Raw genomic sequence first — 54,043 nt, 5'->3', positions numbered from 1 at the left:
CGCAACCCGCCTGGGGGCCCGGTTGGCCCCGGACACCCGGGGTGTCCGCCCCCGGGGGGCGGCGCGATGCCGCCTCTTCGTCGTCGAGCCTGCTGCAGCAGGCTCGACGTCGGGAAGCGGGCTCGTCGACGAGGATCAGGCTCGACGACGAGGATCAGGCTCGACGTCGGGAAGCGGGCTCGTCGACGAGGATCAGGCTCGGGACCGGAGGTGGGGCCGCGGCGGCCCGACCGGGCGTCCGCCGTGCGGGTCGGTCCCGAGTGACGTGCGCCACCCCGGCTACGCTCGGGGACGAACCGTGTCCCTCCTCCCACAGGAGCTGTTTGTGGCCAGCATCGATGCAGTCGGCGCGCGCGAGATCCTCGACTCGCGCGGCAACCCCACCGTCGAGGTCGAGGTCGCCCTCGACGACGGCACCGTCGCCCGGGCGGCCGTCCCGAGCGGTGCCTCGACGGGTGCCTTCGAGGCCGTCGAGCGCCGGGACGGCGACAAGGGCCGCTACCTCGGCAAGGGCGTCGAGAAGGCGGTGGACGCCGTCATCGACGAGCTCGGCCCGAAGCTCCTCGGCTTCGAGGCGAGCGAGCAGCGGCTCGTCGACGCCGAGATGCTCGCCGTCGACGGCAGCGCGAACAAGGAGAAGATCGGCGCGAACGCGATCCTCGGCGTGAGCCTCGCCGTCGCCCGCGCCGCCGCCGACTCCGCCGACCTGCCGCTCTTCCGCTACGTCGGCGGCCCGAACGCGCACGTCCTGCCGGTGCCGATGATGAACATCCTCAACGGCGGCAGCCACGCGGACTCCAACGTCGACATCCAGGAGTTCATGATCGCGCCGATCGGCGCCGAGACCTTCCGCGAGGCCCTGCGCTGGGGCGCCGAGGTGTACCACTCGCTCAAGGCCGTCCTCAAGGAGAAGGGCCTCGCGACGGGCCTCGGCGACGAGGGCGGCTTCGCCCCCGACCTCGAGTCGAACCGCGCCGCCCTCGACCTCATCGTCGAGGCCATCGAGCGCGCCGGCTACACCCCGGGCGAGCAGATCGCCCTCGCGCTCGACGTCGCCGCCACGGAGTTCTGCGAGGACGGCGTCTACAGCTTCGAGGGTGGCAGCAAGAGCGCCGCGGAGATGGTCGACTACTACTCCGAGCTCGTCGACGCCTACCCGCTCGTCTCCATCGAGGACCCGCTCGACGAGGACGACTGGGAGGGCTGGAAGACGATGACGGACCGCGTGGGCGACAAGGTCCAGATCGTCGGCGACGACCTCTTCGTCACCAACCCCGAGCGTCTCGCCCGCGGGATCGACTCCGGCACGGCCAACGCGCTGCTCGTCAAGGTGAACCAGATCGGCTCGCTCACCGAGACCCTCGACGCCGTCTCGCTGGCCCAGCGCAACGGCTACCGCTGCATGATGAGCCACCGCTCGGGCGAGACCGAGGACACGACGATCGCGGACCTCGCGGTCGCGACGAACTGCGGCCAGATCAAGACCGGCGCCCCGGCCCGGTCCGAGCGCGTCGCCAAGTACAACCAGCTGCTCCGGATCGAGGAGGAGCTCGACGACGCGGCGGTCTACGCCGGCGCCGGGGCCTTCCCGCGTTTCGCCGCCCGCCAGGGCTGAGCGGATCCCGCCGGATGCGCGGACGCTCGAGCGGACCCACCTCGCGGCCCTCGCGGGGTGGGTCCGCCGCGCGCGCGTCCGGGTCCCGTCGCACGTCCTCGACGCGGACCTCGACCGCTCGCGCCGCGACCACCCGGAACGGGGGACGGACGCCGTCGGCGAGCGCCGCGGCCCGCTCGTCCGCGAGCGGGACGACGACCGCGAAGGTCGTCCGGCGCACCCCGTCCGGCTGGCGCGGCCGGGCGACCGGCGCGGTGACGAACCGGGTCGTCCGACGGGTCGCCGTGCTCGGCACGATCGTCGCGCTGCTCGCCGTCTTCCTCGCCTCCTCGGTCGCGGCCTGGTTCGGCCAACGCACCGAGATCGCCGCGTTGCGCGACCAGGTGGCGCAGCAGCAGGCCGACGTCGCGGAGCTGCGGGCCGAGCGCGAGCGGTGGGAGGACCCGGCCTACGTCGAGCAGCAGGCGCGCGAGCGGCTGAAGTTCGTGCGCCCTGGTGAGCGCGCCTTCACCGTCCTGGACCCGCAGCCCGAGGACGGCGGCGCCCCGTCGGTCGAGGGCCCCGGCCTCGGGGACGTCGAGCCGCCACGTCCCTGGTACGACACGGTGTGGCAGTCGGTCCGGACGGCCGACGCCCCCGGGGCGCAGCAGTGACCGCGGGCGACGACCGGGCCCCGGTCGCCGCCGCGGACGTCGAGGCGGTCTCCCGCCAGCTCGGGCGCGCGGCGCGGGGTGTGGTCGAGGTCGGCCACCGGTGCCCCTGCGGCGAGCCGGACGTCGTGCGGACCGAGCCGCGGCTGCCGGACGGGACCCCCTTCCCGACGTCCTTCTACGCGACCTGCCCTCGGCTCACCGGCGCACTGTCGACGCTCGAGAGCCAGGGCGTCATGCGCGAGATGACCGACCGGCTGGAGTCCGACCCCGCGCTGCGGACGCGGTACGAGTCCGCCCACGAGGACTACCTGCGGCGCCGCGCCGAGCTCGGTGACGTCCCGGAGATCGCCGGGGTGTCCGCCGGTGGCATGCCGATCCGGGTCAAGTGCCTCCACGTGCTGGCCGCCCACTCCCTCGCGGCCGGGCCGGGCGTCAACCCGCTCGGCGACGAGGCGCTGGAGATGCTCGGGCCGTGGTGGGAGCGGCACCCGTGCAGCAGCGCAGGCACGGACGACCCGGGTTCCGACGACGGCGAGGAGGACCGATGACGGCACGACGGGTCGGCGCGGTCGACTGCGGCACGAACTCCATCCGGCTGCTCGTGGCCGACGTCGACGACGAGGGGTTGCTCACCGACGTCGTCCGCCGGACCGAGGTCGTCCGCCTCGGCCAGGGCATCGACCGCACGGGTGTCATCGCGCCCGAGGCGATGGAGCGGACCCTCGCGGTGTCCCGGGAGTACGCCGCGACGTGCCGCGAGCACGGTGTCGAGGACGCGCGGTTCGTCGCCACCTCGGCCTCGCGGGACGCCCGCAACGCCGACGAGTTCGTCTGCGGCGTCGTCCAGGCGTTCGGCGACCTCGACGTCGCGCCCGAGGTCGTGCCGGGGGACGAGGAGGCGCGGCTGTCGTTCACGGGCGCGACGGGGGACCTGCGCCGCCTCGGCGTGCCCGGTCCCTACCTCGTCGTCGACCTCGGCGGCGGCTCGACCGAGCTCGTCCGCGGGACCGACGACGTCGAGGCGGGTCGGTCGGTCGACATCGGCTGCGTCCGGCTCCACGAGCGCCACCTCGCGAGCGACCCGCCGACCGACGACGAGGTCGTCGCCGCGCGGGCCGACGTCGCCCTCGCCCTCCACGAGGCGGAGGAGGTGGTCGACCTGTCCGGGCTCGGCGCGGTCGTCGGGCTCGCCGGGTCGATCACGACGGTGACGGCCCACGTGCTGGGGCTCGCCGCGTACGACCGCGACGCGGTCCACCTCGCGCGCGTCGGGCTGGACGCCCACCGCGAGGCGTCGCGGGAGCTCCTCGGGATGACCCGCGACGAGCGCGGTGCGCTGCCCTACATGCACCCAGGTCGGGTCGACGTCATCGGGGCCGGGGCGCTCGTCTGGCACGAGCTGCTCGGGCGGGTGGCGCTGCGCTCGCCCGGCGCGGCGGTCGTGACGAGCGAGCACGACATCCTCGACGGCATCGCCCTCTCGGTCGCCGCCCGTTGACCGAGCACCGGTCGTACCGGGCCGTCGCGCTACCGTGAGCGCGCCCCCGTAGCCCAACCGGCAGAGGCAGGCGACTTAAAATCGCCCCAGGTGCGGGTTCGACTCCCGTCGGGGGCGCGTCAGCGCCTGCCGACGGGAGTCGGGGAGACGCTCGAACGGAGTGAGAGCGGCGGTGCCCCGTCGGGGGCGCGTCAGCGCCTGCCGACGGGAGTCGGGGAGACGCTCGAACGGAGTGAGAGCGGCGGTGCCCCTCGACCGCCATGGTGCGCTCCATGTCGCGGTCCGGATCGCCGGAACCGTCGTGATCACGACCAGTACCGCGCCGTAGCACGCACGACGGAGCGGAGGGGACGGGCCGGCGGCACGGGGGCCGCCCGCCTGGGGCGACGGGCGAAGTTCGGCAGAGGGGTGGGGAGCGGTGTCGCGGCGGCGCTCCCGGCGTCCACAGGGGCTCTCAGCGGGAACTCAGCCGCGACCCGGAACGTCTAGGCTGGTACACACCGACGGTGACATCCACCGCCACGACCATCACGGAGGACCGATGGCCAACAACCCGGCTTTCAACCGGTTGGAGAAGGACGCCCGCGCCGGGTACGCCGGCTTCCGCACCGGCGGCCAGGGAGGCGCCGGCGCCGCAGGAGCGTCCCACGCCGCGAACGACCAGCTGAGCGCCCGCCAGCTGGAGGACATGTACAGCGCCCCCTCGGCCGTGCGCCAGGGCACCGACCGCGTCGTGACGATGGACGACGTCGTGATGAAGACGCTCGGCCTCTTCGCCGTCGTGCTGGTCCTCGCGACCGTCGGCTGGGGCATCGCCGCGGCCCTGCCGGGCCTCGGGTTCATGGTCGCGATGGGCGGCATGATCGCGACACTCGTCCTCGGCCTCGTCATCGCCTTCAAGAAGACGCTCAGCGTGCCGCTCATCGTCGGCTACGCGGTCGTCGAGGGCCTCTTCGTCGGCGCGATCAGCCAGCTCTTCGCGGTCTCCTTCGACCCGCCGGGGACTCCGGCGTTCCAGGGGATCGTGGCGCAGGCCGTGCTCGCCACCGGTGCGACCTTCGCCGGCATGCTCTTCGCCTACAAGGTCGGCCTCATCAAGGTGACCGCCAAGTTCCGGCGGATCGTCACGATGATGGTCTTCGGCTACGCGATCTTCGCCCTCGTCAACTTCGGCTACGCGATGTTCACGAGCACCCCGTTCGGCTTCGGCGGCACCGGTGCCCTCGGGATCGGCATCTCGCTCTTCGCCGTCGGGCTCGCGGCCGTCACCCTCGCGCTGGACTTCGACTCGATCGAGTACGCCATCAAGACCGGGGCGCCGCAGAAGTACTCCTGGCTCCTCGCGCACGGGCTCATCGTCACGATCGTCTGGCTGTACCTGGAGTTCCTGCGGCTCATCGCGCGCCTGCGCTCGGAGTGACCGCAGACCGCATCGACGACGCCGGGGTGGCCCACGCCACCCCGGCGTCGTCGTCGGCGCGACCCGGGGCCGACGTCGTCCCGCAGGGCGCCCGCCGCGAGCTCGAGCGGATCAGGCGCCGGTGGTCGGAGCTCCCTCCGGAACGTCTCGGGCCCGTCGTCCCGCTCGTCCGCGAGGTCCTCGAGGACCTGGCCGCCCGGACCGCGCCCGGGACACCCGTCCCCGACCTCGGCGACGCCGTCCTCGCCGAGCAGCTCACCGTGCTCACCTGGGACGCCTACGCCGAGGGTGACGGCGACGGGGTCGAGGTCACCCTCACGCAGGTGCGCCGGTCCCTGCCCTGACGGCCACGTCGGACGGCGGCTCCGGTCAGCCGCGACCGTCCGCGGGCGTGCCCCCGGGGCCGGACGGCGGACCGTCGCCCGTCGGCACCGCGTCGGCAGCGGGGTCAGGGTGCGTTGCCGCTCCACCCGTCTCCGCCCCACCCGTCTCCGCCCCACTCGCCTCCGCGCCACCCGGCCCGGGGCGACGTCGCAGCACGACGGCCCACCGGCCGCGCGGCCCGCGGGCCTGTCCGCCGACCTCCGTGGGCGAGACCTCCGACCCCGGCTCGAGGACGGCCTGTCCGGCTGCGACGGCGACCGGGCCGACCGCCTCGCCCCGGCGGGTCTCGGGCGCGCGGTCGAGGGTGTCCGGACCCCAGACGCCGAGCGCGGCGCACACCGACGGCAGCAGCGCGGCCGCCGCGCGGGCGTACCCGACGGCGGACGGGTGGAAGCGGTCCTTGCTGAACATCTCGTGCGGCGAGGCGGCGAACTCGGCGCCGAGGAGGTCGCCGAGCGACACCGTGCGCCCGCCCGCCTCGACGACGGCGACGGTCTGGGCGGCGGCGAGGTCGCGCGACCACCGGCGCATGAGGGCGCGCAGCGGCTGCTGCACCGGCTGGATCGTCCCGAGGTCCGGGCAGGTGCCGACGACGACCTCGCTTCCGACGGCCCGTGCGCGACGGACGGTGGTCTCGAGGTGGCGGACCGCGACGGAGCGCTCGGTCCGGTGCGTCACGTCGTTGGCGCCGATCATGACGACGACGACGTCGGGGCGGTGCACGACCTCGAGCGCGTTCGCGAGCTGGCGCTCGAGGTCCCCGGACCCGGCGCCGACGACGGCGCGGTTCGTCAGGCGCACGCGCCGTCCGGTGAGGGCCGAGACCCCGAGCGCGATCGTCGCCCCGACGGTCTCGTGGGGCTCGTCGGCGCCCATCCCCGCGGCGGAGGAGTCACCGAGGACGACGACCTCCCACGGCGTCCCGGGACCCGCGCCGTAGACCCCCTCGTCGTCCGGGGAGGTGTCGAAGGGACGGCCGATGACCCGTCGGGCGAGCGCCGCCTCGACCTTGATCAGCCCGTAGCCGACGGCGCCGACGGCGGCCCCCGCCGCGGCGAGGCCCCCGCCGCCGTAGGCCGCCGTCGCGGCGATCCGGCGAGCCCGGCGTGCGCGTCCCATCGCTCCCTTCCTCCCTGCCTCGACGTCTCCCGCCACGGTAGTCCCGCACCCTGACCGCCGACGGCACGGGTCGGGACCGCGCGGGCCCGGTACACCCTCCGTACGCTGGGCCGATGACGATCCGGACGGGACTGGACGCCGGGGTCGAGCACCTCGTGACCGACGACGACACCGCGGCCGCCCTCGGGTCCGGCGACCTCGCGGTGCTCGCGACCCCGCGGCTGCTCGCGTGGTGCGAGGCGGCGACGTGCGCGGCGGTCCACGGCGTCCTCGGTCCCGGCGAGACGACCGTCGGCTCCCGGGTGTCGCTCGAGCACCGGGCCGCGAGCGCCGTCGGCGACCGTGTGGCGGTCCGCGCCGAGGTCACCGGGGTCGAGGGCCGCCGGGTCGCGTTCGTCGTCCGGGCCGTCGGCCCCGACGGAGCGGTGCTCGCGGAGGGCGCCGTCGAGCGGGTCGTCGTCGACGCGGTGCGCTTCCTCGCCCGTCTGGGCCCCGGGACTACGCCGGCCTGACGGCCTGGAGGGTGTAGCTGAGCGGCAGCCGCTCCGGGTGCTCCCGCAGCCGGTGCTCCCCGTGCTCGTCGCGGTCCATCCGTCCCGGCAGCGCGTTCCACGGCACGCTCCGGTGCTCCTCCAGCGCCGTGAGCACGAGGCCGTGCCGCAGGAGCGCGCCGACGATCTCACCCAGTCCGTGGTTCCAGTCCATCGTGCGCCCGTGGGTGATCTCGACGTCCGTCTCGACGTACGTGGACGTGTCGTCCCACACGACGGGGTCCGGGGTCTCGAAGTAGGGGAAGCCGATGACGACGTCGTCGGTGCGCGCGTTGTCGACCGCCCAGAGCACCGGGTGGCCCTCGCGCATGAACAGCCGCCCGCCCGGGGCGAGGAGGGCGGCGACCGTCGAGGCCCACCGGTCGACGGACGGCAGCCAGCACAGCGCGCCGACGCCGGTGTAGACGAGGTCGAAGGTCGCACCGCCGAGGGCCTGCGGGGCCGAGTACACGTCGGCGACGACGAACCGGGCGTCGGCGCCGGTGCGCTCGGCGAGGTCACGGGCGTGGGCGACGGAGGCGGGGGAGAGGTCGACCCCGGTCATCGACGCGCCGAGCCGGGCGAGCGACACGGTGTCGGTCCCGATGTGGCACTGCAGGTGCACCCCGCGGAGGCGGCCGACCGGGCCGAGGCGCTCCTCGTCGAAGCGGACGACGTCGCTGCGGAAGTCCGGCTCGGCGAGGAAGCGGTCGAGCGCGTAGTCGGCGCTCGCGACGTGGGCGGCCGCCCGGTCGTCCCAGTTGGCGCGGTTGACCTCGAGGTAGTCGTCGGTGGGCATGGCGACCATCGAACCCGTCCGGCGGCGGGGACGCGAGCCCTTTCCGGCGGCGGGGACCGGCCGCCACCCGTGACAGGATGAGGCGCGTGAAGTACGCCGAGCACATCGCAGACCTCGTCGGGGACACCCCCCTCGTCAAGCTGAACTCCGTCACCGAGGGCATCGGGGCGACCGTCCTGGCCAAGGTCGAGTACATGAACCCCGGCGGGTCGGTGAAGGACCGGATCGCGCTGAAGATGGTCGAGGCCGCCGAGGAGTCCGGCGAGCTCCAGCCCGGCGGCGTCATCGTCGAGCCGACGTCCGGCAACACCGGGGTGGGCCTCGCGCTCGTCGCCCAGCGCAGGGGCTACACCTGCGTCTTCGTCTGCCCGGACAAGGTCTCCGAGGACAAGCGCAACGTGCTGCGGGCGTACGGCGCCGAGGTCGTCGTCTGCCCGACGTCGGTCGCCCCCGACCACCCCGACTCCTACTACTCGGTGTCCGACCGGCTCGTGCGGGACACCCCGAAGGCGTGGAAGCCGGACCAGTACTCCAACCAGAACGGGCCGCTGTCGCACTACGAGACGACCGGCCCCGAGATCTGGCGCGACACCGACGGTCGGATCACCCACTTCGTCACCGGCGCCGGCACCGGCGGCACGATCAGCGGCGCCGGCCGGTACCTGCGCGAGGTGAGCGCGGACCGCCCGTCCGGCCGGGTGCGCGTCGTCGCGGCCGACCCCGAGGGCTCGGTCTACAGCGGCGGCAGCGGCCGTCCGTACCTCGTCGAGGGTGTCGGTGAGGACTTCTGGCCCGGTGCCTACGACCCGTCCCAGGTCGACGACGTCGTCGCGGTGAGCGACGGCGACTCGTTCGCGATGACCCGGCGGCTGGCCCGGGAGGAGGGGCTGCTCGTCGGCGGCTCGTGCGGGATGGCGGTCGAGGCGGCGCTGCGGGTGGCCAGGGACCTGCCGGACGACGCGGTCGTCGTCGTCCTCCTGCCGGACTCCGGCCGCGGCTACCTGTCGAAGATCTTCAACGACGACTGGATGGCGTCCTACGGGTTCATGCACACCGAGGGCGAGCGCACCGTGGGCGACCTCCTGCGGGCCAAGGTCGGCGACCTGCCGGCGCTCGTGCACACGCACCCGAACGAGACCCTCCGCGACGCCATCGAGATCCTCCGTGAGTACGGCGTGAGTCAGATGCCGGTCGTCAAGGCCGAGCCGCCGGTCATGTCCGGGGAGGTCGCGGGTGCGGTCGACGAGCGTGCGATCCTCGAGGCGCTCTTCACCGGCAAGGCCTCCTTGGCCGACGCCGTGGAGGACCACATGGGTCCGGGACTGCCGCTCGTGGGCGCGGGCGAGCCGGTCGCCACCGCGCGTCACGAGCTGGAGTCCACCGACGCCCTCCTCGTCGTCGAGGACGGCAAGCCGGTGGGCGTCCTCACCCGTGCGGACCTGCTCTCGGCCCTCGCCGACTGAGGTCCGTCCGCACCTGACGGCCCTCGCCGGCCGAGGTCGGGCCGTCCCTCCCGACCCGTGGGACCTCCCGCCGGGCCACACTGGAGGTCATGGAGCGACCGACGTACGAATCGCCCGTCGAGCGGGCGATCCGAGAAGCCCAGGAGCGTGGGGAGTTCGACGACCTCCCCGGCGCCGGCAAGCCCCTGGACCTGCGCGGCACGGACGACCCGATGTGGTGGGTCCGCCGGCTCGCCGAGCGGGAGCAGCTGGACTTCAGCGGCGCTCTGTCTCCGGCGCTCGCACTCCGGAAGGAGGCTGCGGGCTTCCCGGACTCCCTCGTCGAGCTGCGGACGGAGGACTCCGTGCGCGCCGTCCTCGACGACTTCAACGACCGGGTCCTTCGGGACCGGCTCCGCCCGCTCGGGGCGAGGGCGACCCAGGTCCTCGCCCCGACCGTCGACGTCGACGCGCTCGTCGAGCAGTGGCGGGTGCTGCGCGAGGAGGCAGAGCCCGGGCCCGAGCCGACGAGCGCGGTGGAGGCGCCGCGCCGCCGCCGGTGGTGGCACCTGCGGCGTCACTGAGGCGACCGGACCCCGAGACGGCCGGACCCCTGACCGGTCGTCGTCCGCTCAGCGCACGCCGGCGGCGTCGAAGGCGGTGTCGAGCCGGTCGGCCAGCGACCCGTCCGCTCCCGCCGCCCGATGCTGGTGGAACGCGGCGCGCACCGCGGCCATGGCCAGGCGTGCCGACAGCCCCGTCGCCAGGTCGTCCGCGGGGTCGGTGCCGGCCCGCAGGTACACGGCCTCGACGAGCGCCGTCTCGAGCCGGTCGCCCGCCCCGGCGAGCCGGGTCGACAGCTCGGGCGTCGAGGCGGCGAGGGTGCTGCGCATGCGCCACAGGTCCGGGTCGCCCTCCATCTCCCGGACCTGGTCGGTGAGGACGGCGCGCAGCGCCTCGGCCGGGCGCTCGTGGGAAGGACGCTCGACGACGGCCCGGTGCAGGCGGGCCGGCCGGTCGGGGTCCGACCCGACGATGGCGTCCTCCTTCGTCGCGAAGTAGTTGAAGAACGTCCGGGGGGAGACACCGGCCGCGGCCGCGATCTCGTCGGCGGTCGTCGCCTGGTAGCCGCGCTCGACGGCGAGGCGCACAGCGGCCGTGTGCAGCCGGAGGCGGGTCCGACGCTTCTTGCTCTCACGGTCCGTCGGCCCGTCGGTCCCGGCGGTCGTCATGTGAGCAGTATGCCGGGCCGTCAAAACTTGCAGTGTGTGCAAAAAGATATATGGTTGTGCCATGCAAACAGATGCGTACCGGAGGCTCACCGAGCACCTGGGTGCGCTCTTCACCACCCTGGGGCGTGTTCCGGTCGGCGAGGCCGAGGTGACCCGGGGGGAGTTCGCCCTGCTCGTCGTCGCCTCCCGCCTCGGCGCCGCCCGCACCTGCGACCTCGCCGAGGCCGGGGGGTTCGACCAGTCGACGACGAGCCGCCGGGTCGCGACGCTCGTCGGGCGTGGCCTGCTCGCCCGCACGCCGGACCCCGACGACGGCCGCGCCCAGCGCATCGGGACGACGCCGGCCGGGCGCCGCGTCCTCGAGGGGGAGCGCGAGCGTCGGGTCTCCCTCCTCGGCCGCGCCCTCGAGGGCTGGCCGCCCCGCGACCGGCGCGCCCTCGCCGACCTCCTCGGCCGGCTCGACGACTCCCTCGCCCGGGCGAGCGCCGAGCGCAGCCTCTCCGTCCGCGGCGACGCGGGCACCGCACCGACGCTCGCCCCGACCCGTCCCGAAAGGACCCCCGCATGACGTCCGCCACCGCGGCCCCCGCCCCGTACCGACTGAGCCCGCAGGCGTCCCGCGTCTTCGTCGGCCTGATGCTCGGCATGCTCGTCGCCTCGATCAGCCAGACGATCGTCGGCCCGGCGATGCCCCGCATCGTGTCCGAGCTCGGAGGCATGGAGCACTACAGCTGGGTCGCGACAGCCGCGCTGCTCGTCTCCGCGGTCACCGTGCCCGTCGTCGGGAAGCTCTCCGACCTCTACGGCCGCCGGGGCTTCTACCTCGCGGGGCTCGTCGTCTTCATGGTCGGCTCCCTCGTCGCGGGCCTCGCGCAGGGGTTCTGGGTCCTCGTCGCCGCCCGCGCCATCCAGGGCCTGGGGATGGGGACGATCATGCCGCTGTCGCAGACGATCATCGGCGACATCATCCCGCCCCGGCAGCGCGGCAAGTACCAGGGGATGATGGGCGCCGTCTTCGGCGTGACGTCCGTCGCCGGGCCGCTCGCGGGAGGGGTCATCACCGACCACCTCGGCTGGCGCTGGCTCTTCTTCGCCGGCATCCCCGTCGGCGTCGTCGCGACCTTCTTCGTCGTCCGCTTCCTCCACCTCCCGCACGAGCGGCGTCAGGCGAAGGTCGACACGGCCGGCATCGGTGTCCTCGCCGTCTCCCTCGTCGCCCTCCTCCTCGCGACGTCGTGGGGCGGGACGTCCTACGCGTGGGGCTCGGCCGTCGTCGTCGGCCTGTACGCGCTCGGCGCCGTCGGCCTCGTCGGGTTCGTCCTCGTCGAGCGTCGGGCCGAGGAGCCGGTCATCCCGCTGCGGCTCTTCCGCTCCCGGGTCTTCACCGCGAGCAACCTCGCGAGCTTCGGCCTCTCGATGGTGATGTTCGGGGCGATCATCTACATCCCCGTCTACGCCCAGGGCGTCCTCGGGGTCGACGCGACGAACTCCGGCCTCATCCTCGCGCCGCTCATGCTCGGCTTCATCGTCATGGGCATCGTCACCGGGCTGCTCATCACGCGGACCGGGGTGTACAAGCCGTTCATGGCCGTCGGCGTCGTCGTCCTCGGGGTCGGGACGTGGCTGCTCACCCGCCTCACCTGGGAGTCCACCCAGACCCAGCTGACCCTCGCGATGGTCGTGCTCGGTCTCGGCATCGGGATGGCGATGCAGCAGTACACGCTCGTCGTGCAGAACGCCGTCGAGCGCGGCGACCTCGGTGTGGCCACGGCCTCGAGCCAGTTCTTCCGCAACGTCGGCTCCACCGTCGGGATCGCGGTCTTCGGGACCGTCCTCACGAGCGGGCTCGGCGGGGCCGTCGCCCGGCACCTGCCTGCCGGTGCCGCCGCCTCGATGCCCGACGGCGCCGCGAGCGCCGGGTCCGTCCTGGACCCCGCGGCCCTGGCCCAGCTGCCGCCCGAGATCGCGACGGCCGTCCGTCAGGGCCTCGCCGACCAGCTGCACGAGGTCTTCCTCATCGGGCTGCCGGTCGTCGTGCTCGTCCTCCTCGCCACCCTCGCGATCGAGAGCATCCCGCTGCGTGACGACGGGGCGCTCGACCTCGAGCCGGAGGCCGTGGCCGAGGACGCCGGGCGCGAGGTCCTCGCGACCCTGGGATCGTCCGCGGATGGGCTCGAGGACGTCGTCCCCGCCCAGCCGGGCGCCGCGTCCGACGACCCGGCCCCGCGTGACGACGCGAGGGTCGAGCCGACGGTGGCCGGGGCCCCGACCACCCGCTGAGCCCGCCGTCGCACGCGCGAGGGCCGCGGTCCGGTGACGGACCGCGGCCCTGGTGCCGACGGGCTCAGACGTCGAAGCGCGGGTGCGGGACGTCGGGGGAGGGCGGCACGACATCGGTCTGTGCGGGGAGGTCCGCGACGCCGACGGGGCAGGTGAAGCCGTTCGGCCCGTGGTTGCAGTAGCCCGCGGGGTTCTTGTGGAGGTACTGCTGGTGGTAGTCCTCGGCGTACCAGAACGGCCCGCCCTCGTCGGCGGAGGCGATCGTCGTCGTGATCCCACCCCGCCCGGCGCCGGTCAGCACCTGCTGGAACGCCGTCCGGGTCCGCTCGGCCGCCTCGGCCTGGTCGGCCGTCGTCGTCCAGATCGCCGAGCGGTAGGCCGTGCCGACGTCGTTGCCCTGCCGGTTGCCCTGCGTGGGGTCGTGGTTCTCCCAGAACGCCTTGAGCAGCAGGTCGGGCGACGTCCGCTCCGGGTCGTAGGCCACGAGGACCGCCTCGGCGTGCCCCGTCCGCCCGGTGCACGTCTCCTCGTACGTGGGGTTCGGGGTGAACCCGCCCATGTAGCCCGCGGCCGTCGTCACCACCCCGGGCAGCTGCCAGAAGATGCGCTCGACGCCCCAGAAGCAACCCATCGCGACGTAGATGACGCGGGTGCCGTCGGGCCAGGGTCCTTCGAGCGGTGTGCCGAGGACCTCGTGACCGACGGGCACCGGGAAGATCCGGTGGTCCCGCCCGGGCAGGGCGTCCTCACGGCTGGGCAGGGTGGTCCGGGCTCGGGATCCGAAGAGCATGTCAGGGTCAACGCTCCGCACCCGCCTCGTCATCCCGCGCGTCGTCGTGGTGGTGCCGACACGAGGGTCAAGGGAGTCTTCGCCAAAAGTAAAGAAAACGTAAAGTGGGCCGCTACGATGGTCCTCGACACCGGAACCCGTTCCGGTGGGACGGTCCACTCTCGCGGGCCCCCGGTGTCACCGGCCTCAAGCCCTGGGGCCGGTGTCTCTCGCGCGGCAGGCAGGAGCCGACATGACACCCCTCTCTCGACACCGGGTGGTCGCGGGGACCGCCCAGGTCGCCCCCGTCGTCGCCTCGGTGACCGGTCGCCGAGGCGTCGCCCCGGTCCGGGACGACGCGCCGCGCGCGGCCACCTCGCTCTCCAGCATCACGATGCGGGACCTCCCGCCCGGTCGTACGGCCGGACTCTTCGTCTTCAAGGTCACGAACGTCGGCAGCCGACCGCTCGCCGCGGGGACCGAGTTCGCGGTGCGCTTCGCCACGGTCGAGGCGCCGGCGCGGCCCTGGGCCGACATCGAGCTCCTCGCGGGCCCCGAGTCGGGCTTCACCCTCGTCGACCGTCCCACCCCGATCCTCGTCCCGGAGGGCGGTGACCCGGCCCCCTCCGGGGCGACGGTTCCGCTCTCGCTCACGATGCCGCTCGTCCCCGGGGCCGCGGCGGTCCAGACCTGGACCGTCGAGACCGTGTGGGACGAGACCTCGATGACCGTCCCGGTCGTCGACCACGAACCCGTCTCGGCCTGACGGCCTCCGGTCGGACCCGCGCAGGGGCGGAGCCGACCACCACCCGGTCGGACCCGCGCAGGGGCGGAGCCGACCACCACCCGGTCGGACCCGCGCAGGGGCGGAGCCGACCACCACCCGGTCGGACCCACGCAGGGGCGGGGCCGAGCCGGGACGTCAGGTTGACCCCTTCCGGTGTCGACCGGGGCCTTCGCGCCCCGGTCGGCACCGCGCCTACGCTGACGGGATGACCTCCCAGACCCCCGGTTTCTCCACCCGCGCCATCCACGCCGGCCAGGAGCCGGACCCCACGACGGGGGCGGTCGTCCCGCCCATCCACCAGGTGAGCACGTACAAGCAGGACGGCGTCGGCGGCCTGCGTGGGGGCTACGAGTACTCGCGCTCGGCCAACCCGACGCGGACGGCGCTCGAGGAGTGCATCGCCGCGCTCGAGGGCGGGGAGCGGGGGTTCGCGTTCGCGAGCGGCCTCGCCGGCGAGGACGCGGTCCTGCGGGCCCTGCTGCGCCCGGGTGACCACGTCGTCGTCCCCTCCGACGCGTACGGCGGCACCTACCGGCTGTTCACGCAGGTCGTCGAGCCCTGGGGCGTCGGGCACAGCGTCGCCGCCGTCGCCGACGTCGACTCGGTCCGGGCGGCGATCCGGCCCGAGACCCGCCTCGTCTGGGTCGAGACCCCGACCAACCCCCTGCTCGGCGTCGCCGACATCGCCGCCATCGCCGAGGTCACCCACGCCGCGGGGGCCCTGCTCGTCGTGGACAACACCTTCGCCTCGCCGTACCTGCAGAGCCCGATCGCCCTCGGGGCCGACGTCGTCGTGCACTCGACGACGAAGTACTGCGGGGGGCACAGCGACGTCGTCGGTGGTGCCGTCGTCGTCGCGCCGGGCGTCACGACCCACGGCGGGGCGTCCGCGGCCGAGCGCATCGCCTTCTACCAGAACGCGATGGGCGCGGTCGCCGGGCCGTTCGACGCCTGGCTCGTGCTGCGGGGCCTGAAGACCCTCGCGGTCCGGATGGAGCGGCACTGCGACAACGCCGAGGCGGTCGTCGAGATGCTCCGGGCCCACCCCGGCGTCACGGCGGTCCACTACCCGGGCCTGCCCGACCACCCCGGCCACGAGGTCGCGGCCCGCCAGATGCGCCGTTTCGGCGGGATGGTCTCCTTCCGGGTCCGCGGCGGCGAGGACGTCGCCGCGAAGGTCTGCGGCGAGACGCAGGTGTGGATCCTCGGGGAGTCGCTCGGCGGGGTCGAGTCCCTCATCGAGCACCCGGCGCGGATGACCCACGCGTCGGTGGCCGGGACCGAGCTCGAGGTGCCAGGGGACCTCGTCCGGCTCTCCGTCGGCATCGAGGACGTCGACGACCTCGTCGAGGACCTCCGCACCGTCCTGGACCGGCTCACCTGACGGGAGGCCCCGTCTCACGACGGGCGCACAGCGGCTCCACACGGTCCGCACCGGCCGCCGCCGGACAGTGGTCTCACCGACCCAGCGACCGGAGGACACGATGACCCCCACACCCGAGCAGCGCCCCACCTACGAGGGGCGTGTGCTGCCCCGGCCCGACGAGGAGGTCGTCGACTAGGGGCTCGCCTTCGACCTCGGCACCCTGCTCGACCGTCGACGCGCCCTCGCCGTCCTCGGCATCGGCGTCGCCGGCGGCGCGCTCGCCGCGTGCGGGGCCGCCTCGAGCGGGTCGGGGTCGTCCGCCGCGGCCACCCCGGCCGCGGGGAGCACGTCGGGCGACGCGGCGACGGACCTCGTCGAGATCCCCGACGAGACGGCCGGTCCGTACCCGGGCGACGGCTCGAACGGCGCCGACGTCCTCGAGCAGTCCGGCGTCGTCCGCTCCGACATCACGAGCAGCTTCGGTGACGCGAGCGCCACGGCGCCCGGCATCCCGATGACCCTGAGCCTCACCGTCCTCGACATCGCCGGCGGGGGTGCGCCGATGACCGGTGCGGCCGTCTACGTCTGGCAGTGCGACTCCCTCGGGCGGTACTCCATGTACTCCGACGGGGTCGAGGGGGAGAACTGGCTGCGCGGCGTGCAGGTGGCCGATGACTCCGGTGTCGTCACCTTCGACAGTCTCTTCCCGGGGTGCTACGCCGGGCGGTGGCCGCACGTGCACTTCGAGGTCTACCCGGACGAGGCGAGGATCACCGACTCGACGAACGCCATCGCGACCTCGCAGGTCGCCCTGCCGCAGAACGCCTGCGAGAGCGTCTACGCCCTCGAGGACTACACCGGCTCCACCGAGAACCTGTCGAGCCTGAGCCTGACGAGCGACAACGTCTTCGGTGACGACGGCGGGATCCACCAGCTGGGGACCGCCACCGGGGACACGTCGGGCTACACGGTGAGCCTCACCGTGCCCGTCGACACCTCGACGGAGCCGACGGGGGGCGGCGCGCCGGGCGGTGCGGGCGGTGGCACCGGGGGTCCCGGCGACGGTCAGCCGCCCGCCCCGCCCGGCGGCTGACCCGCCCGGCCGCCCGGCCGCTCGGCCCTAGGGCCGACCCGCCCGGCCGCTCGGCCCTCGGGCCGACCCGCCGGGGGCCGGCCCGCCCGTCGCGACCGGCGGCGTCCGGTCGGGCTAGCGTGCGGGGCGTGGACCGCCGCACCCCGCCCTGGCCCTGGTCGTCGTCGTTCGTGGCCGAGGGCCTGTACCTCAACACGGCGAGCTGTGGCCTGCCGCCCCGCCCGACGGTCGACGCGCTCGCCGTGATCCACCGGGACTGGGCGGCGGGCCGCGTCGCGGCGGCCCAGTTCGACGAGGACGTCACCGCCGCCCGCGCCTCGTACGCCCGCCTCGTCGGGGTCGACCCGACGTGGGTCGCCGTCGGGCACCAGGTGTCCCCGCTCGTGGGACTCGTCGCAGGGGCCGTGCCGGACGGGGCGGAGGTCGTCGTCGCCGCAGGGGACTTCACGAGCGTCACCTTCCCCTTCGCGGCGCACGCCCACCGCGGGGTCCGGGTCGTCGAGGCTCCGCTCGCCCGGGTCGCCGAGACGGTCGGAGCCGACACGGCGCTCGTCGCGCTGTCCCTCGTCCAGTCCGCCGACGGCGCGGTCGCCGACCTCGACGCGGTCCTCGACGCGGCCGACCGGCACGGCGCCGAGGTCCTGCTCGACCTCACCCAGGCCGCCGGCTGGTTGCACGTCGACGCCGGTCGGGTCGCCTACACCGTCTGTGGGGCGTACAAGTGGCTGCTCTCGCCCCGGGGAACCGCCTTCCTCAGCGTCCGGCCGGACCTGCTCCCCGGGCTCGTCCCCACCGCGGCCGGCTGGTACGCGGGGGAGACGATCTGGGACTCGATCTACGGCCTGCCGCTTCGGCTGGCGGGTGACGCCCGGCGGCTGGACACCTCGCCCGCCTGGTTCTCCTGGGTCGGGACCCGGGCCTCGCTCGGCTTCCTCGAGGAGATCGGGGTGGCGGCGCTGCACGAGCACGCGGTGCGCGTCGAGCGTGCCTTCTGCGCGGCCGCGGACCTCGTCCCGCTCGGGCAGGCGATCCGAGCGCTCGACGTCGACGCCGTGGGGACCGCCGTCCTCGCCGAGCGGGGCGTCTCCGCCGCCACCCGCGCGGGTCGGTTGCGGGTCTCCTTCCACGTGAGCACGGACGAGGACGAGGCGGCGGACCTCGGACGGGCCCTGCGCGGCCACGTGACGGGATGAGCGACGCCCACGGCCCGGTGCTGTGCGTCGACGTCGGGTCGACCTTCACCAAGGGCGTCCTCGTCGACGGCGACGGCACGCCGCGCGCCCGGGCGGCGCACCCGACGACCGTCGGCACGGACGTCATGGACGGCGTCGACGCGGTCCGTCAGGAGCTCGGCGCGGGTGACGACGTCGAGGTGCTCGCCTGCTCGAGCGCGGGCGGCGGGCTGCGGCTCGCCGTCGTCGGCTACGAGCGCGAGGTGACGGCCGAGGCGGGCTCCCGGGTGGGCCTCTCGGCGGGAGCCCGGGTCGTGCACGTCGCGTCCGGCCCGATGGCGGGGGCCGACGTCACCGCCTTGAGGGCCGCCCGCCCCGACGTCGTCCTCCTCGTCGGTGGCACCGACGGCGGCAACGCCGACGTGCTGCTCCACAACGCCCGCCGGATCGCGCGTGCCAGGGTCGCCGCGCCCGTCGTCGTCGCGGGCAACGTCGCCGCCGCGGAGGAGGTCGCCGCCGAGCTCGCCGGGACCGGGCGCCGGTACGTCGTCACCGGCAACGTCCTGCCGCGGATCGGCGCCGTCGAGCCGGGGGGTGCGCGCGCCGCCATCCGCGAGGTCTTCCTCGAGCACGTCATCGGCGGGTCCCGCCTGTCCCGGGGTCGGGGGTTCGCGCGCCTCGTCCGGGCCGCGACGCCCGACGCCGTCCTGCGCGGCGTGGAGCTCCTCGCGCAGGTGCGCGGGGAGGACGTGCTCGTCGTCGACGTCGGCGGGGCCACGACGGACGTCTACTCGGTGCTCACCCCGCAGGGCGAGGACGCCGCGCTGCGGCGGGACGTCGTCGGGACCCTGTGGCACGCGCGGACCGTCGAGGCCGACCTCGGGATGCGGTGGAACGCCGGGGGGATCGTCGAGGCGGCCGACCGCGAGCGCCTGACGCTCCCGGACCCGGCCCGGGCCTGGGCCGCGACGGTCCTCGCCGACCCGGGGCGACTCGCGACGACGGACGCGGAGTGGGCGGCCGAGGAGGCGCTCGCCCGCGCGGCCGTCGTGCTCGCGGTCCGGCGCCACGGTCGTCCGGGAGCGCCCGGTGAGCGGCCGCGACCGCTCGCGGACGTCGGGCTCGTCGTCGGCTCGGGAGGGGTGCTGCGCCACGCCCCGCCGGCGGTCTCCGCCGCCGTCGTCGCGGCCGCGCTCACCGACCACGCCGGCGGCTGGCGGGTGCCGGACCGGGCGGGCACCGTCCTCGACGCCCGGTACCTGCTCTTCGCGGTCGGCCTGCTCGCCGACGAGCGCCCCGTGGCCGCGCGGGCGCTCGCCGCGGCCCTCGTCCCCAGCGGCTGACACGCCGACGGCCCGGCCCCACCGTGGGGGTCCGGGCCGTCGGTCGGGGTGCCGGGCGTCAGCCGGAGTACGGCGTGGCGCCGAGGATCTTGACCTCGATCTCCTTGCCGTTGGGCGCCTCGTAGGTCACCGTGTCACCGACCTTGTGGCCGTTGACGGCGGCACCGATCGGCGACTTCTCCGAGAACACCTGCATCGAGGAGTCGCTGATCTCGCGCGAGCCGAGGAGGAACTCCTCCTGCTCGCCGAACATCTCGACGGTGACGACCATGCCGGACTCGGCGATGCCGCTGTCCTTCGGCGTCTCGCCGATGATCGCGTTCTCCAGGAGCTGGGTCAGCTGGCGGATGCGGGCCTCCATCTTGCCCTGCTCCTCCTTGGCCGCGTGGTAGCCGCCGTTCTCCTTGAGGTCGCCCTCCTCGCGCGCCGCCTCGATCTTCTTCGCGATCTCGACGCGGCCGGGGCCGGAGAGCTCGTCGAGCTCGGCCTGGAGACGGTCGAAGGCCGCCTGGGTGAGGAAGCTCTGGTTGGTGCTCGTCTCGGTCACGGGTGATCTGCTCCTGGTGTCGTGGAAGGCCGGACCCGGCGGAGTCGCCCGGGGTGCTACGGCAGCGGGTCCGGGTCCGACGGCTGCGGTCTCCAGCCTCGTGTCGGTACCCAGACCCGAACGTGAAGCCGACAGTCTAGCAAGAGGAGGCGTCCGAGGCACCCCGGCGGCGGTGCTCAGCCCGCGCCGACGCCCTCGCGCACGCAGGACTCGACGACCCCGGTGACGGCCCGCGCACTCGTGCGCACCGTGACCTCGCGTCGCACGACGGCCGGTCCGTCGGCGGGGACGAGGTCCTCGGCGACGCCGACCCTGGCCTTGCGGACGTCGAGGGCGGCGATCCGGCACGTCACCGCCGTCCCCTCCGGCCGGGTGAGGAGGTAGTCGACGGTCACCTCGGTGTCCGAGAGGACCTCGTAGCCGACGACCTCCGGGACGACGGCGCCGCTCGTGGCCCGCCACCCGACGACGGCGACCGCCGCGACCGCGACGAGGACCGCGACGACCCCGGCCCAGCGCAGGCGGCCCTCGGGGGTCGTGGCGTCGGGGAGCCGCACGATGTACCTCCGGGGCCGTCGGTCGTGGATGAGACACTGGACGCAGTCCATTCTCGGGCACGCCCGAGCACCTCCGTCCCGAAGGGTCCCGCATGTCCGAACGGCTCCGGCTCATGTGCGTCCACGCGCACCCGGACGACGAGTCGAGCAAGGGGGCCGCGACGATGGCGAAGTACGTCGACGCCGGTCACGAGGTCCTCGTCGTCTCCTGCACCGGCGGGGAGCGGGGCGACATCCTCAACCCCCGGCTCAAGGACGACGCGCACATCGTCCGCGACCTCGCCCAGGTCCGGCGCGAGGAGATGGCGCGCGCACAGGAGATCCTCGGGGTCGGGCACACGTGGCTCGGCTTCGTCGACTCCGGTCTGCCGGAGGGCGACCCGCTGCCGCCGCTGCCCGAGGGCTGCTTCGCCCTCGAGCCGCTCGAGGTGACGACCGAGGCGCTCGTCCGCGAGATCCGCCGGTTCCGGCCGCACGTCGTCACCACGTACGACGAGAACGGCGGCTACCCGCACCCGGACCACGTCATGTGCCACGACGTGTCGGTCGCCGCCTTCGCGGCGGCGGGCGACCCCGACAGGTTCCCCGACGCCGGCGCCCCGTGGCAGCCGCTGAAGCTGTATTACAACCAGACCCTGAGCCGGGCCCGCATCGAGGCCTTCCACGAGGCGCTCGTGGCGGAGGGTCGCGAGAGCCCGTACGCCGAGTGGCTCGAGCGCTGGGAGCGCCCGGAGCGCGTGGTCACGACCCGCGTGCAGTGCGCCGACTGGTTCGACCGGCGCGACGACGCGCTGCGTGCCCACGCGACGCAGGTCGACCCCGAGGGGGCGTTCTTCACCGTGACGCGCGAGGTGCAGGCCCGGGTGTGGCCGCACGAGGAGTACGAGGCGGTCGCCTCGTACGTCCCCATCGCCGAGGGCGAGGACGACCTCTTCGCCGGGCTGCCCGACGTCGGTGCCGCCGACGCGATGGCCACCGACCGCGGGCTGCGGCTCGTGCACGACACGCGGGTGGAGCGGGCGGCATGAGGATGGCCGAGGAGGGCACCTCGATGCTGCTCTCGGGCTTCCTCGCCTTCGCGTCCTTCACCTTCCTCGCCCTCGCGCTGTGGTTCCTCATGCGGAACATGAACGCGCGGATGCGGCGGATGTCCTACCGCCAGCAGCGGGCGCACCTCGGCCGCGACGACCTCCAGGCCCGGCCCGGCGACACCCCCGCCGACGCCGGCGCGCCGGACGAGGGCCGGGCGACCGGGCGGGCCGAGGCTGCGCCCACGGACGGGCGGGACGGGGCTCCGGTCGAGGGGCGCGACGGTGCGGCGCCGGGCGACGAGGGTGGCGCCACCCCGTCGCGCGACCGCCGCGAGGACGGCTGACGCCACTCGTCCCGGCGGGCGGACCGTGCCGGCCGGGCGGCCGGGCGGACCGTCCGGTCAGGCGCTCTGCGCGGTGAGGGCCATCGACGCCGCGACGACGTGCGCGCCGAAGGCCAGCACGGTGAGGGCGTGGAAGACCTCGTGGAAGCCGAACCAGCGCGGTGAGATGTTCGGGCGCTTCGTCCCGTAGACGAGCGCCCCGAGGCTGTAGAGCACGCCGCCGATGACGACCCACGCCATGACCGTGCCACCCACGTGCTCGACGAGCGGGCCGAAGTAGAAGACGGCCACCCAGCCGAGGACGACGTAGAGGGGCACGTAGAGCCACCGCGGGGCGCCGGTCCAGAACACCCGGAAGGCGACCCCGACGAGGGCCCCGGCCCACACGGTGACGAGCAGCGTGCGGGCCTGGTCGCCCGGCAGGAGCAGCGCGAACGGGGTGTAGCTGCCGGCGATGATGAGGAAGATGTTCGAGTGGTCCAGGCGGCGCAGCACGGCGTCGACCGTCGGTGACCACGTGCCGCGGTGGTAGACCGCCGAGGTCCCGAAGAGCAGGACCGCCGTCCCCGCGAAGACCGCGGCGGAGACCTTGCCCTCGGTCGTCGTCGCGAGGACGACGAGGAGCACGCCGGCGACGAGCGCGACGGGGGTCATCCCCGCGTGCAGCCACCCGCGCAGGCGCGGCTTCACCTGCTGGATGGCCGCGCCGACCCGGGACTCGAGGGCGTCGATGGGGCCGTCGGTGGCCGGGTCCGGGCTGGGGGCGTCACCGGTCTGGCTCATGCTCCCAGCGTAACCTACGCTCGCGTAGGTTACGAGTGTCTCCAGGACCTTCACAGGTCCCGCACGCCGTGGGCACCGTCGGTCCGGGGCGCGGGAGTAGCGTGGTGCGCGGCGCCGGGCGGTCCGGTGGTCCCAGGCTCCAGGAGGCACGACACGGATGCGGCGGTTGACCGACGTGCTCTACGCCGCCTACGCCAAGCGCCTCACCCGCCAGCTCGGCGCCGTGCCCGTACCGCGCCACGTCGGTGTCCTCGTCGACGGCAACCGCCGCTGGGCGAGGCTGCGCGGGGCGGGGACCGAGGAGGGGCACCGGGCGGGGGCCGGGAACATCGAGAACCTCCTCACGTGGTGCGACGAGGTCGGCGTCGAGGTCGTCACCCTGTGGCTGCTGTCCACGGACAACCTCGGCCGCCCGGAGCGTGAGCTGCGCCCGCTCCTCGGCATCATCGAGGACGTCGTCGGCTCCCTCGCCGCCACCGGCCGGTGGCGGATCCACCCCGTCGGGTCCCTCGACCTCCTGCCGCCGGCGACGGCCGAGCGGCTGCGCGCGGCGGAGGAGACGACCCGCGAGGTCGACGCCATGCTCGTCAACGTCGCCGTCGGGTACGGCGGCCGCATGGAGATCGCCGACGCCGTCCGCAGCCTGCTCCAGGAGCACGCGACCCGGGGGACGACGATCGAGGAGCTCGCCGAGGTCATCGACGTCGAGCACATCGCCGAGCACCTCTACACCAAGGGCCAGCCGGACCCCGACCTCGTCATCCGCACCTCGGGCGAGCAGCGGCTCTCCGGCTTCCTGCTCTGGCAGAGCGCGCACAGCGAGTTCTACTTCTGCGAGGCCTTCTGGCCCGACTTCCGCAAGGTCGACTTCCTCCGTGCGCTGCGCGCGTACGGCGAGCGGCACCGGCGCTACGGGTCCTGAGCCGGTCGGGTCCTGCCGCGGGTCGGTCGTCCGTCCGGTGGAGCGCGCGTGACGAGCGGATGACATTTGCTCCCACGAGCACCACGAGTCACACCGGTCCCGCAGGTGTCGACACGCCGGTCGTCTCCTCCCGGCCCCTCCGCGGGGCGGTCGTAGCGTCGGAGCACGGGTAGCACCTCACACTCAGGGAGCAGCGATGGCCTCGAGCACGCGACAGACCGGGACGACGTCGAGCGCGCGAGAGGAGGAGCCGCGCCGGACCTTCGTCCTCGACACCTCGGTCCTGCTGTCCGACCCGCGCGCCATGATGCGCTTCGCCGAGCACGAGGTGGTCCTCCCCGTCGTCGTCGTCACCGAGCTCGAGGGCAAGCGCCACCACCCGGAGCTCGGCTACTTCGCCCGCCAGGCCCTGCGGATGCTCGACGACCTCCGGATCAAGGCCGGACGGCTCGACGCCCCGGTCCCGGTCGGCGACGCGGCCGGCACCCTGCGCGTCGAGCTCAACCACACCGACCCGTCGTCGCTGCCGGCCGGCTTCCGGCTCGGCGACAACGACACGCGCATCCTCGCGGTCGCGAAGAACCTCTCGAACGAGGGACGGCTCGTCACCGTCGTGAGCAAGGACCTGCCGATGCGGGTCAAGGCCTCCGCCTGCGGTCTCGACGCCGAGGAGTACCGCGCCGAGCTCGCCGTCGAGTCCGGGTGGACCGGCATGGCCGAGCTCGACGTGTCGACGGAGGAGATGGACCACCTCTACGAGTACGGCCGGCTCGAGAACGTGGCCGCCGCCGAGCTGCCGTGCCACACCGGGCTCAAGCTCCTCTCGCCCCGGGGCTCCGGGCTCGGCCGGGTCGGGCCGGACAAGCAGGTCCGGCTCGTGCGGGGGGACCGCGACGCCTTCGGCCTGCACGGCCGCAGCGCCGAGCAGCGGATCGCCCTCGACCTCCTCCTCGACCCCGACGTCGGCATCACGAGCCTCGGCGGCCGGGCCGGCACCGGGAAGTCGGCGCTCGCGCTGTGCGCCGGGCTCGAGGCCGTCATGGAGCGACGGCAGCAGCGCAAGGTCGTCGTCTTCCGGCCCCTCTACGCCGTCGGCGGCCAGGACCTCGGCTACCTGCCCGGCTCCGAGGCCGAGAAGATGAACCCCTGGGGCCAGGCGGTCTTCGACACGCTCGCCGCCCTCGTGTCCCGCGAGGTCGTCGAGGAGGTCCTCGACCGCGGCATGCTCGAGGTCCTGCCGCTCACCCACATCCGCGGGCGCAGCCTGCACGACGCCTTCGTCATCGTCGACGAGGCCCAGAGCCTCGAGCGCAACGTCCTGCTCACGGTGCTCTCCCGGATCGGGCAGAACTCCAAGGTCGTCCTCACCCACGACGTCGCCCAGCGGGACAACCTGCGGGTGGGCCGGCACGACGGCGTCGCCGCCGTCATCGAGGCGCTCAAGGGGCACCCGCTCTTCGCGCACGTCACCCTCACCCGGTCCGAGCGCAGCCCGATCGCCGCCCTCGTCACCGATCTGCTCGAGGGGATCGAGGGCTGACCTGCGGGGACGGGGGCCGCTGAGGACCGTCTCAGGCCCTCGGTTCCCGTCCCGGCCGCCCGTCCCCTACGCTGAGGTCTCGTTTGCGTAACGCCGGGGTGCGATCTCGCCCGCGCCCCGCCACCCCTGAACCGGAAGGTCCGTCGCTCGTCCATGGCCCGATACACCCCGCGACACGCACCCCGCCACGCCGCCCCCCGGCGTCGCGGTGCTGCTGCCGTCACGGCGCTCGGGCGTCCCGTCGTCACGACCGGCGTGCTCGCCGCCGTGGCCGCGGGCGGCGTCGCGGTCAGCGGCTTCTCCGGCGACTCCGCCGACGCGGACAGCCCGACCTTCGCGGTCGGTGAGCTCGTCTCGAGCGTCTCCAGCGAGGAGAGCCGGGTCGCGAGCGCCGACGCCGACCGGCTCGCTGCCGACCGGGCCTCGACGAACAGCCTCCGCGCCGTCGAGGCGGCCGAGGCCGCCGAGGAGGCTCGCAAGAAGGCCGCCGAGCTCGCGAAGCAGCGCGAGGAGGAGGCCGAGCGGGCCGCCCGCGCCGCCGAGCGCAAGCGGATCTTCCAGAACGCCCAGGACGACCCCAAGGCCGCCGCGCAGCTGCTGCTGCCCGAGTACGGCTTCGGCTCCGAGCAGTGGTCCTGCCTGGACCGGTTGTGGATCGGGGAGAGCGACTGGCGCTGGTGGGTCGCCAACCCCTCGTCGGGCGCGTACGGCATCCCGCAGTCCCTGCCCGCCGAGAAGATGGCGACGGCCGGCGCCGACTGGCGGACCAACCCGGTCACCCAGATCGAGTGGGGCCTGGACTACATCAAGCGCTCCTACGGCACCCCGTGCAACGCGCTCTCCATGTGGGAGAGCCGTTCCCCGCACTGGTACTGACCGCGAGGGCCGGGGCCAGGAGCGGTCGGCGCCCGGCCGGGCCCGGTGGTCGGGTCAGATCTTGCGCAGCCGGATGCGCGTCACCGCATGGTCCGCGCCCTTGGTGAGCACGAGGGTGGCCCGGTCCCGGGTCGGGGCGATGTTGCGGTCGAGGTTCGGTGCGTTGATCGCCTCCCAGATGCCCGTGGCGGTCTCCCGGGCCTCCTCGTCGCTGAGCCCCGCGTAGCGGTGGAAGTAGGACTGCGGGTCGGCGAACGCGGTCTCCCGCAGGCGCAGGAACCGCTCGACGTACCAGCGCCGCACGTCCGCCGGGTCGGCGTCGACGTACACGGAGAAGTCGAAGTAGTCCGAGAGCGCGGCGGCGTTCTCGCCGTCCGGGCGCACCGCGGGGGGCTGCAGGACGTTGAGGCCCTCGACGATGAGGACGTCCGGCCGCGGGACCTCGAGCGGCTCGTCGAGGACGTCGTAGGTGAGGTGCGAGTACTGCGGCGCGCGGACGACGGGCGTCCCGCTCTTGACGTCGGCGACGAAGCGCAGGAGCGCGCGCCGGTCGTAGGACTCCGGGAACCCCTTGCGCTGCAGCAGGCCCCGCGCCTCGAGCTCGGCGTTGGGGTAGAGGAACCCGTCCGTCGTCACGAGCTCGACGCGGGGGGTGTGCGGCCACCGGCTCATGAGCTCGCGCAGGATGCGGGAGGTCGTCGACTTCCCGACGGCGACCGACCCGGCGACGCCGACGACGAACGGCACCCGCCGCGGGCGGTCCCCGAGGAACTCGCTCGTCGCGAGCCGCAGGCCGTGGACCGCCTCGACGTAGAAGTGGAGGAGGCGGGACAGCGGCAGGTAGACGTCCTCGACCTCCTCGAGGTCCAGACGGTCGCCGAGGCCGCGCAGCCGGGACAGGTCGTCGCCCGTGAGGCTCATCGGGTGGTTCTCGCGCAGGCCCGACCAGGCGGCCCGGTCCAGCTCGACGTAGGGGGTCGGCAGGGAGGCGTCCCCGGTCTCCCGGAGACGCGCGACGAGGTCCTCGGCGGCACTCACACGGGTCATCATCCCGTACGCCCCGCCCGGCCCGGCGGAGGGCGGTGTCCCACGGCGTACCGGATACGCTGACGGCCATGTGCGGAATCGTCGGCTACGTGGGCCGGACCATGGACGGAACGGCGCTCGACGTCGTCATGGAGGGGCTGCGCCGGCTCGAGTACCGGGGGTACGACTCGGCCGGCGTCGCGCTCGTCACCGAGGACGGCGTGACGACCGAGAAGCGCGCCGGCAAGCTCGAGAACCTCCGCTCCACCCTCGAGACCCACCCGCCGGCGGCCTCCCGGACGGGCATCGGGCACACCCGCTGGGCCACCCACGGCGGTCCCACCGACGGCAACGCCCACCCGCACCGCGGCGGCGACGGCGACCGGCTGGCGCTCATCCACAACGGCATCATCGAGAACTTCCACTCCCTGAAGAAGGAGCTCCTCGCCGACGGCGTCGAGTTCCTGTCCGAGACCGACACCGAGGTCGCGGCCAAGCTCGTCGGCCGCGAGTACGACCGGCTCGGCGACCTCACCGAGGCGATGCGGGCCGTCGTCGGCCGGCTCGAGGGCGCGTTCACCCTCCTCGCCGTGCACGCCGACAGCCCCGGTGTCGTCGTCGGCGCCCGGCGCAACAGCCCGCTCGTCGTCGGTCTCGGCGACGACGCCACCTACCTCGGCAGCGACGTCGCCGCGTTCATCGGGCACACCCGCCGGGCCCTGGAGCTGGGCCAGGACCAGATCGTGACGATCACCCCCGAGGGCTGCTCCGTCATCGGCTTCGACGGCACCCCCGCCGAGGGCACCGCGTACGAGGTGACGTGGGACGCCGCCGCCGCCGAGAAGGGCGGCTGGGCGACGTACATGGACAAGGAGATCCACGAGCAGCCGCACGCCGTCGCGGACACCCTGCTCGGGCGGACCGACGAGTCCGGCCGGCTCGTCCTCGACGAGATCCGCACGACCGAGGAGCGGCTGCGCCAGGTCGACCGGATCACCTTCGTCGCCTGCGGCACCGCCGCCTACGCCGGCATGGTCGCCAAGTACGCCATCGAGCACTGGACCCGGATCCCCGTCGAGGTCTCCCTCGCCCACGAGTTCCGCTACTGCGACCCGATCGTCGACGGCAACACCCTCGTCGTCTCGATCAGCCAGTCCGGCGAGACGATGGACACCCTCATGGCGGTCAAGCACGCCCGCGAGCTCGGGGCGATGACGCTGTCGATCTGCAACACCCACGGCTCGACGATCCCGCGCGAGTCCGACGCGGTCCTCTACACCCACGCCGGCCCCGAGATCGCCGTCGCGTCGACAAAGGCCTTCCTCGCGCAGATCACCGCCTGCTACGTCCTCGGTCTCTACCTCGCCCAGCTGCGCGGGGAGACCTACGCCGACGACGCGAAGGCCGTCATGCACGAGCTGCAGGGCATCCCCGAGAAGATCGAGGAGCTCCTCGGCCGGATGGACCGCGTCGTCGAGATGGCCGACTTCATGGCCGACAGCCGCGCGGTGCTCTTCCTCGGGCGCAACGTCGGCTACCCGGTCGCCCTCGAGGGGGCGCTGAAGCTCAAGGAGCTCGCGTACATCCACGCCGAGGGGTTCGCCGCCGGAGAGCTCAAGCACGGACCGATCGCCCTCATCGAGCCCGGCCAGCCGGTCTTCGTCGTCGTCCCCGGTCCGGACACCCCGCACGATCTGCACAAGAAGGTGGTCTCCAACATCCAGGAGATCCGGGCCCGCGGGGCGCGCACCCTCGTCATCGCCCACGACGGGGACGAGGACGTCGAGCCGTTCGCGAGCGAGGTCATCCGCATCCCGCAGTGCAGCCCGATGCTCGCGCCGCTCCTCGCCGTCGTCCCGCTCCAGGTCTTCGCCCTCCACCTGGCGTCGGCCAAGGGCCTGGACGTCGACCAGCCGCGCAACCTCGCCAAGAGCGTCACCGTCGAGTGACGGCGGTGCTGCCGTGATCGTCGGGGTCGGCATCGACGTCGTCGACGTCGCCCGCTTCGGCGAGACCCTCGAGCGGACGCCGGCGTTGCGGGAGCGGCTCTTCACCGAGCGCGAGCGGTCGCTGCCGCTCAACTCGCTCGCCGCCCGCTTCGCGGCGAAGGAGGCGCTGGCCAAGGCCCTCGGCGCCCCGGTCGGTCTCGGGTGGCACGACGCCGAGGTCCACCGCGGCGAGGGTCGGCGCCCGGAGTTCGTCCTGCGCGGCAGCGTCGCCGAGCGCGTGGCGGCCCTCGGCATCGCCACCGTCCACGTGTCGCTGTCGCACGACGCGGGTATCGCCTCGGCGATGGTCGTCGCCGAGGGGGAGGAGCCCCGATGATCGAGGCCCACACGGTCGAGACCGTGTACGCCGCCGAGAAGGCCCTCATGGCCCGGCTCGAGGACGGCGAGCTCATGGCCCGGGCGGTCGAGGGGCTCGCCGCCGTCGTCGCGGCCCGCCTCGAGGACCGGGACGGGGCCGTCGTCGCCGCCCTCGTCGGACCCGGGAACAACGGGGCCGACGCGCTGTACGCCCTCGCGCGGCTCGCCGAGGCGGGACATCCCGCCGTGGCCGTCCACCACGACACGGTGCACGACGGCGCCCGGCGGGCCGCCGAGGCCGCGGGGGTCGTCCTCACGACCGACCCGGCGGACGTCGCCGAGGCCGACGTCGTCCTCGACGGGATCCTCGGGATCGGCGCGCGGCCCGGCCTCCCGGACTGGGCGAGGGCCTGGGTCGCGGCCGTCCCGGAGAGCGCGCACGTCGTCGCCGTCGACCTGCCGAGCGGCCAGGCGCCCGACGGGGGGAGCGTGGACCCGGACGGTGTCCTCGCCGACGAGACGGTGACCTTCTCCCTCGCCAAGCCGGTGCACCTGCTCCCCCCGACCGAGCAGGCGTGCGGGGTGCTCACCGTCGTCGACATCGGCGTCACGAGCGACGCCGCACCGGCCGTGCGCCGCCTCGACCACGACGACGTGTCCCGCCGGTGGCCGGTCCCCGGCCCCGCGGACGACAAGTACCGCCGTGGGGTCGTCGGCGTCGTCGCCGGCGGGGAGGGGTACACCGGCGCGGCCGTGCTCTGCGTGACGGCGGCCGTCGCGTCCGGGGCCGGGATGGTCCGCTACGTCGGGACGCCGGCGCCGGCGGGGCTCGTGCGGGCCGCGGTGCCCGAGGCGACCCACGGGGTCGGCCGGGTGCAGGCGTGGGTCGTCGGGCCGGGTCTGGACGCCTCGGCCGACAGCCAGGACGCGCGGGACCAGCTGGCCGTCGCCCGCGACGCGCTCGCGGGCCCGAAGCCGGTCGTCGTCGACGCCGGGGGCCTGGACCTCCTCGACGCGACCGTGCTCGACGCCCGGCGCGAGGGCGCCACCCTGCTGACGCCGCACGCGGGGGAGCTGGCGCGACTGCTGTCCCGGCTGGCCGGGCAGGACGTCACCCGCGACGACGTCGAGCGGGCGCCGCTCGAGCACGCGCGCCGGCTCGCCGACCTCGGCGGGGCCACGGTGCTCCTCAAGGGCTCGACGACGCTCGTCGTCCCGCCCGGTGACGGCGCGACCGTGTGGTCCCAGGCCGACGCACCGGCGTGGCTCGCGACGGCCGGGGCCGGCGACGTCCTCGCGGGCCTGCTCGGGACGCTGCTCGCCGCGGGCCTGCCGCCGGAGGAGGCCGGGGCGCTCGGGGCCCTGGTCCACGGCGTCGCCGCCGACCGGGCGAACCCCGGCGGCCCCGTCCGGGCGCTCGCCGTCGCGCACGCGCTGCCCGGAACGGTCGCCGCCCTGCTCCGCCGGGTCTGACCGGGTCCACCCGGGAGCGCACCGCCGACCTGCCGGACCTGCCGCCGCCGGGCCGTGCCCCAGCCCTAGACTGGACCGGCCCATGACCGCCCCCAACGCCTCCTTGCCCGCGCCCGCGGGGGCTTCGGCGTGGGTGACCGTCGACGCCGCGGCCATGAGGGACAACGTCGCGGCGCTCGTCCGCCGGGCAGCGCCGGCCGAGGTCATGGCCGTCGTCAAGGGCGACGCCTACGGCCACGGCCTGCTCACCGCCGCCCGTGCCGCGCTCGCCGGGGGAGCGGCCCGCCTCGGCGTCGCGCAGCTGGAGGAGGCGCTGGCCCTGCGCGCCGGCGGGGTCGACGCGCCCGTCCTCACGTGGATCTTCCCGCCGCAGGCCGACCTCGGCCGGGCGCTCGACGCCGACGTCGAGCTCACCGTGACGAGCCGCTGGACGCTCGAGGCCGTCCTGGCCGCCGCCCGGGACCGGGGTCGCGCCGCGCGTGCCCAGGTCAAGGTCGACACCGGCCTCGGCCGCGGCGGGGTGCTCGAGGACTGGCCCGAGACGGTGGCCGCCCTCGCGGCGGCGGTCGCCGACGGCGCTCTCGAGGTCACCGGCACGTGGTCGCACTTCGCCTGGGCCGACGCCCCCCAGCACCCGACGGTCCGGGCCCAGCAGGAGCGCTTCGTCGAGGCCGTCGCGCAGCTCGAGCGGGCCGGCGTCGACCCCGGCGTCCGCCACCTCGCGAACTCGGCGGCGACCCTGACGAACCCGGCGGCGCACTTCGACCTCGTCCGTCCCGGGCTCGCGGTCTACGGGCTCTCGCCGGTCCCGGACCTCGGTCGCCCCGCGGACTTCGGCCTCCGCGAGGCGATGCGCGTCACCGCCCGCCTCACGACGGTCAAGCGGGCCCGGGCGGGCCAGGGGGTCAGCTACGGGCACGAGTACACGACCGACCGGGACACCGTCCTCGGGCTCGTCCCGATGGGCTACGCCGACGGCGTCCCGCGGCACGCGGGAAACGCCGGGCCGCTGCTCGTCGGCGGACGGGTGCACCGGGTCGCCGGCCGGGTCTGCATGGACCAGCTCGTCCTCGACCTCGGCCCGGACTTCGCCGGTGCGGCGGGCGACGAGGTCGTCCTCCTCGGCCGGGGGGCCGACGGCGAGCCGACCGCCCAGGACTGGGCCGAGGCCGCCGGGACCATCAACTACGAGATCGTCACCCGGATGGGCCCGCGCCTGCCCCGGGTCGTCGTCGGGGAGGCCTGATGCCGAGCGTCCCCGGAGCCGCGGTGCTCGGCACCGCCGCCGGCGCGCTCGGCCGGCAGGTCCGCCGCATCCGCACCCCGTACCCGGAGCTGCACGCCCCCGGGGGCTGGGCGCACACCGCCGGCGAGGCCTTCACCCTCTCGACGAGCGACGGGGTCGACCTCCACGTCGAGGTCGACGCCCCCGAGGCGCAGAGCCGCGGGCGGCGCCGCCTGTCCTCGCCGGCGCCCACCGTCGTCCTCGTCCACGGGTTCGCCCTGACGATGCAGTCGTGGGTGCTCCAGCGGCGGGCGCTCGTCCAGCAGGGGTTCCGCGTCGTCACCTACGACCAGCGCGGACACGGCCGCTCCGCCCACCCGCGGCTCGCGTCGTGCACCGTCGAGCGGCTCGGACAGGACCTCGAGGAGGTCCTCGCGGCGACGTGCCGCACCGGACCCGTCGTGCTCGTCGGGCACTCGATGGGTGGGATGAGCGTCATGTCCTACGCCGCGCACCACCCCGACGTCGTCCGCGACCGGGTGCTCGCGGTGGGGCTCGTCGCGACGAGCTCCGGCGGCGCCGAGGTGACCCAGCTCGGGCTCGGTCCCATGGTCGGCAAGGTCGTCGGCACCGTGGGGCCCGGCGTGCTCACCCGGCTGTCCCGACACGCCGGCCCGATCGGGATGGTCCGCAAGGCGGGCAAGGGCGTCCAGGACGTCGTCGTCGCCCGCTGGGCCTTCGACTCGCCGGTGAGCCCGGCGCTCGTCGACCTCGTCGCCGACATGATCTTCGGCACGACGTTCGACGTCATGGCGGCCTTCCTGCCCGACATCAACGGCCTCGACCTCGTCCCGGGCCTCGACGCGCTCACCGGGGTCGAGACGCTCGTCATGAACGGGACCGGCGACCTCATCACCCCGGCGTCGCACTCCGAGGACATCGTCCGGCACGTCCCCGGCGCCGAGCACGTCGTCGTCGAGGACGCCGGGCACATCATCATGCTCGAGCACCCCGACCTCGTCACCGAGCAGCTGCTCCTGATGATCGGGCGGGCGCAGCGGGCGGTCGCCGAGGGCGTCGACCTCGCGAGCAAGCCTCGCGTGCGGCGCACCGTGAAGGACATGTCGACCCCGCGACGGGCGGCGCGGGCCAAGCGGGACGCGAAGGCCGCCCGGACGCCCGGCCCCGGTGAGGGGTCCGGCCCCACCCGGCGACGGAAGACGGCGTCGTGAGCGCCCGCCGCCTCGACCTGCCGACCGCCCCGGACACCCGGGCCCTCGGGACCGCTCTCGGCGGGATGCTGCGGGCGGGCGACCTGCTCGTCCTCACGGGCACGCTCGGGGCCGGGAAGACGACCCTCACCCAGGGCCTCGGCGAGGCGCTCGGGGTGCGCGGCGCCGTCACCTCGCCGACCTTCGTCATCGCGCGGGTCCACCCGTCGACGGTCGGCGGTCCGCCCCTCGTCCACGTCGACGCGTACCGCCTCGGCGGGGCCCTCGAACTCGACGACCTGGACCTCGACGCGTCCGTCGAGGAGAGCGTCACCGTCGTCGAGTGGGGGCACGGGCTCGTCGAGGGCCTCGCCGCCGACCGGCTCGAGGTCGTGCTCGACGTCGATCCGGCGACCGAGGAGCGCACGGCCACCGTCACCGGCGTCGGCGGACGGTGGGCCGCCCCCGAAGCCCTCGACCCCCTCGGAGGCACCCCGTGCTGATCCTCGCCCTGGACACCGCGACGTCCGCGATCGCCGTCGCCGTCGCCCGGGACGACGTCGCCCCGGTCGTCGCCGTCGAGGTCGACCCGCGCGCCCACACCGAACGACTGGCCCCGCTCGTCGCCCGCGCCCTCGGGGAGGCCGGCGCGACGCCCGCGGACGTCACGGACGTCGTCGTCGGCACCGGCCCCGGCCCGTTCACCGGCCTGCGGGTCGGGATGGTGACGGCCGTGACGACCGGGCTCGCCCTCGGGGTCCCCGTCCACGGGGTGTGCACCCTCGACGTCCTCGCCGAGCAGGGGCTCGGCGCCACGGACGCCGACGAGCTGCTCGTCGCCACCGACGCCCGCCGCCGAGAGGTCTACTGGGCCCGCTACGCCCGCGACGGGGACACCGCCCGCCCCGTCACCGAGCCGGCGGTCGGCCCCGCCGGGGACCTGCCGGACGAGGTGCGGGCCCTGCCGACGGTCGGGCGCGGTCCGCTGCTCTACCCGGACGCCCTCACCGCCCCTCTCGACGGGGTCCTCGACACCGACCCCGCCGTCCTCGCCCGGATCGGCGCCCGGCGCCTCGCGGCCGGGACGCCGATGCCCGTCGAGCCGCTCTACCTGCGGCGCCCCGACGCCCTGACGACCGCCGAGCGGGACCTCCGGTGACGACGGACGCCCCCACCGTCACGGTCTCCCCGGCCCGCTGGTCCGACCTCGCCGGCCTCGCGGCGCTCGAGGCCCGGCTCTTCCCCGACGACGCCTGGTCCGAGGCCTCGTGGTGGGCCGAGCTCGCGGGCCGCCCCCGCCGCGAGTACCTCGTCCTGCGGGTGGCCGGCGCACTCGCGGGGTACGCCGGGCTCGACCACGGCGGGGAGGTGTCGGACGTGATGACCGTCGCCGTCGACCCGGCCCACCGGGGTCGCGGCCTCGGCGGACTGCTCCTCGGCGCCCTCGAGGCCGCCGCCCGCGCCCGCGGCGCCGCCCACGTCATGCTCGAGGTGCGCGCCGACAACGCGCCGGCGCTCGGCCTCTACGAGGGCCGAGGGTTCGTCACCGTCTCCCGGCGCCGCGGCTACTACGACCGCGGCACCGTCGACGCCCTCGTCATGCGCAAAGCGCTGTCCCAGGAAGGAGCCGGCCATGGCTGACGCACCCCTCGTCCTCGGGGTCGAGACCTCGTGCGACGAGACCGGGATCGGGCTGGTCCGCGGCGAGACCCTGCTCTTCGACGCCATCGCGAGCAGCGTCGACGAGCACGCCCGCTTCGGCGGGGTCGTCCCCGAGGTCGCCTCCCGCGCCCACCTCGAGGCGATGGTCCCGACGATCGAGCGCGCGTGCCGCGAGGCGGGCGTCGCCCTCCGCGACGTCGACGCCGTCGCCGTGACGTCCGGGCCGGGCCTCGCCGGGGCCCTCATGGTCGGCGTCGCCGCCGCGAAGGCGCTCGCCCTCTCCCTCGGGGTGCCGCTGTACGGCGTCAACCACCTCGCGAGCCACGTCGCCGTCGACATCGTCGAGCACGGACCACTGCCCGAGCCGACGCTCGCGATGCTCGTCTCCGGCGGACACTCCTCGCTGCTGCTCGTCCCCGACGTCACGCACGACGTCCGCAGCCTCGGCTCGACGATCGACGACGCGGCGGGGGAGGCGTTCGACAAGGTGGCGCGGGTGCTCGGCCTGCCCTTCCCGGGGGGCCCGCATATCGACCGGGCGGCGCGGGAGGGTCAGGTCGTCATCGACTTCCCCCGGGGGCTGACGACCGGGAGGGACGTCGAGCGGCACCGCTTCGACTTCTCCTTCTCGGGGCTGAAGACCGCCGTCTCCCGCTGGGTGCAGGCCCGCGAGGCGGCGGGGGAGCCGGTGCCCGTCGCGGACGTCGCCGCGAGCTTCCAGGAGGCCGTCACCGACGTGCTCACCCGCAAGGCGGTCGACGCGTGCCGCACGCACGGTGTCGGACACCTCCAGATCGGCGGCGGGGTCGCGGCGAACTCGCGGCTGCGGGCGATGGCGCAGGAGCGGTGCGACGCCGCCGGCCTCGAGCTGCGGGTCCCCGCGCCGAAGCTGTGCACCGACAACGGGGCCATGGTCGCGGCCCTCGGGGCGCAGATGGTGCTGCGCGGGCGGCCGGCGTCCGACCTCGGGATCCGCGCCGACTCCTCGATGCCGGTGACCGAGGTCTCCGTCTGAGCCCTCGCCGTCAGGCCGGCTCGGGCGCGAGGAAGGCGTGGACGAGGGGGACGACCGACGCGCCCTCCCCGGTGGCCGCGGCGACCCGCTTCATCGACCCGGCCCGCACGTCGCCGGCGGCGAAGATGCCGGGCACGCTCGTCGCGAGGTTCGGCGGCGGGAGGTCCTCGAGCCATCGTTCGCGCGGGACCTCACGCCCGGTGAGGACGAAGCCGCGGCGGTCCCGGGCGACCTCGTCCGGCAGCCAGTGGCAGTGCGGCTCGGCGCCGAGGAGCAGGAAGAGCCCGTACGCCGACTTCCGCCGTCGTTCGCCGGAGTCGGTGTGCCGCAGCGAGACCCACTCCAGGTGGGCGTCGCCGCCGGCCTCGACGACCTCGGTGCACGTCTCGACGGTGATCCGCGGGTTGAACTCGATCTCGCCGACGAGGTAGGCCGACATCGTCTCGGAGAGGCTCGGCCGCCGGACGCAGATCGTCACCGAGCGGGCGAAGCGGGCGAGGTGGACCGCCGCCTGCCCGGCCGAGTTCCCGCCGCCCACGACGACGACGTCCTGGTCCTCCATCTCGCGGGACTGCGACATCGCGGCGCCGTAGTTGACCCCGCGCCCCACCCGCTCCTCGACCGACGGCACCCCGAGGTGGCGGTAGCGCACCCCGGAGGCGATGACGACGGACCGGGCGGAGAGCTCGAAGTCGCTGCCGCGCAGCACGTGCGGTGCCCCGTCCCTCCCCGCGACGAGCTCCTCGACCTCCCAGCCGGTGTGGAACCGGGTGCCGAAGCGCAGCGCCTGGTTGCGGGCACGCTGGGCCAGGCGCATCCCCGAGATGCCGCGGGGGAAGCCGAGGTAGTTGCGGATCATCGAGCTCGTGCCGGCCTGGCCGCCGATGGCGCTGCCGTCGAGGACGACCGTGGACAGCCCTTCGGACGCCGCGTAGACGGCGGTCGCGAGCCCCGCCGGGCCGCCGCCGACCACGACGACGTCGGCGACGTCCGGCCGCTCGCGGGCGTCGAGGTCGCGCTCGGCCTCGTTGTCGAAGAACGCCCGGGCCACCTCACGGACCGACGTCGCGACGACCGGCTCGCGGTTCGCCGCCCAGATCCGGGGGTAGCCGGCGCCCTCGTCGAAGAGCTCGCCGACGTGTCGGCCGACCTCGCTGTCGGGGGTCGCGAAGCGGGTCGGCAGCCCCATCCGGTCGAAGAAGTCGCGGATGTCGTGGACGACGGGGTCGTCCTCCTCCCCGACGATCTTCGCCGTGACGACGTCCGGGTCGGTCGTGGTCCACGTCCAGTCGCTCAGCAGGTCGGTGACGGCGTGGTGGAACTCCTCGTCGCGGGTCCCGCGCGGCATGAGGAGGTAGGCGTCGTACTTGCCCTTGGCCATCCCGACCCGCAGTCCCGGTGCGTCCGTGAGGAACCGGTCGAACGGTGCCGCGATAATCCGGCGGGCGGTGGGGACGAGGCCGCGCCACTCGGCGAAGGCGCGCAGGATCGAGTCGACGTCCGGGAGCCGGGAGTCGGAGACGAGGAGGGCGACCTGCTGTCCGGCGGCGAGCGCGGACTCGACGACCTCGCAGGCGCCGGCGCACGAGGTGGCGGTCCGCAGGTCGTACTCGCGGGAGTAGCGGAAGAAGACCTCGAGGAGGGTCTCGGAGTGCTCCGCGGAGACGAGGACGATGACCGGGAGCCCGGTGGTGGTGTCCGTCACCCCTGGAGCCTATGCCGGGGCCGGGCGGGCGTCAGTCCTGCGAGCAGGGCAGCAGACCCATCTCGTCCTTGAGGGCGAGGACCCGCTCGACCGAGGCGTCGACCTGCGCCGCGAAGTCCTCGTCCTGCCCCGCCTCGGCCCGCAGCGCGTCGAGCATCTCCGGCGCCTGCGTCGGGTCCCCGGTGAGGACGATGTCGCCCCCGGCGCCGAGCACCCGGACGGCGCGCTCGCCCGGGGGGACGGACCGGACCGACTCGGCGTTGACGTCGTCGGTGATGACGACGCCGTCGTACCCGAGGTCGCCGCGCAGGACGTCGGTGACGATCCGCTCGGAGAACATCGCCGGGACCCCCTCGTCGATCCGGGTGTACTCGGCGGAGCCGACCATGACGAGGTTCGCCCCGGCCTCGACCCCGGACGCGAACGGCTCGAGGTAGGGGTCGTCGGCCGTCGTCGTGTCGTCGGTGATGCCGTCGGCGGCGAAGTCGGTGTTGTTCGTGATGCGGCCGAGCCCCGGGAAGTGCTTGACGGTCGCCTGCACCCCGCCGTCGAGCATCCCCTCGATGAAGGCGTTCGCCGAGCGCTCGACCTCCTCCGGGGTGTTGCCGTACTCGCGGCCGTACTGGCCGACCGGGCCGTTGCCGGTCCCCAGCTCGGCGGGCACGGTGTCGACGACGGGAGCGAGGTTGACGTTGACGCCGACGGCGGCGAGCTCCTCGGCCCAGCCGGTGGCGGCCTCGGTGAGCTCGGCGGGGGAGAGCGTGGCCTGGTCGACGGCGGCCGGCGGTCGGGTGAACCCGGACCCGCGCAGCTGGTGGACGATGCCGCCCTCCTGGTCGGCGGCGACGAGCATCCCGACGTCGCCCGTCGAGTCCTCGGACACGAGCCCCTCGAGGTGCTCGGAGGCGGACGAGACCTTGTCCGCGCCCTCCCAGCCGCCGAGGAAGAGCATGTTGCCGACGTGCTGCTCGGTGACCTCGTCGTCGAGGGAGTCCTCGGGGGCGTTCGTGTCGAGCGCGACCATGAGCAGCTGGCCGAGCCGCTGGTCCTCGGTGAGGGCCTCGGTCGTCGTCTCGACGCAGGTCGGGGTCGGGGTCGGCGACGGGCTCGTCGTGCTCGGCGCGGGCGCCGACGAGGTCGTCGGGGCCGCCGACGGCTCCCCGTCCGAGCAGCCCGCGAGGGTCACGGCGAGGGCGCCGGTCAGGGCGAGCGCGGCACGGCGGGATCGGGTGGGGGTCCGGCGGGCGGTCACCGGGCCGACGCTACGCGAGCGGCACGGCGAACACCGAACCCGCAGGTCGGCCGCGGCCCTCGCGGCGGCACCGACAGGCAGAGGGCACCGACGGCCGGCGCAGGACCTGGCGGGCGCAGGCTGTCGCGTCGTCGCGGCAGCACTGCCTGTCGGTCCCGGCGCCGGTCCGTCATGATCGGGGGATGCCCGCCATCCCCCTCGTCCTCGACGTCGACACCGGGGTCGACGACGCGTGCGCCCTGCTGCTCGCCGCCCTGCACCCCGGTCTCGACCTGCGGGCCGTCACGTGCGCCGGGGGCAACGCGCCGCTTGCCGACGTCGTCCGCAACACCCTCACCGTCCTCGAGGTGGCCGGCCGCGTCGACGTCCCGGTGGGGGCGGGGGCCGTCCGGCCTCTCCTCGAGGAGCCGGTCGACGCCCGGCACGTCCACGGCAGCGACGGGATGGCCGACCTCGGGCTCCCCGCACCCGCCCGCAGGCCCGACCCCCGCCACGCCGTCGAGCTGCTCCGCGACACCGTCGTCTCCGCGGCCGAGCGCGGCGAGCCCGTCACCGTCGTGCCGCTCGCGCCGATGACGAACCTCGCCCTCCTCGCGCGGACCCACCCCGACGCCTTCGCCCGGGTCGGCCGGGTCGTCTTCATGGGTGGTGGCGCGGAGATCAGCAACGCGACGGCCGCCGCCGAGTTCAACGTCTTCCACGACCCGGAGGCCGCGGCGGTCGTCCTCGACGCCTGTGCCGAGCACGGGGTCCCGGTGGCGATGTACGGCCTCGACGTCTTCTACGACCCCCGGGTCGGGACCGTCGACGTCGAGCGCCTGCGCGCCGCCGGCACCCCGGTCGCCGACCTCGCGGCCGGCCTCGTGTCCTTCCACCACCGTCGGTTCGCCGACGACACGGCGACGATCGGCGACGCCGGCGCCGTCGCGATGCTCCTGCTGCCGGACGCCGTGCGCACCGAGCGGCTGCCCGTCCGCGTCGAGCTGAGCGGGACGTGGACCCGGGGCCGGACCGTCGTCGACCGACGGACCTGGACCGGCGACATGCGGCACGACCCGCACGGGGCCGCACCGGCCGTGGTCGACGTCGCGCTCGGCATCGACGGCGAGCGGGTCGCCCGACTCTGGCTCGACACCGTCCTCGGGGAGGTCCGATGAGCGGGCGCGTGATGGTCCTGGGGTCGCTCAACGTCGACCTCGTGACGCGCGTCGAGCGCCATCCCCGCCCCGGGGAGACCGTCCGCGGCGAGGACCTGCAGCGGCTCGCCGGGGGCAAGGGCGCCAACCAGGCGGTGGCCGCGGCCGCCGCGGGCGCCGACGTCGCGATGGTCGGCTGCGTCGGCGACGACGCCGGCGGCACCGCCTACCGTGCCCGCCTCGAGCGGCTCGGTCTCGACGTCACCGGGCTGCGCGTCGCGCAGGACGTCCCGAGCGGCCACGCCCTCGTCCACGTCGCCGACGACGGGGAGAACACGATCGTCGTCGTCCCCGGGGCCAACGACGCCCTCGACGAGCGGGAGGTCGCGGCGGTCGACGCGCTCGGCCCGGGGGACGTCCTCCTGCTGCAGCTCGAGGTCCCCTTCCGGGTCGTGTGCGTCGCCGCCCGCCGCGCCGCGTCCCGGGGCGCCCGCGTCGTGGTCAACCTCGCGCCCTACGCCGCGCTGCCGCCGGACGTCCTCGCGCTCGCCGACCCGGTCGTCGTCAACGAGCCCGAGATGCAGGCCCTGGCGGAGTCCGGTGCGCAGCCGCGGTCGCTGCTCGTGACGTTCGGGGCGAACGGCGCGAGCTGGGACGGTGACACCGAGCCCGCGGTCGCCGTCCCCGAGGACGAGGTCGCCGACACGACGGGCGCCGGGGACGCCTTCTGCGGGGCGCTGGCGGCCGCGCTCGCGGCCGGGCGGGACCGGTCGGAGTCCCTCGCAGCAGCGCTCGCGGCCGGGGCCGACGCGGTTCGGCGGACGGGAGCACAGGCCGATCCCTACCTGTGAGTAACAATCGTCACTCGGCCGGCGTCGTCGCAGGTCGCGCGTGTCAGAGTGGAGGGCATGGCGCTCGACACCGACCAGCACGCCACGACCACCGACCGGCGCGAGGAGCGCGCCGCGCACCGGGGCGCACCGCCGCTCACGGCGGATGTCGCCGGGCTCCGCGCCTTCCTCGACGGGCCCTACGCCGAGGTCCGTGACGAGGTGCGGCGCGGTCTCGCGGACCACGCCTCCCTCCTCGACGAGGACGTCGACCTGTCACGGGACGAGCTGCGCGAGCGGGTCCGCGACATCGTCGTCGGCATCGGCGGCACCGGACAGGCGGCCCACGGCTTCCCGCCCGCCCACGGTGGCGGCGGCGACATCGGCGCCTCGGTCGCCGCCTTCGAGACCCTCGCCTACGGGGACCTGTCCGTCCTCGTGAAGTCCGGCGTCCAGTACGGCCTCTTCGGCGGCGCCGTCCAGCAGCTCGGGACCGCACGCCACCACGACGCCTACCTCGCGGACATCGTCGCGGGCCGCCTGCTCGGCTGCTTCGCGATGACCGAGACCGGGCACGGCAGCAACGTCCAGCAGCTCGGCACGGTCGCCCGCCACGACCCCGACACCGACGAGATCGTCGTGACGACGCCGGACGACACGGCCCGCAAGGACTACATCGGCAACGCCGCGCGCGACGGCGAGCTCGCCGTCGTCTTCGCCCAGCTCGAGGTCGGGGGCGAGCGGCGCGGCGTGCACGCCGTCCTCGTGCCGATCCGGGTCGACGGCGAGCCCGCGCCCGGGGTCCGGATCGAGGACTGCGGCGCGAAGATCGGCCTCGAGGGCGTCGACAACGGGCGGCTGTGGTTCGACGACGTCCGCGTCCCGCGCGACAACCTCCTCGACCGGTTCGCGACGATCGACGAGGACGGTGAGTACCGCTCGAGCATCGACAACCCCGACCGGCGCTTCTTCACGATGCTCGGCACCCTCGTCCAGGGCCGGGTGAGCGTCGGTGGCGCCGGGCTCGGTGCCTCGAAGGTCGCCCTGACGATCGCCGTCCGGTACGCCCTGCGCCGCCGGCAGTTCGAGACCGAGAAGGGCGAGGGGGAGACCCTGCTCCTGGACTACGGGATGCACCAGCGCCGACTCCTGCCGCTCCTCGCGCGGACGTACGCTCTCACCGCGGCCCAGGAGGAGGTCGCCCGACAGCTGCACGAGGTGTTCGGTGCGGACACCCCGGACGCCGACGACCGTGCGCGCCGGGCGCTGGAGTCCCGGGCCGCCGGGACGAAGGCGGTGACGACGTGGCACGCCACCCGGGCCATCCAGGAGGCGCGTGAGGCGTGCGGCGGCGCCGGCTACCTGTCGGCCAACCGGTTCGCGGCGCTCAAGGCCGACACCGACGTCTTCACGACCTTCGAGGGCGACAACCACGTCCTCCTCCAGCTCGTCGCGAAGGGCCTGCTCACCGACTACTCCTCGGAGTTCGAGGACCTCGACCAGTTCGGGATGGTCCGCTTCGTCGCCGGTCTCGCCGTCGACACCGTCATCGAGCGCACGGCCGCGCACCAGCTGCTCGAACGGATCCGCGACGTCCTGCCCGGCGGGCGCGACGGCTGGGACCAGGAGGCCGGGCTGCTCGACCCCGACTACCAGCTGGCGATGCTGCGCTACCGCGAGGAGCACCAGCTGGCGGGGGCGGCGCGGCGGCTCAAGGCCGGCGTCGACGACGGCGGCGACCCGGGTGTCGTCTTCCGGACCGTCCAGGACCACGTCATCGGCGCCGCCCGCTCGCACGTCGACCGGCTCGTCCTCGAGGCCTTCGTGGCCCGGGTCCGGGCGCTGCCCGAGGGGCACACCCGCGAGGTGCTCACGGCGCTGTCCGACCTGTACGCGCTGACGACGATCGAGGCCGACCGGGGCTGGTTCCTCGAGCACGGCCGGCTCTCGGCGCCACGCTCGAAGGCGATCACCCGCGAGGTCGGGGCGATCATGCGGCGGCTGCGCCCCGTCGCCCGCGACCTCGTCGACGCGTTCGGCGTCCCGGAGGACGTGCTGGGCGCCGAGGACCTCATCGGCTGAACCGGGACGGCTGCCCCGGCCGGCGGGGCCCTGCCGGTGGGGGCAGCGGGTCAGGCGGGTTCGACGACGATCGCGGTCTGCCGCCCGGCGACCCGGGTGAGGACGACCGTCGCCTGCGCCCCGTCGCCCGCCTTGCGGCCGATCCTCAGCTGCCGGCGCAGCTCGTCGTCGTCGAGGCGCACACCGCGCTTCTTGATCGTCAGGCCGGTCACGCCGTGCTGGGCCAGCCACGAGCGCAGCGTCCTCACGGTGAAGGGCATCGCCTCGCGGACCGCGTAGCGCCGGGCGAAGGGGATCTCGACCTCGGCCTCCGAGAGGACGTAGCCGAGGCCGCGGTCGGCCTCGACGCCGAGGGTGCGCGCGGTGACCGCGCCGAGCAGGCCGGCCTGCGTGACCGCCCGGTCCGGCTCGTAGAGCCACGCGCCGATCGAGGACGGCCCCTCGGCGACGGGCGGGTCGGGCTCGGCCGAGTCCTCGTCGACCTCGACCGGGGCCCGGCCGGGATGCAGGATCCGGGCGCTGCGGCCCGGGCGCTGGGCGAGCGGGCCCCACCACACGGCGCACTCGAGCACCTCGCCGCCGAAGGAGGTCCACTGCGCCTCGGTGCCGAGCGGGACGGCGTCGTGGGGCATCGACGGGGACAGCTTGGCGCCGGTCGCGGGGACGGCGGTCGCGACCTGGAGGACGTACTCCCAGGACGGGCGGATCTCGTCGAGGCGGAAGACCCGTTTGATCCGGCCGTGCCGTCCGGTCCGGCCGGGGATGCGTCGTGCCGGGTCGAGCCACACCCCTACCCGGGAGCGCAGCGGGTCGCGCGGCGGCTCGAACTCCTCGGCCATGCCCTCGCGGGCCCGGGAGTCCGGCCACGGGCGCAGGTTGATGTCGGCGACGGCGGCGGTCACCGGGTCGATGTCGACGCCCTGCACGGTGACCCCCAGGGCGGACATCGCGACGGCGTCGCTGCCGATGCCGCAGCCGAGGTCGTGGACCGTCGCGAGGCTCGCGTTGTAGAACCGGCCCGCGTGCGTGGCCGCGACCTCGAGACGCGAGGCCTGCTCGAGCCCGTCGGGGGTGTAGAGCATGTCGCCCGCGAACTCGCCGAACTTCGCGGCGGCCCGGTCGCGCAGGCGCTGCTGGGTGAGCAGGGCGGCGACGAGATCGGGGTGGTGGCCCTCGCGGCGCAGGCGCTCGCCGAGCGCGATGGCGGCGTCGGCGTCGTAGGTGGGGAGGGACCGCAACAGCTCCTGTCCGCCCGGCGACCCGAGCGTGCGCACGATGCCCACATCCACGGTGTCGCATCCTGCCACCCGCCGCGGACGCCCCTCGCGGCAACTCCCGGGACACGGCAGGACCCCGGGGGCTGGCACTCGAGTTGACCGAGTGCCAGACGCGGACCTAGATTTGCCCCATTGGCACTCACCGACGGTGAGTGCCAGCCCCCACGGCCGTGGTCGACCCCCGCGACGGCGAGCACGGCCCGGGTGCACCAGTCATCAGTCCACCACGACTCATCCCACAAGGGGAGGAGCACACCGTGTCGGTTTCCATCAAGCCGCTCGAGGACCGCATCGTCATCAAGGGCCTCGAGGCCGAGCAGACGACCGCGTCCGGTCTCGTCATCCCGGACACCGCGAAGGAGAAGCCCCAGGAGGGCGAGGTCCTCGCGGTCGGCCCGGGTCGCATCGACGACAAGGGCAACCGCGTCCCGCTCGACGTCAACGTCGGCGACCGCGTCATCTTCAGCAAGTACGGCGGCACCGAGATCAAGCACGCGGGCGAGGACTACCTCATCCTCTCCGCGCGCGACGTGCTCGCCGTCGTCGGCTGAGCCCGCGCTGACGCCGCCGGCATCCGCCCCCAGACACCCCGACGGGCCGGACGCCTCCGCGCCGCCCGTCACCTCAGACGAAGGACACCCATGGCCAAGGAACTGGAGTTCAACGACTCCGCCCGCAAGGCGCTGGAGCGGGGCGTCGACGCCCTCGCCAACGCCGTCAAGGTGACGCTCGGCCCGAAGGGCCGCAACGTCGTCATCGACAAGAAGTGGGGCGCCCCCACGATCACGAACGACGGTGTGACGATCGCTCGCGAGGTCGAGCTCGAGGACAGCTACGAGAACCTCGGCGCGCAGCTCGCCAAGGAGGTCGCGACCAAGACCAACGACATCGCCGGTGACGGGACGACGACCGCGACGGTCCTCGCCCAGGCGATGGTCAAGGAGGGTCTGCGCAACGTCGCCGCCGGGGCCGCGCCGTCCGGCCTCAAGCGGGGCATGGACGCGGCCGTCGAGGCCGTCTCCGCGCGCCTGCTCGAGACCGCCCGCGAGATCGAGTCCAAGGACGAGATCGCCCAGGTCGCGTCGCTCTCGGCGCAGGACCAGGTCATCGGCTCGACGATCGCCGACGCCTTCGACAAGGTCGGCAAGGACGGCGTCATCACCGTCGAGGAGTCCTCGACCGCGTCGACCGACCTCGAGTTCACCGAGGGCATGCAGTTCGACAAGGGCTACATCTCGCCGTACTTCGTCTCCGACCCGGAGCGCATGGAGGCCGTCGTCGAGGACGCCTACGTCCTGATCAACCAGGGCAAGATCTCCGCGATCGCCGACGTCCTGCCGATCCTCGAGAAGGTCGTCCAGGCCGGCAAGCCGCTGCTCATCATCGCCGAGGACATCGACGGCGAGGCCCTCTCGACGCTCGTCGTCAACAAGATCCGCGGCACCTTCAACGTCGTGGCGGTCAAGGCGCCCGGGTTCGGCGACCGCCGCAAGGCGATGCTCCAGGACATGGCGGTGCTCACCGGCGGCCAGGTCGTCGCCGAGGAGGTCGGCCTCAAGCTCGACCAGGTCGGGCTCGACACCCTGGGCCAGGCCCGTCGCGTCGTCGTGACGAAGGACACCACGACGATCATCGACGGTGCCGGCAAGGCCGACGAGGTCGAGGCCCGCGTCTCCCAGATCAAGCAGGAGATCGAGCGGACCGACTCGGACTGGGACCGCGAGAAGCTCCAGGAGCGCCTCGCCAAGCTCGCCGGTGGCGTCTGCGTCATCCAGGTGGGTGCGCACACCGAGGTCGAACTCAAGGAGAAGAAGCACCGCATCGAGGACGCGATCTCCGCGACCCGTGCGGCCATCGAGGAGGGCATCGTCTCCGGCGGTGGCTCGGCGCTCATCCAGGCCGTCGCCGCCGTCGACACCCTCGGGCTCGAGGGTGACGAGGCCGTCGGCGCGAACATCGTGAAGAAGGCCGCGGCCGAGCCGCTGCGCTGGATCGCGGAGAACGCCGGCCTCCAGGGCTACGTCGCCGTCGCGAAGGTCTCCGAGCTCTCCGCGGGCCAGGGCCTCAACGCCGCCACCGGTGAGTACGAGGACCTCGTCAAGGCCGGCGTCATCGACCCGGTCAAGGTCACCCGCAGCGCGCTGCGCAACGCCGCGTCGATCGCGTCGATGGTCCTCACGACCGACACGCTCGTCGTGGACAAGAAAGAGGACGAGGAGGAGGCCGCCGGCGGCCACGGCCACGGCCACGGTCACTGACCTCCCCTCGGACGCCCACGGGCGTCATCCCACCGGATGCCGTCCGGTCCCCTCGGGGCCGGGCGGCATCGGTGCGTCCGGGGCCGGGCGGCATCGGTGCGTCCGGGGCCGGTCAGCCGGAGGTGACCCGGATGGTTCCCGCGCCCTCGAGCGCGACGAGCGACCCGACGGCGACCTGCCGGCCGCGGCGGGTCTCGGTCTCGCCGTCGACCGTGACGAGCCCCTGCTCGACGACGAGGCGCGCACTCGCACCGTCCTCGACGAGGCCGCTCAGCTTGAGCAGCTGGCCGAGGCGGATCGTGGCGTCACGGATGGGCACGTCGAAGGGGTCCACGGGGCCAGCGTAGGGCCGCCGAGGCAGAGGGGTCGTGGCAGCGGAGCGGCCGCGAGAGGTCGAAAGGCCGGGGGAGGTCAGGGGCCGCGACAGTGGAGGAGCCGCGCGAGGCGGAGGGGCGGGGGGGGGGGGGGGGGGGGGGGGGGGCCCGGCCCGGGGGGGGGGGGGGGGGGGGGGGGGGGGCGGGGGGGGGGGGGGGGGGCCCCCCCCCCCCCCCCCCCCCCCCGCGGCGGCGGGCCACCGGCACCCGTGGGCTCTCGCCCCCACGGGATCCGTCGTCGTGGGCTCTCGCCCCCACGTCGACGGGCGTGACCCGGCTGTGGGGCCCCTGACGGGGCGTGGCGGCTCTCCGGCCGCCTGGAGGAGCGTGCGTCTGCGCCTCAGGAGGCGATGTGCCGCTCCCGCGAGTAGTGGGCCTCGCGCTCGTCCTCGGTGAGCCCGCCCCATACGCCGTAGGGCTCGCGGACGGCGAGGGCGTGCGAGCGGCACTGGGCGAGGACGGGGCAGGAGAGGCAGACCTCCTTGGCCGCGGTGTCGCGGTGGTGGCGCTTGCTGCCACGCTCGCCCTCGGGGTGGAAGAACACCTCGGGACCGACCCGGCGGCACGCTCCGTCGAGCTGCCAGTCCCAGAGGTCGGCCACGGGTCCTGGGAGCCGGGTGATCTCGGCCATCTCGTACCTCCGCACATTCCTCGACCGCCACTTCCCCGAGCGGCGACGAAATCGACCGTAATTGCGCATCGTTCGCGGTCGGGCATAGGCCGGGTAAGGCTTTGGTCAATTCACCGGGAACGGCGTCGTCGCAGGTGGGGCAGGCGCAGGGCCCGCCGTCGTCGCGGCGCGCCCGACCCACCCCCCGGCGGGGCGCGGGACGGCCCGCCGGGTGGTCACGGGGGGTGGCCACGGGTCGTAGACTCGGGTGATGAGCCTCGGACTCGACGAGACCCGCGACCTCGCCCCGCACGACGCGACGCACTCCGTCCCGGCCGCCTCGGCCGAACCCCTCCCGGAGGGCCCCTTCGCGCAGCTGGGCCTCACCTACGACGACGTCCTGCTCCAGCCCGGCGAGACCGACGTCATCCCGAGCGATGTCGACACCACCTCCCGGCTGACCCGCGGCATCTCGCTGCGCGTCCCGCTCGTGTCGGCGGCGATGGACACCGTCACCGAGTCGCGGATGGCGATCGCGATGGCGCGGCACGGCGGTCTCGGCATCCTGCACCGCAACCTCTCGATCGAGGACCAGGCCTACCAGGTCGACCTCGTGAAGCGGACCCAGACCGGGATGATCTCCAACCCGGTGACGATCGGTCCGGACGCCACCCTCGAGGAGCTCGACGAGCGCTGTGGGCGCTACCGGGTCTCCGGCCTGCCCGTCGTCGACCCGGGCGACCGGCTCCTCGGCATCGTGACGAACCGCGACCTGCGCTTCACCCCGGTCGCCGAGTGGGGCCACACCCTCGTGCGCGACGTCATGACCGAGATGCCGCTCATCACCGGCAAGGTCGGCATCTCCAACGACGAGGCGACCCTCCTGCTGCGGCGGCACAAGCGCGAGCGGCTGCCGATCATCGACGACGAGGGCCGCCTGCGCGGGCTCATCACCGTCAAGGACTTCGTGAAGTCCGAGCAGTTCCCGCACGCGACGAAGGACGCCGACGGCCGGCTGCTCGTCGGCGCCGCGGTCGGCTACTTCGGCGAGGCCTGGCAGCGGGCGACGACGCTCGTCGAGGCGGGGGTCGACGTCCTCGTCGTCGACACCGCGCACGGGCACGCCCGCCTGCTCCTGGAGATGGTCGAGCGGGTCAAGAAGGACCCGGCCCTGCGGCACGTCCAGGTGATCGGCGGCAACGTCGCGACCCGGGCCGGTGCGCAGGCGCTCGTCGAGGCCGGCGTCGACGCCGTGAAGGTGGGCGTCGGGCCGGGCTCGATCTGCACGACGCGGGTCGTCGCCGGGGTCGGGGTGCCCCAGGTGACCGCCATCCACCAGGCGTCGCTGGCCTGCCGCCCGGCGGGGGTCCCGCTCATCGGCGACGGCGGCCTGCAGTACTCCGGCGACATCGCCAAGGCCCTCGTCGCCGGCGCCGACACCGTCATGGTCGGCTCGCTCCTCGCGGGGTGCGAGGAGTCGCCCGGCGAGCTCGTCTTCATCAACGGCAAGCAGTTCAAGGCCTACCGCGGGATGGGCTCGCTCGGCGCGATGTCCTCGCGCGGCAAGAAGTCCTACAGCAAGGACCGCTACTTCCAGGCCGACGTCACCTCGGACGACAAGATCGTCCCCGAGGGCATCGAGGGACAGGTCGCCTACCGCGGGCCCGTCGGCGCCGTCGTGCACCAGCTCGTGGGCGGTCTGCACCAGTCGATGTTCTACGTCGGGGCGCCCACCGTCCCCGAGCTCAAGGCTCGCGGCCGGTTCATCCGGATCACGACCGCCGGTCTGCGCGAGTCGCACCCGCACGACGTCATGGGCATCGTCGAGGCGCCGAACTACGCGACGAAGGGCTGAGCCGCGCCCGCACCGAGCAGGACGCTGAGAGGGGGGCCGGCGGCCGGGTCGTGCGCCGGCGGCCCGGCGCGTATCGTCGCCGCGTGCTCCGCCCCGTCCCCGCCCTCCTGCTCGTCGCGCTGCTCGCCGCGGCGTGCGGCACGACGCCGAGCGACCCGGGACCGACGACCGACGCGACACCGACTCCGCCCGGCCCGGTGACCGCGCCGACACCGTCGGGGCGGCCCGAGCCGGCGGCGGAGGACGTCGTCGTCACGGGCGTGCCGAAGCCCGAGCCGGTCGCCCCGCCGCCCGCCGCGGGCCCCGCTCCCGAGGCCGCCGGCGGAGGGGGCGGCGTGGGCGGGAGCGCCGGGGACGCGCTCACCTCGCTCGAGGGCGACACCCGCAGCGCCATCGTCTACGCCCCGCTGTCGAACCCGTCGGCGGTGACGACCGAGGGATCGGTGCCGAGCGTCAGCGCGTGGTCGACCTCGAAGGTGCTCGTCGTCGCGGCCTACCTCGACACCGTCGTCGGCGGCGACCCGTCGCAGGTCCCGGACACCGAGCGCGGCCTCATCGCCTCGGCCCTGACCGCGAGCGACGGGAACGCCGTCGTCGCCATCCGCGACCGCATCCCCGGCAGCCCGGGGGCAGCGATCACGCAGGTGCTCCGGGACGTCGGGGACGGCACGACGGTCGCCCCGGACCGCTCGCAGGGCCTCATGGCGTGGAGCCCGCGCGAGCAGGTGCGCTTCATGGCGGCGCTCGCCGCCGGACGGGTCGTCAGCCCGGCCGCGTCCGAGTACCTCCTGTCGCAGATGCAGCCGATCGCGGCGCACCGGTGGGGGCTCGGCCGGATCGGGGCGAGCGCGATGAAGGGCGGCTGGCTGCGCTCGGACACCGAGACCCGGCAGATGGGGATCGTCGGGGGCTACGCCGTCGCCATCATCACCGTCGGCGTCGGGCCGGCCGTCGTGCAGACCGACGGCGATGCCGCCCACGTGTGGCAGATGGACCGGATGGCCGACCTCCTCGCCCGCCGCATCTCCTGACGGGCCCCGTCCGTCCGGACGTATCCCCCTGACCCGCCGCCGGGGGAGACCTCTCCCACGCACGTCGACCTCGCCGACCACCGGCGACCTCGCCGAGCCGTGCCGCCACGACACCCGGAGTCGGCGAGATCGGCAGGACGCGACGAGGTCGCCGGGGTGGATGGGGCGGACGTGACGCGTGGGGCGCGGATGCCCGGTCAGGCCGGCGGGCAGGTCATCGCGTCGACCCAGGACGGGGCGACGAGCCCACCGTCCGCCGACCGGTCGACCGATGTCGCCGCGAGCAGCGCGCGCACGATCGCCCGGGTGACGCAGCGGGCCGCCGCGTCGTGCAGCTCCAGCAGGTCGAGCGCCTCGGGAGTGGGACGTCCGCCCGTCGCGAGTGAGAACACGGTGTCGCCGTCGAAGGCCGTGTGCACCGGGGAGAGGGCGCGGGCCATCCCGTCGTGCGACACGGTGGCGAGCCGGCGGCAGCCACCCGTGTCGAGCGTGGCGTCGGTCGCGACGACGGCGAGCGTCGTCGCCCGCCCCTGGCGCATCGCCTCGACCTCCTCGGCCCGGGCCTGCAGGAACGCCGCGAGGGCGTCGGGGTCCGGGTCGGGCAGCGCGTCGTGGTCCTCGGGGAGCGTCCACGACGCCCCGAGCAGCCGCCCGTCGGGGCCTAACGGCAACCCCACGGCGTTGACCGCGACGAGCGCCCCGACGACCACACCGGACGACAGCACCGCGGACGCCGACCCGACGCCACCGCGCAGCCCGCCGGCCCGGGCGCCCGTCCCCACCCCGACCGACCCCGACGGCACCGGACCGTCGGCCGCCGCCGCGACGGCGGCCGCCCCGTCGGCGGCGGTCGGGTGGTGCCGCCAGCCGTCGGGACCGGACGCGCCGCGACCGAGGTCGAAGACGATCGCCGACGGCACGATCGGCACCCGCGCGTGCTCGGCGGCGCCGACCGGCCAGCCGCCGCCGGCGTCCCACACCGCGTCAGCGACGCCGTCGGCCGCGGCCAGCCCGAACGCGCTGCCCCCGGAGAGCACGACGGCGTCGACCCGGTCCACCCCGTTCGCCGGGTCGAGCAGGTCGGTCTCGCGGGTCCCCGGGCCGCCGCCCCGGACGTCGACCCCGCCGGTCGTCCCGGGCGGCGGCAGCACGACCGTCGTGCCGGTGAGCCAGCCGGGCTCGTCGCGGGTCGCGTGCCCGACCCGCACGCCGGGGACGTCGGTGATCGCGTTGTGCGCTCCGGTCCTCATCGCCCCAGCATGGCCGACGGGCGGGGGCACCGGGCGCCCGGGCACGTCGGTAGGCTGCGCGGGTGACCGAGATCGAGATCGGCCGTGGAAAGCGCGGTCGCCGCGCCTACTCCTTCGACGACATCGCGATCGTGCCCTCGCGGCGCACCCGCGACCCGGAGGAGGTGTCGACCGGCTGGCAGATCGACGCCTACCACTTCGACATCCCGGTGATCTCCGCACCGATGGACTCGGTGATGTCACCGGACACCGCCATCGCGCTCGGCCACCACGGCGGCCTGCCGGTCCTGGACCTCGAGGGGCTGTGGACGCGCTACGAGGACCCCACCCCGCTGCTCGCCGAGATCGCGACGCTCGACCCGGCCCTCGCCACCCAACGGATGCAGGAGATCTACCGCGCCGAGATCCAGCCCGAGCTCGTCACCGAGCGCCTGCGGCAGATCCGCGCCGCCGGGGTGACCGTCGCCGGCGCCCTCACCCCGCAGCGCACCCAGCAGCTGTGGAAGACGGTCGTCGACGCCGGGGTCGACCTCTTCGTCATCCGCGGGACGACCGTCTCCGCCGAGCACGTCTCCGGCCGGGCCGAGCCGCTCAACCTCAAGCGGTTCATCTACGAGCTCGACGTGCCGGTCGTCGTCGGGGGCGCCGCGTCCTACTCGGCCGCCCTGCACCTCATGCGCACCGGGGCCGCGGGCGTCCTCGTCGGGTTCGGCGGGGGTGCCGCGCACACGACCCGCAGGACCCTCGGCATCCACGCCCCGATGGCCTCCGCGATCGCCGACGTGGCCGCCGCTCGCCGCGACTACCTCGACGAGTCGGGTGGCCGGTACGTCCACGTCATCGCCGACGGCGGCGTCGGCACGAGCGGGGACGTCGTCAAGGCCGTCGCGTGCGGCGCCGACGCCGTGATGCTGGGCGCGGCGCTCGCCCGGGCGACCGACGCCCCGGGCCGCGGCTTCCACTGGGGCCCCGAGGCCCACCACGCGGAGCTGCCGCGCGGCCACCGGGTCGAGGTCGGCGGCGTCGCGCCGCTCGAGGAGGTCCTCTTCGGGCCGAGCCGCCAGGCCGACGGCACGACGAACCTCGTCGGCGCGCTGCGCCGGGCGATGGCGACCTCCGGCTACCTCGACCTCAAGGAGTTCCAGCGCGTCGAGGTCGTCGTCGCGCCCTACCAGGCCAGCTGACCGGGTTCCCCTGACGGCGGGGGCTGCTCGTTACCCTGCGGTATGCCCGACGTCATCGCCGACCCGGAGACCGACCCCCGCGCCACGTACGCGGTCGACCCGGCCCGCGTGCGGTCCTGGCTGCGGGACGTCGTCGCGTCGGGCCCGCCGGTCACGACGACGACACCGATGACGGGGGCGCCGCTCGCGACGTTCCCGACGTCCACCGCGGACGACGTGACCGTCGCCGTCGACCGCGCCCGCGCCGCCCGGCGCCGCTGGTCGTCCCTGCCCGTCGCCGACCGGGCCCGGGTGCTGCTGGACCTGCACGACCTCGTCCTCGACCGGCAGGGCGAGCTGCTCGACCTCGTGCAGCTGGAGTCGGGCAAGGCCCGTGCGCACGCCTTCGAGGAGGTCGCCGACGTCGCGATCGTGTGCCGCCACTACGCCCGGCGCGGGCCGGCCCTGCTCGCTCCGCAGCGCCGTCCCGGTGCCCTGCCGGTGCTCACCCGCACGACCGAGCACCACCGTCCCAAGGGCGTCGTCGGTGTCGTCGCACCGTGGAACTACCCCCTGACCCTCGCCGTGACCGACGCGCTGCCCGCACTGCTCGCGGGGAATGCCGTCGTGCTGCGCCCGGACCCGCAGGGCTCGCTCACCGCGCTCGCGGCCGTCGCGCTGCTCGTGGAGGCCGGGGTGCCGGACGGCCTCGTCCAGGTCGTCCTCGGGCCCGGTGACCCGACGGGCGCCGCCGTCGTCGGGCGCACCGACTACGTCTGCTTCACCGGGTCGACCCCGACCGGCCGGACGGTGGCCGAGGCGGCCGGGCGGCGGCTCGTCGGTGCCAGCCTCGAGCTCGGCGGCAAGAACACCGTCTACGTCGCGGACGACGCCGACCTGCGTCGTGCCGTCCCCGGCGTCCTGCACGCCTGCTTCGCCTCCGCCGGGCAGCTGTGCGTCAGCGCCGAGCGGCTCGCCGTCCACGAGGCGGTCGCCGACGAGTTCCTCGGCCGCTTCCTCGACGCCGTCGCCCGGATGCGCCTGTCGACCGACCTCACGTGGGACGCCGACATGGGCAGCCTCGTCGGCGAGGCGCAGCGCGACCGGGTGCTCGGGCACGTCGAGGACGCCGTGGCCAAGGGGGCGCGGGTGCTCACCGGGGGTCGCGCCCGGCCGGACGTCGGCCCGTACGTCGTCGAG

Annotated in this window: 54 protein-coding genes and 1 tRNA gene (1 of these 55 cut by a window edge); 40 read left to right on the top strand and 15 right to left on the bottom strand. The window is 74.7% G+C overall.

Translation table 11 applies throughout. The features are described 5' to 3' along the window. The first annotated feature begins 325 nt into the window (after positions 1 to 325). The 7 genes from eno to KC207_RS10255 all read left to right on the top strand — a co-directional run bounded on the left by eno (position 326) and on the right by KC207_RS10255 (position 5,530). Positions 326 to 1,615, top strand: coding sequence for a phosphopyruvate hydratase (gene eno, locus KC207_RS10285; protein ID WP_211602928.1), 1,290 nt, complete (start codon positions 326 to 328; stop codon positions 1,613 to 1,615). Between the two features lie 14 nt (positions 1,616 to 1,629). After that, the gene (locus KC207_RS10280; RefSeq protein WP_211602927.1) at positions 1,630 to 2,268 is read left to right on the top strand and encodes an FtsB family cell division protein; all 639 of its coding nucleotides are present in this window, start codon (positions 1,630 to 1,632) and stop codon (positions 2,266 to 2,268) included. Continuing rightward, positions 2,265 to 2,816, top strand: coding sequence for a DUF501 domain-containing protein (locus tag KC207_RS10275; protein ID WP_211602926.1), 552 nt, complete (start codon positions 2,265 to 2,267; stop codon positions 2,814 to 2,816). Before KC207_RS10280 ends, KC207_RS10275 begins: the two co-directional genes overlap by 4 nt. Further along, positions 2,813 to 3,766 carry a Ppx/GppA phosphatase family protein gene (locus KC207_RS10270; protein ID WP_211602925.1) on the top strand — a complete coding sequence of 318 codons (954 nt, stop codon included), beginning with the start codon at positions 2,813 to 2,815 and terminating at the stop codon, positions 3,764 to 3,766. Before KC207_RS10275 ends, KC207_RS10270 begins: the two co-directional genes overlap by 4 nt. 42 nt (positions 3,767 to 3,808) lie before the next feature. Then, positions 3,809 to 3,883, top strand: a tRNA-Leu gene (locus tag KC207_RS10265). A gap of 424 nt (positions 3,884 to 4,307) precedes the next feature. Next, a complete protein-coding gene (locus KC207_RS10260) occupies positions 4,308 to 5,186 on the top strand; it encodes a Bax inhibitor-1/YccA family protein (RefSeq protein WP_211602924.1) in 879 nt (292 codons plus the stop codon). Next, positions 5,183 to 5,530 (top strand): hypothetical protein, encoded by a 348-nt coding sequence (locus tag KC207_RS10255; RefSeq protein ID WP_211602923.1) that lies wholly within the window; start codon positions 5,183 to 5,185, stop codon positions 5,528 to 5,530. The genes KC207_RS10260 and KC207_RS10255 overlap by 4 nt, the downstream gene beginning before the upstream one ends. Before the next feature lie 25 nt (positions 5,531 to 5,555). Here the strand turns inward: KC207_RS10255 and KC207_RS10250 are convergent, their stop codons facing one another. Continuing rightward, positions 5,556 to 6,689, bottom strand: coding sequence for an SGNH/GDSL hydrolase family protein (locus KC207_RS10250; RefSeq protein ID WP_211602922.1), 1,134 nt, complete (start codon positions 6,687 to 6,689; stop codon positions 5,556 to 5,558). Positions 6,690 to 6,802: 113 nt separating this feature from the next. On the opposite strand from KC207_RS10250, the gene KC207_RS10245 reads away from it, so the two are divergent. Further along, positions 6,803 to 7,201 (top strand): thioesterase family protein, encoded by a 399-nt coding sequence (locus KC207_RS10245; protein WP_211602921.1) that lies wholly within the window; start codon positions 6,803 to 6,805, stop codon positions 7,199 to 7,201. On the opposite strand, the gene KC207_RS10240 is transcribed toward KC207_RS10245, so the two are convergent. Further along, on the bottom strand, positions 7,188 to 8,018 hold the full coding sequence (locus tag KC207_RS10240; protein ID WP_211602920.1) for a class I SAM-dependent methyltransferase: 831 nt from the start codon (positions 8,016 to 8,018) through the stop codon (positions 7,188 to 7,190). The genes KC207_RS10245 and KC207_RS10240 overlap by 14 nt on opposite strands. Positions 8,019 to 8,104: 86 nt before the next feature. Here KC207_RS10240 and KC207_RS10235 point away from each other — a divergent pair, with 86 nt between their 5' ends. Together KC207_RS10235 and KC207_RS10230 are read left to right on the top strand one after the other, a co-directional pair. Beyond that, on the top strand, positions 8,105 to 9,481 hold the full coding sequence (locus tag KC207_RS10235; protein ID WP_211602919.1) for a cystathionine beta-synthase: 1,377 nt from the start codon (positions 8,105 to 8,107) through the stop codon (positions 9,479 to 9,481). Between the two features lie 89 nt (positions 9,482 to 9,570). Continuing rightward, positions 9,571 to 10,044, top strand: a complete 474-nt coding sequence (locus KC207_RS10230; protein ID WP_211602918.1) for a DnaJ family domain-containing protein — start codon at positions 9,571 to 9,573, stop codon at positions 10,042 to 10,044. Positions 10,045 to 10,092: 48 nt separating this feature from the next. Here the strand turns inward: KC207_RS10230 and KC207_RS10225 are convergent, their stop codons facing one another. After that, the gene (locus KC207_RS10225; protein ID WP_211602917.1) at positions 10,093 to 10,692 is read right to left on the bottom strand and encodes a TetR/AcrR family transcriptional regulator; all 600 of its coding nucleotides are present in this window, start codon (positions 10,690 to 10,692) and stop codon (positions 10,093 to 10,095) included. Positions 10,693 to 10,753: 61 nt separating this feature from the next. On the opposite strand from KC207_RS10225, the gene KC207_RS10220 reads away from it, so the two are divergent. Together KC207_RS10220 and KC207_RS10215 are read left to right on the top strand one after the other, a co-directional pair. Beyond that, entirely contained in the window at positions 10,754 to 11,260 is a 507-nt protein-coding gene (locus KC207_RS10220) for a MarR family winged helix-turn-helix transcriptional regulator (RefSeq protein WP_211602916.1), read from the top strand. Then, positions 11,257 to 12,972: an MDR family MFS transporter gene (locus tag KC207_RS10215; protein ID WP_211602915.1), complete on the top strand. Its 1,716-nt coding sequence runs from the start codon at positions 11,257 to 11,259 to the stop codon at positions 12,970 to 12,972. The genes KC207_RS10220 and KC207_RS10215 overlap by 4 nt, the downstream gene beginning before the upstream one ends. Positions 12,973 to 13,036: 64 nt before the next feature. Here the strand turns inward: KC207_RS10215 and msrA are convergent, their stop codons facing one another. After that, positions 13,037 to 13,762: a peptide-methionine (S)-S-oxide reductase MsrA gene (gene msrA / locus KC207_RS10210; RefSeq protein ID WP_211602914.1), complete on the bottom strand. Its 726-nt coding sequence runs from the start codon at positions 13,760 to 13,762 to the stop codon at positions 13,037 to 13,039. Between the two features lie 232 nt (positions 13,763 to 13,994). Here msrA and KC207_RS10205 point away from each other — a divergent pair, with 232 nt between their 5' ends. Continuing rightward, the gene (locus KC207_RS10205) at positions 13,995 to 14,507 is read left to right on the top strand and encodes a hypothetical protein (protein ID WP_211602913.1); all 513 of its coding nucleotides are present in this window, start codon (positions 13,995 to 13,997) and stop codon (positions 14,505 to 14,507) included. A gap of 226 nt (positions 14,508 to 14,733) precedes the next feature. Beyond that, on the top strand, positions 14,734 to 15,912 hold the full coding sequence (locus tag KC207_RS10200; RefSeq protein ID WP_211602912.1) for a cystathionine gamma-synthase: 1,179 nt from the start codon (positions 14,734 to 14,736) through the stop codon (positions 15,910 to 15,912). 174 nt (positions 15,913 to 16,086) lie between these two features. Here KC207_RS10200 and KC207_RS17095 read toward each other — a convergent pair whose 3' ends face one another. Continuing rightward, the gene (locus tag KC207_RS17095) at positions 16,087 to 16,404 is read right to left on the bottom strand and encodes a hypothetical protein (RefSeq protein ID WP_367616046.1); all 318 of its coding nucleotides are present in this window, start codon (positions 16,402 to 16,404) and stop codon (positions 16,087 to 16,089) included. A 4-nt stretch (positions 16,405 to 16,408) separates the two neighbouring features. Here KC207_RS17095 and KC207_RS17090 point away from each other — a divergent pair, with 4 nt between their 5' ends. The 3 genes from KC207_RS17090 to KC207_RS10185 all read left to right on the top strand — a co-directional run bounded on the left by KC207_RS17090 (position 16,409) and on the right by KC207_RS10185 (position 19,502). Then, on the top strand, positions 16,409 to 16,987 hold the full coding sequence (locus tag KC207_RS17090; RefSeq protein ID WP_367616045.1) for a dioxygenase family protein: 579 nt from the start codon (positions 16,409 to 16,411) through the stop codon (positions 16,985 to 16,987). Positions 16,988 to 17,115: 128 nt separating this feature from the next. Next, positions 17,116 to 18,180 (top strand): aminotransferase class V-fold PLP-dependent enzyme, encoded by a 1,065-nt coding sequence (locus KC207_RS10190; RefSeq protein ID WP_211602911.1) that lies wholly within the window; start codon positions 17,116 to 17,118, stop codon positions 18,178 to 18,180. Beyond that, positions 18,177 to 19,502, top strand: a complete 1,326-nt coding sequence (locus KC207_RS10185; RefSeq protein ID WP_211602910.1) for a glutamate mutase L — start codon at positions 18,177 to 18,179, stop codon at positions 19,500 to 19,502. The genes KC207_RS10190 and KC207_RS10185 overlap by 4 nt, the downstream gene beginning before the upstream one ends. Before the next feature lie 58 nt (positions 19,503 to 19,560). Here the strand turns inward: KC207_RS10185 and greA are convergent, their stop codons facing one another. Together greA and KC207_RS10175 are read right to left on the bottom strand one after the other, a co-directional pair. Beyond that, positions 19,561 to 20,049, bottom strand: coding sequence for a transcription elongation factor GreA (gene greA, locus KC207_RS10180; protein WP_211602909.1), 489 nt, complete (start codon positions 20,047 to 20,049; stop codon positions 19,561 to 19,563). 176 nt (positions 20,050 to 20,225) lie between these two features. Then, on the bottom strand, positions 20,226 to 20,606 hold the full coding sequence (locus KC207_RS10175) for a DUF4307 domain-containing protein (protein ID WP_211602908.1): 381 nt from the start codon (positions 20,604 to 20,606) through the stop codon (positions 20,226 to 20,228). Between the two features lie 92 nt (positions 20,607 to 20,698). Here KC207_RS10175 and mca point away from each other — a divergent pair, with 92 nt between their 5' ends. Next, a complete protein-coding gene (mca, locus tag KC207_RS10170; RefSeq protein ID WP_211602907.1) occupies positions 20,699 to 21,634 on the top strand; it encodes a mycothiol conjugate amidase Mca in 936 nt (311 codons plus the stop codon). Further along, the gene (locus tag KC207_RS10165) at positions 21,631 to 21,981 is read left to right on the top strand and encodes a hypothetical protein (RefSeq protein ID WP_211602906.1); all 351 of its coding nucleotides are present in this window, start codon (positions 21,631 to 21,633) and stop codon (positions 21,979 to 21,981) included. Before mca ends, KC207_RS10165 begins: the two co-directional genes overlap by 4 nt. Before the next feature lie 57 nt (positions 21,982 to 22,038). On the opposite strand, the gene trhA is transcribed toward KC207_RS10165, so the two are convergent. Further along, positions 22,039 to 22,764 carry a PAQR family membrane homeostasis protein TrhA gene (gene trhA, locus KC207_RS10160; protein ID WP_211602905.1) on the bottom strand — a complete coding sequence of 242 codons (726 nt, stop codon included), beginning with the start codon at positions 22,762 to 22,764 and terminating at the stop codon, positions 22,039 to 22,041. Between the two features lie 157 nt (positions 22,765 to 22,921). Between trhA and KC207_RS10155 the strand changes: the two genes are divergently transcribed. The 3 genes from KC207_RS10155 (at position 22,922) to KC207_RS10145 (ending at position 26,102) form a co-directional block, all read left to right on the top strand. After that, complete coding sequence (locus KC207_RS10155) at positions 22,922 to 23,686, top strand: isoprenyl transferase (protein ID WP_211602904.1); 765 nt, start codon at positions 22,922 to 22,924, stop codon at positions 23,684 to 23,686. 196 nt (positions 23,687 to 23,882) lie between these two features. Further along, complete coding sequence (gene phoH2 / locus KC207_RS10150; protein ID WP_211602903.1) at positions 23,883 to 25,226, top strand: RNA 5'-3' helicase PhoH2; 1,344 nt, start codon at positions 23,883 to 23,885, stop codon at positions 25,224 to 25,226. A gap of 153 nt (positions 25,227 to 25,379) precedes the next feature. Further along, entirely contained in the window at positions 25,380 to 26,102 is a 723-nt protein-coding gene (locus KC207_RS10145; RefSeq protein WP_211602902.1) for an aggregation-promoting factor C-terminal-like domain-containing protein, read from the top strand. Between the two features lie 54 nt (positions 26,103 to 26,156). Here KC207_RS10145 and coaA read toward each other — a convergent pair whose 3' ends face one another. Continuing rightward, positions 26,157 to 27,149 carry a type I pantothenate kinase gene (gene coaA / locus KC207_RS10140; RefSeq protein ID WP_249138683.1) on the bottom strand — a complete coding sequence of 331 codons (993 nt, stop codon included), beginning with the start codon at positions 27,147 to 27,149 and terminating at the stop codon, positions 26,157 to 26,159. A 68-nt stretch (positions 27,150 to 27,217) separates the two neighbouring features. Here coaA and glmS point away from each other — a divergent pair, with 68 nt between their 5' ends. The 9 genes from glmS to tsaD all read left to right on the top strand — a co-directional run bounded on the left by glmS (position 27,218) and on the right by tsaD (position 36,020). After that, entirely contained in the window at positions 27,218 to 29,077 is a 1,860-nt protein-coding gene (glmS, locus tag KC207_RS10135; protein WP_211602900.1) for a glutamine--fructose-6-phosphate transaminase (isomerizing), read from the top strand. Between the two features lie 13 nt (positions 29,078 to 29,090). Continuing rightward, a complete protein-coding gene (locus KC207_RS10130; RefSeq protein ID WP_211602899.1) occupies positions 29,091 to 29,453 on the top strand; it encodes a holo-ACP synthase in 363 nt (120 codons plus the stop codon). Next, positions 29,450 to 30,907: a bifunctional ADP-dependent NAD(P)H-hydrate dehydratase/NAD(P)H-hydrate epimerase gene (locus tag KC207_RS10125; protein WP_211602898.1), complete on the top strand. Its 1,458-nt coding sequence runs from the start codon at positions 29,450 to 29,452 to the stop codon at positions 30,905 to 30,907. Before KC207_RS10130 ends, KC207_RS10125 begins: the two co-directional genes overlap by 4 nt. A gap of 82 nt (positions 30,908 to 30,989) precedes the next feature. Then, complete coding sequence (alr, locus tag KC207_RS10120; RefSeq protein ID WP_211602897.1) at positions 30,990 to 32,153, top strand: alanine racemase; 1,164 nt, start codon at positions 30,990 to 30,992, stop codon at positions 32,151 to 32,153. After that, complete coding sequence (locus KC207_RS10115) at positions 32,153 to 33,364, top strand: alpha/beta fold hydrolase (protein WP_211602896.1); 1,212 nt, start codon at positions 32,153 to 32,155, stop codon at positions 33,362 to 33,364. The genes alr and KC207_RS10115 overlap by 1 nt, the downstream gene beginning before the upstream one ends. After that, the gene (gene tsaE / locus KC207_RS10110) at positions 33,361 to 33,846 is read left to right on the top strand and encodes a tRNA (adenosine(37)-N6)-threonylcarbamoyltransferase complex ATPase subunit type 1 TsaE (RefSeq protein WP_282958966.1); all 486 of its coding nucleotides are present in this window, start codon (positions 33,361 to 33,363) and stop codon (positions 33,844 to 33,846) included. Before KC207_RS10115 ends, tsaE begins: the two co-directional genes overlap by 4 nt. Beyond that, on the top strand, positions 33,840 to 34,502 hold the full coding sequence (gene tsaB / locus KC207_RS10105; RefSeq protein WP_211602895.1) for a tRNA (adenosine(37)-N6)-threonylcarbamoyltransferase complex dimerization subunit type 1 TsaB: 663 nt from the start codon (positions 33,840 to 33,842) through the stop codon (positions 34,500 to 34,502). The genes tsaE and tsaB overlap by 7 nt, the downstream gene beginning before the upstream one ends. After that, entirely contained in the window at positions 34,499 to 34,984 is a 486-nt protein-coding gene (rimI, locus tag KC207_RS10100; protein WP_211602894.1) for a ribosomal protein S18-alanine N-acetyltransferase, read from the top strand. The genes tsaB and rimI overlap by 4 nt, the downstream gene beginning before the upstream one ends. Then, complete coding sequence (gene tsaD / locus KC207_RS10095) at positions 34,977 to 36,020, top strand: tRNA (adenosine(37)-N6)-threonylcarbamoyltransferase complex transferase subunit TsaD (RefSeq protein ID WP_211602893.1); 1,044 nt, start codon at positions 34,977 to 34,979, stop codon at positions 36,018 to 36,020. The genes rimI and tsaD overlap by 8 nt, the downstream gene beginning before the upstream one ends. Before the next feature lie 10 nt (positions 36,021 to 36,030). On the opposite strand, the gene KC207_RS10090 is transcribed toward tsaD, so the two are convergent. Further along, positions 36,031 to 37,725: an NAD(P)/FAD-dependent oxidoreductase gene (locus KC207_RS10090; RefSeq protein ID WP_211602892.1), complete on the bottom strand. Its 1,695-nt coding sequence runs from the start codon at positions 37,723 to 37,725 to the stop codon at positions 36,031 to 36,033. A gap of 31 nt (positions 37,726 to 37,756) precedes the next feature. Then, positions 37,757 to 38,977 (bottom strand): glycoside hydrolase family 3 N-terminal domain-containing protein, encoded by a 1,221-nt coding sequence (locus tag KC207_RS10085; protein WP_249138682.1) that lies wholly within the window; start codon positions 38,975 to 38,977, stop codon positions 37,757 to 37,759. A gap of 182 nt (positions 38,978 to 39,159) precedes the next feature. On the opposite strand from KC207_RS10085, the gene KC207_RS10080 reads away from it, so the two are divergent. Genes KC207_RS10080 through KC207_RS10070 form a run of 3 tightly spaced genes read left to right on the top strand, consistent with a single transcriptional unit; the run spans position 39,160 to position 43,025 of the window. Next, positions 39,160 to 40,134, top strand: a complete 975-nt coding sequence (locus KC207_RS10080) for a nucleoside hydrolase (protein ID WP_211602891.1) — start codon at positions 39,160 to 39,162, stop codon at positions 40,132 to 40,134. Then, complete coding sequence (locus KC207_RS10075; protein ID WP_211602890.1) at positions 40,131 to 40,964, top strand: PfkB family carbohydrate kinase; 834 nt, start codon at positions 40,131 to 40,133, stop codon at positions 40,962 to 40,964. Before KC207_RS10080 ends, KC207_RS10075 begins: the two co-directional genes overlap by 4 nt. 57 nt (positions 40,965 to 41,021) lie before the next feature. Then, entirely contained in the window at positions 41,022 to 43,025 is a 2,004-nt protein-coding gene (locus KC207_RS10070; RefSeq protein WP_211602889.1) for an acyl-CoA dehydrogenase family protein, read from the top strand. A 50-nt stretch (positions 43,026 to 43,075) separates the two neighbouring features. Here the strand turns inward: KC207_RS10070 and KC207_RS10065 are convergent, their stop codons facing one another. Beyond that, positions 43,076 to 44,314: a class I SAM-dependent methyltransferase gene (locus KC207_RS10065; RefSeq protein WP_211602888.1), complete on the bottom strand. Its 1,239-nt coding sequence runs from the start codon at positions 44,312 to 44,314 to the stop codon at positions 43,076 to 43,078. 245 nt (positions 44,315 to 44,559) lie between these two features. Between KC207_RS10065 and groES the strand changes: the two genes are divergently transcribed. Together groES and groL are read left to right on the top strand one after the other, a co-directional pair. Continuing rightward, complete coding sequence (groES, locus tag KC207_RS10060; RefSeq protein ID WP_211602887.1) at positions 44,560 to 44,853, top strand: co-chaperone GroES; 294 nt, start codon at positions 44,560 to 44,562, stop codon at positions 44,851 to 44,853. A gap of 90 nt (positions 44,854 to 44,943) precedes the next feature. Beyond that, positions 44,944 to 46,560: a chaperonin GroEL gene (gene groL, locus KC207_RS10055; protein WP_211602886.1), complete on the top strand. Its 1,617-nt coding sequence runs from the start codon at positions 44,944 to 44,946 to the stop codon at positions 46,558 to 46,560. Between the two features lie 112 nt (positions 46,561 to 46,672). Here the strand turns inward: groL and KC207_RS16915 are convergent, their stop codons facing one another. Together KC207_RS16915 and KC207_RS10045 are read right to left on the bottom strand one after the other, a co-directional pair. Beyond that, positions 46,673 to 46,894, bottom strand: a complete 222-nt coding sequence (locus KC207_RS16915) for an RNA-binding S4 domain-containing protein (protein WP_249138681.1) — start codon at positions 46,892 to 46,894, stop codon at positions 46,673 to 46,675. A 380-nt stretch (positions 46,895 to 47,274) separates the two neighbouring features. Further along, positions 47,275 to 47,565, bottom strand: a complete 291-nt coding sequence (locus KC207_RS10045) for a WhiB family transcriptional regulator (RefSeq protein WP_211602884.1) — start codon at positions 47,563 to 47,565, stop codon at positions 47,275 to 47,277. 250 nt (positions 47,566 to 47,815) lie between these two features. Between KC207_RS10045 and guaB the strand changes: the two genes are divergently transcribed. Continuing rightward, positions 47,816 to 49,399: an IMP dehydrogenase gene (gene guaB / locus KC207_RS10040; protein WP_249138680.1), complete on the top strand. Its 1,584-nt coding sequence runs from the start codon at positions 47,816 to 47,818 to the stop codon at positions 49,397 to 49,399. Positions 49,400 to 49,482: 83 nt separating this feature from the next. Then, positions 49,483 to 50,430: a serine hydrolase gene (locus KC207_RS10035; RefSeq protein WP_211602883.1), complete on the top strand. Its 948-nt coding sequence runs from the start codon at positions 49,483 to 49,485 to the stop codon at positions 50,428 to 50,430. Between the two features lie 197 nt (positions 50,431 to 50,627). Here KC207_RS10035 and KC207_RS10030 read toward each other — a convergent pair whose 3' ends face one another. After that, positions 50,628 to 51,680, bottom strand: a complete 1,053-nt coding sequence (locus KC207_RS10030; protein WP_211602882.1) for a P1 family peptidase — start codon at positions 51,678 to 51,680, stop codon at positions 50,628 to 50,630. A 62-nt stretch (positions 51,681 to 51,742) separates the two neighbouring features. On the opposite strand from KC207_RS10030, the gene KC207_RS10025 reads away from it, so the two are divergent. Both KC207_RS10025 and KC207_RS10020 read left to right on the top strand, forming a co-directional pair. After that, positions 51,743 to 52,864, top strand: coding sequence for a GuaB3 family IMP dehydrogenase-related protein (locus KC207_RS10025; RefSeq protein ID WP_211602881.1), 1,122 nt, complete (start codon positions 51,743 to 51,745; stop codon positions 52,862 to 52,864). Positions 52,865 to 52,906: 42 nt separating this feature from the next. After that, on the top strand, positions 52,907 to 54,043 hold the 5' portion of the coding sequence (locus KC207_RS10020; protein ID WP_211602880.1) for a succinic semialdehyde dehydrogenase. 447 nt of this gene lie beyond the right edge of the window; the window shows 1,137 of its 1,584 coding nt (coding positions 1–1,137); it begins with the start codon at positions 52,907 to 52,909; its stop codon lies off the right edge, out of view.

Origin of the sequence: Phycicoccus avicenniae, assembly GCF_018139485.1 — a bacterium.
Lineage (GTDB): Bacteria > Actinomycetota > Actinomycetes > Actinomycetales > Dermatophilaceae > Phycicoccus > Phycicoccus avicenniae.
The sequence above is the reverse complement of the archived record's forward strand: the minus strand, read 5'-3'. Positions and strand labels throughout refer to the sequence as shown.

Excerpts from the sequence above, each read along its gene's own strand:
- KC207_RS10280 (WP_211602927.1), top strand. The coding sequence starts at position 1,630 with ATGCGCGGACGCTCGAGCGGACCCACCTCGCGGCCCTCGCGGGGTGGG.
- KC207_RS10270 (WP_211602925.1), top strand. The coding sequence starts at position 2,813 with ATGACGGCACGACGGGTCGGCGCGGTCGACTGCGGCACGAACTCCATC.
- KC207_RS10260 (WP_211602924.1), top strand. The coding sequence starts at position 4,308 with ATGGCCAACAACCCGGCTTTCAACCGGTTGGAGAAGGACGCCCGCGCC.
- KC207_RS10250 (WP_211602922.1), bottom strand. The coding sequence starts at position 6,689 with ATGGGACGCGCACGCCGGGCTCGCCGGATCGCCGCGACGGCGGCCTAC.
- KC207_RS10245 (WP_211602921.1), top strand. The coding sequence starts at position 6,803 with ATGACGATCCGGACGGGACTGGACGCCGGGGTCGAGCACCTCGTGACC.
- KC207_RS10240 (WP_211602920.1), bottom strand. The coding sequence starts at position 8,018 with ATGCCCACCGACGACTACCTCGAGGTCAACCGCGCCAACTGGGACGAC.
- KC207_RS10230 (WP_211602918.1), top strand. The coding sequence starts at position 9,571 with ATGGAGCGACCGACGTACGAATCGCCCGTCGAGCGGGCGATCCGAGAA.
- KC207_RS10225 (WP_211602917.1), bottom strand. The coding sequence starts at position 10,692 with ATGACGACCGCCGGGACCGACGGGCCGACGGACCGTGAGAGCAAGAAG.
- KC207_RS10220 (WP_211602916.1), top strand. The coding sequence starts at position 10,754 with ATGCAAACAGATGCGTACCGGAGGCTCACCGAGCACCTGGGTGCGCTC.
- KC207_RS10215 (WP_211602915.1), top strand. The coding sequence starts at position 11,257 with ATGACGTCCGCCACCGCGGCCCCCGCCCCGTACCGACTGAGCCCGCAG.
- msrA (WP_211602914.1), bottom strand. The coding sequence starts at position 13,762 with ATGCTCTTCGGATCCCGAGCCCGGACCACCCTGCCCAGCCGTGAGGAC.
- KC207_RS10205 (WP_211602913.1), top strand. The coding sequence starts at position 13,995 with ATGACACCCCTCTCTCGACACCGGGTGGTCGCGGGGACCGCCCAGGTC.
- KC207_RS10200 (WP_211602912.1), top strand. The coding sequence starts at position 14,734 with ATGACCTCCCAGACCCCCGGTTTCTCCACCCGCGCCATCCACGCCGGC.
- KC207_RS17095 (WP_367616046.1), bottom strand. The coding sequence starts at position 16,404 with ATGCCGGGCGCCGTGGCGCTCGCGTCACCGAAGCTGCTCGTGATGTCG.
- KC207_RS17090 (WP_367616045.1), top strand. The coding sequence starts at position 16,409 with ATGACCCTGAGCCTCACCGTCCTCGACATCGCCGGCGGGGGTGCGCCG.
- KC207_RS10185 (WP_211602910.1), top strand. The coding sequence starts at position 18,177 with ATGAGCGACGCCCACGGCCCGGTGCTGTGCGTCGACGTCGGGTCGACC.
- mca (WP_211602907.1), top strand. The coding sequence starts at position 20,699 with ATGTCCGAACGGCTCCGGCTCATGTGCGTCCACGCGCACCCGGACGAC.
- KC207_RS10165 (WP_211602906.1), top strand. The coding sequence starts at position 21,631 with ATGAGGATGGCCGAGGAGGGCACCTCGATGCTGCTCTCGGGCTTCCTC.
- trhA (WP_211602905.1), bottom strand. The coding sequence starts at position 22,764 with ATGAGCCAGACCGGTGACGCCCCCAGCCCGGACCCGGCCACCGACGGC.
- KC207_RS10155 (WP_211602904.1), top strand. The coding sequence starts at position 22,922 with ATGCGGCGGTTGACCGACGTGCTCTACGCCGCCTACGCCAAGCGCCTC.
- phoH2 (WP_211602903.1), top strand. The coding sequence starts at position 23,883 with ATGGCCTCGAGCACGCGACAGACCGGGACGACGTCGAGCGCGCGAGAG.
- KC207_RS10145 (WP_211602902.1), top strand. The coding sequence starts at position 25,380 with ATGGCCCGATACACCCCGCGACACGCACCCCGCCACGCCGCCCCCCGG.
- coaA (WP_249138683.1), bottom strand. The coding sequence starts at position 27,149 with ATGACCCGTGTGAGTGCCGCCGAGGACCTCGTCGCGCGTCTCCGGGAG.
- glmS (WP_211602900.1), top strand. The coding sequence starts at position 27,218 with ATGTGCGGAATCGTCGGCTACGTGGGCCGGACCATGGACGGAACGGCG.
- KC207_RS10125 (WP_211602898.1), top strand. The coding sequence starts at position 29,450 with ATGATCGAGGCCCACACGGTCGAGACCGTGTACGCCGCCGAGAAGGCC.
- alr (WP_211602897.1), top strand. The coding sequence starts at position 30,990 with ATGACCGCCCCCAACGCCTCCTTGCCCGCGCCCGCGGGGGCTTCGGCG.
- KC207_RS10115 (WP_211602896.1), top strand. The coding sequence starts at position 32,153 with ATGCCGAGCGTCCCCGGAGCCGCGGTGCTCGGCACCGCCGCCGGCGCG.
- tsaD (WP_211602893.1), top strand. The coding sequence starts at position 34,977 with ATGGCTGACGCACCCCTCGTCCTCGGGGTCGAGACCTCGTGCGACGAG.
- KC207_RS10080 (WP_211602891.1), top strand. The coding sequence starts at position 39,160 with ATGCCCGCCATCCCCCTCGTCCTCGACGTCGACACCGGGGTCGACGAC.
- KC207_RS10075 (WP_211602890.1), top strand. The coding sequence starts at position 40,131 with ATGAGCGGGCGCGTGATGGTCCTGGGGTCGCTCAACGTCGACCTCGTG.
- KC207_RS10070 (WP_211602889.1), top strand. The coding sequence starts at position 41,022 with ATGGCGCTCGACACCGACCAGCACGCCACGACCACCGACCGGCGCGAG.
- groL (WP_211602886.1), top strand. The coding sequence starts at position 44,944 with ATGGCCAAGGAACTGGAGTTCAACGACTCCGCCCGCAAGGCGCTGGAG.
- KC207_RS10045 (WP_211602884.1), bottom strand. The coding sequence starts at position 47,565 with ATGGCCGAGATCACCCGGCTCCCAGGACCCGTGGCCGACCTCTGGGAC.
- guaB (WP_249138680.1), top strand. The coding sequence starts at position 47,816 with ATGAGCCTCGGACTCGACGAGACCCGCGACCTCGCCCCGCACGACGCG.
- KC207_RS10030 (WP_211602882.1), bottom strand. The coding sequence starts at position 51,680 with ATGAGGACCGGAGCGCACAACGCGATCACCGACGTCCCCGGCGTGCGG.